This is a genomic window from Streptococcus oralis (assembly GCF_001578935.1).
Classification (GTDB): domain Bacteria; phylum Bacillota; class Bacilli; order Lactobacillales; family Streptococcaceae; genus Streptococcus; species Streptococcus oralis_R.
In genome coordinates this window covers 57,241-114,599 of sequence record NZ_KQ969521.1, presented here as the reverse complement: position 1 = coordinate 114,599, position 57,359 = coordinate 57,241, and the positions used below count along the sequence as shown (strand labels likewise).

Here is a 57,359-nt window from a genome sequence, read left to right as displayed (position 1 = left end):
TAAAATCAAGACCAGCAAATTGTAGATTGAGCTTACGAAGGGGCTCAATAACTGGGCGAGCAAGTCTGATAACTAGGCGACCTAGCTGGCTTTCATAGGCATTTGGAAACCATGAAAGAAGAGCAAATGCAACGAGAATGATGGAATAAATGCTAACCGCATTTTGGATTAAACGAATTAAGAAAATCATTATCTTGCTCTATTTCGTTTAATATCAAAACCAAACTCAGCGCTTTGTGATTCATCTGGAAGCTTGATATCTTCAATATTCACGATAACGTTGACAGGAGTCAATAGATACATCGTACTCGCAACTTTTCTCATATTCCCAGCCAAGACATGACGTGCTCCATCCAAGTAATCAAGGCAACGACGGGCTTGTACCTCTGTCATATATTGGAAGTCAATCAAAATACTTTCATTTCCAGCCAACAAATCTACAATTTCCGTTGCATCTTCGTATTTTCTTGGATAGCGAACATCAATTGTCACTTTCTCATCTGAACGATGGCTTTGCATTGCCAATTCTTGCTGACGCGCATGAAGACGAGTAATGTTTGCATCTTTTGCTGATCCTGACTGAGCAGGTGCTGGTAATTCTTTAGAAGATGAGATGGCTGGGCTAACTGTTTCCTCTTGTTGAGTCTGGTAGTTAGTCGTTTCTTCTCCGTCTTCTGTAAAATAATCTATAAATTTATCGAATCTATCTTTTAAAGACATAGCTCTCTCCTATTTAAAAAATGCTGTACCGATTCGAACAAAGGTTGAGCCGAACTGAATCGCTTCTTTAAAATCACGACTCATTCCCATGCTTAGCTCTGTCATCGGCATATTAGGGATTTGTTCTTCTCTAATTTCTGCTTGCAGAGCCTGCGTATCCTTGAAAATTTCTTTCAATTCATCACTGTCTGCCTCAAAAGGAGCCATGGTCATTAAACCAACATACTCAATCTGATCTAACTTAGCCAATTCTGGCAAAAGTTCTAGCAATTCTTCTTTTGAAAACCCATGCTTGCTTTCTTCCCCAGAAATATTGACCTGCAAGAAACACTTGATAACATGATCTGTTCTCTTTTGAATTTCCTGAGCTAACTTTAAGGAGTCTAAAGCATGAAAGTAATCCACATATGGGATTACTTCTTTCACTTTCCGTCTCTGTAGTGTTCCTATTAAATGCCAAGTAACTGGGTAATCTTTCAAGGCCTGATATTTTTCTAAAAATTTATCGACTCGATTTTCACCTATGTGACGGACACCAAGCGGAAGCAAGGCTTCCGCTGTTTGTACATCTACATACTTTGTCACTGCGATTACTGAAACAGCATCTAGAGCACGGTTGGCTTCTTGACTAGCATCAGCTATTTGCTGAAAAACTAATTCAGTATTTTTTTTCAAATTCATTGATTAACGATTTTTGAAGAATGGAGGTGTATCCAATTCATCTTCATCTTGTGAAACTGGTGTTTCGAAACGTTCTACTGGTGAAACAACTGGATCTGTTTGGCGAACAATTGACTCACGACGTAAATCCCAGTCTCCAAAAGCAGACGCTTGGTTTGTTTCAAAGCGACGTGGGCTTGATTTAGGCAATTCTGCTGTCTCTTCCAAGTCAAATTGACGGTCAAATGTGTGTGCTTGAGGAGCTTTGGTTGATGGACGTCCAACTGGTTGGTTGTTACGAGCTCCAACTACTTTTTCCACGCGCTCTTGACGAACACCTGTCGCTACAACTGTAACACGGATTTCATCCTTCATGCTTTCGTCAATTGATGTTCCAAGCCAGATGTTTACACCTTGGCCAGCTGCTTGGTTGACAATTTCTGAAGCTTCTTCTGCTTCAATCAATGTCAAGTCAAGACCACCAGTAACGTTGACGATGACATCCTCTGCACCATCGATAGTTGTTTCAAGAAGTGGAGAGTAAATTGCTTTACGAGCCGCTTCAACAACGCGTTCTTCACCACTACCGATACCGATACCCATAAGGGCATTTCCTTTGTTTGCCATTACAGTTTTCACGTCAGCAAAGTCAAGGTTAATCAATCCTGGGTTCGTGATCAAGTCAGTGATCCCTTGAACACCTTGGCGAAGAACGTTATCTGCTTCGCTAAGAGCTTCAAGAAGTGGCGTTTTCTTATCAACAATTTCAAGCAAGTTGTTATTAGAAATAATCAACAACGTATCAACATGCTCGCGAAGTTCGTTGATTCCTTCTACAGCGTATTGGCCACGTTTACTTCCTTCAAATCCGAAAGGACGTGTCACGACACCAACTGTAAGAGCACCAAGATCTTTAGCGATACGTGCAATAACAGGGGCTGCACCTGTACCAGATCCACCACCCATACCTGCAGTGATAAAGACCATGTCCGCTCCAGTGATAGCTTCCGTCAAAGCTTCTTCACTTTCTTCTGCAGCTTTACGTCCAACTTCCGGACGACCTCCAGCACCCAAACCACGAGTCAATTTTGGACCAAGTTGGATAACGGTTTCTGCTTTCGTACTGCTAAGGGCTTGTACATCAGTGTTGGCTGCGATAAATTCTACACCAGCAACACCTTCGTCAACCATGCGGTTGATGGCGTTACCACCACCACCACCGACACCAATTACCTTAATAACTGCGCCTTGAGCTGCTGCTGTATCAAATGAAAATGTCATAATTTCTTATCCTCTTTTATTCATCAAACATGCTTCCGATCAAACCACGGAAACGTTCTGTTAGCTTAGGTTTACTTTGAGAACTTGCTTGGAATTCTTCCTTGGGAGCAACTGGAGCTTCCTGCACGGTTTCAGCTGGAGCTGTTTGTGCTGGATTTGGTTGCGCTACTGGATTCAAACGTTGATTTGGAATGCCAAAGTTGATTGGTTTTTGACGAAGGAATTCATCTCCTTTAACTGCTTTTTGAGCAAGAAGATTGACTTCAGTCAATTTACCAGCAAACTCAGACAAGCTAATCACGTGCGCAAATGCAGGGTTGCGAATTCCAACTTGATTTGGTACATAAAGTTTTACTCGAACACCAAATACTTCTTGGGCTAATTCAACAATTCCTGGCAAAATTGCATTTCCACCGATAAGGACGATACCTCCAGGTAAATCTAACAAGTGTCTTCTTTCCAACTCTTGTTTGATTTGGTCAAAGATATGTTTGATGCGTGCTGAGATAATTTCTGCCAAGTAGCTCTCTGTTACTTCAACAGGTTCTACTTCACCAATTACTTCAACTTGGAAAGTTTCGTTACTTGCAAGCGGAACATAAGCTTCACCATAGTTCAGTTTCAAACTTTCTGCAATTTTTTGAGAGGTTTTCAAGACTTTAGAAATGTCTTTTGTGACATAATCTCCACCTTCTTGATATATGTTGGTGAATTGCAATTCTTGGTTGCGGATAGCCGCTACAGTAGTTTGACCTCCACCCATGTCAATGACAGTCGCACCAAATTCACGCTCCCCTTCATTGAGAACTGAGTTCACAATTGCCAAAGGTGAAATAATCACATTATCAACATGAATACCTACACGCTCAACTGTCTTGCGAAGATTGTGTAGAATCGTACGAGGGCCTGTATAAAGCAGACCACGCATTTCCAAGCGAACACCCATCATGCCACGAGGGTCACGGATTCCTTGGAAACCATCCACGATGAATTCTTCTGGAATAAAGGTAATCACTTCACGGTCAGGAGTCATGCTCTTTGTCAAAGCTGATTTGACAACATTTTCAACATCTTGATCTGTGATTTCTTTGGTATCTGAAGTTACAGGAATCATTCCTTGTGTTGGTTCAACCTGTAAAAGGTTTGCTGGAAGGCCAACGTTGACAGACTTAATAGAAATACCAGCTTTCTCTTCTGCCTGTGTGATTGCAGATTTGATTGCTGAAGCAGCTGCTTCAATATCAACAATAATTCCGTCTTTTACACCTTTACTTTTGGCATTACTAACACCAATTACATTTACTTCGCCATCTCTATGCTCAGCTACTAGCACTTTAATCGAGCTAGTTCCGATATCTAAGCCTGTAAAAAAACCATCTCTAGTCATTACATCGCATCCTCTCTGTCTTCCAAGTTTCTCACTTCTATTTAATAACTATGTTTGGGCATAGCTATTCAAAGAATATTATAACACAAAAAATCCAATCGTGCTTAGTTTTTCATAATTTTCCTGCATGTTTTTTGAGAAAATTCTAGAAAAATTCTTCTTCTAAGAGAAATTTCAATGTTATCGTTAACAATTTCCTTTTTGTTTCTTAAAAATCCAAAAAAGAGAAGATCATTTTAGATCTTCTCTTGAATAAATTCTTCCGATTTTTGTTGTAAAAAATTTTCTACTAATTTCCCTGTTAAACGAATTGCTATCACGATAACAGTCGAAACAATGAGATAATTTAAGGGCTGGCCGAAGTTTCCAACAATTGGTGGTTTACTCAAAAATCCATAATCCCCACCCACAACTAAGTTGACAACCCCTATCAAGCCATTTAAGGCAAAGGTAATCACCGCCACATTCTTCAAATCAAGAAGGGAAGCCTCATAGTTTCTAAACAAGTATAGAAGCGCATTTCCTAAAAGGGCAACATGTCCGATAATGAAGGACAAAATGGTCACGTGTGGAAATGGGTAGGGATCAAAGAGAGGGTAAGCCAGTGCCGCTGTTGCTCCAAAAGTTCCTAAAAGAGCAAAATATTGTTTGTACTTGGATGTCCCTGGAATCAAGAGCATCACAAACATGGCGATACGGCAATGATAGAAGGGTAAACTTTCTGACAGAGGCATGAGATTGCCCCAATACCAGCTATACAGAACAATCAGTTGAACAGACTGAAGGAACTGAATAAAACGCTGGTAAGCCACTTTGTCTCGAAAACGATAAGAAGCATAGAAAGTAAGAGCCAATAAACATAACAAACCAATGTACCAGTGAAGTTCAAACTGGGGCGGTTCTGATATCTGTGTGGTAAATAATTTATCCCACAAATTCATATTCTATTCCTCGTTCATCTAGCCGGAGCAGTAAAAAAGTCTCTGCTCGACCTTTTTAATTTTTTGAAAAACTTGATTCCATGCCATGCTTAGAATACTTGCGTCTTAAATTCGCAACCTATTATATCATTTGTATTGCAGAAATGCACCTGGCAGATACCCTTTTTTGATTTGTCGACTTCTCTAGCATAACCTAATCAATATATTGCTCTCTTTGTCCTTTATAAACCTGCCAAAGAATCTCCATTTGTTCCTTAGTAATTCGCTTTTCAGACAAGGCTGGCAGTTGGTCAATGGCAAAAAATTGAAGGTCAGCAATCTCTTGATTTTCTTGAAATTGCCCGTCAAGAAGTTGACATTCAAAGACAAACTTTGCATATTGTTTGCTCTGTAGTTGGAAACGATTGGTATCAAAAACTGCAAGTAACCTTTCAACTTTAGCTGTAAAACCGGTTTCTTCTTCAATTTCCTTAAGAATATTTTCTGTTGGAGAATAACCGACTTCACCAAATCCACCTGGCAAAGCCCAACTATCCTCTCCTTTTCCTCTAACTAAACAGACCTTTTCATCCTCAACAATCCAAGCACGGACGTCCATCAGAGGAGTTGCATAAGTGGAAATCGGTTTCATGACTTTTACCACTTCTTCTGAATCTATGTCTAATCCCTGATTCAACATTTCAGATAACAGGCTTCGCAAGTCCTCGTAACGCTCGCGGTCGAAAGGATCTTTTGTAAAGGTTAATCCAGTATCTGTAATGGCAATCATTCTTTGAAGATACTTGGCAAAATCACTTGCATTCATTTTCCAAACTTTCTACCAACTTGGCTAGATTCATGGAGTTAGAGCCTTTAAGCAAAATTTGGTCATTTGCACCGAGGCTTTCCTTAACCTGCTTGACTAGGTCTTCAAATTGGTCCTCGTCGGCTGTTTTTTTGAAGTAGTAAACATGGCCGATTGGAAACATTTGACTGGCCAGTTGGCTTAATTCGGCAATGTCTTCTCCATAAAAAATAACAGTATCAAGCACATCTGGTGATAGGCTCAAAATCATCTGGTTATGGAGTTGGACAGACTGGTTGCCGAGTTCCTTCATGTCTGCTAGAACAGCAATTTTCTTGCCACCCTCGTTGGCTGGAATGGCAGAAAATGTCTCCAAAATCAACTTCATAGCAGTTGGATTGGCATTGTATACATCTGACAGGATATCTGCTCCATTGGCTGCTTTCTTCCACTCAGTACGATTGCGGGTCAATTCAAGATTTTGGAAAGCCTGACGAATTTGCTCCTCTGAAACTCCTTCTTGTAGGGCAACATAGGATGCAATCATGGCATTAGTGGCATTGTACTTACCTGTCACTGGCAAATCGAGGGCTTGTTCCAAGAAATTGGCCTTAAAGGTCAGACTATCCTTGCGTTCGACCAAGTCTGTGATTTCCAACTCTGCCCCTTGCCCAAAACGGACCACCTTTTTATCAGCTGGCAAGTAGTCCTCTACGATCGGGTCAGCTGGTACCAAGAGCAAAGAACCTGGTGCCATACCATCAGCAATTTGCATTTTCCCTTTAGCAATTTCCGAACGGTCTTTGAAAAAGGCTAAATGAGCCTCCCCAACCAAGGTCACGATGGCTGTTTTTGGATGAGCCAATTCAGACAAGAGATGGACGTCTCCCAAGTGATCCTGCCCCATCTCCAAGACCAACTTTTCTGTCCCCTCAGGCATGTGAAGAACTGTGTAAGGAAGGCCAATCTCGTTATTGTAGTTACCTTGTGTCTTGTAGGTTTTGTAGGTTGTTGACAGTAAATGCGCCAGCATATCCTTGGTCGTTGTCTTGCCATTTGAACCTGTGACCGCAAAGACATCAACTGCCGTTTTTTCAAGATAGTAGGCAGCTAGGGTTTGAAAGGCAGACAACACGTCGTCTACTAGGATGTAGGGATGATTTGCAACCTCTTTCTCAGACAAGGTTACTGCTGCACCATTTTCAAAAGCTGTTTCGATAAAGTCATGACCATCACGCGCACCTTTGAGAGGCACAAACAAATCACCTGATCCAATCAAACGACTGTCAAACTCAGCTTTTTCTAACTGAACGTCCGCAAAAAGACTAACATCATTTTTAGCTCCAACAGCTTGGGCAACTTCATGGATTGTTAATTTCATTTCTACTCCTTTAAAAAGGGTTGAAGTCCACGAACTCGACTCACCTAACAGTGATGGTTCTAACTCCTACCCTCTCTTTCATTTTATAGCAAATGCGCTTCGCGCTTGTCAAAACTTTGCTTAGCAAGGTCAACCAAATACTCGATTAGTTCTGGGTAGCTGATTCCCATATTGTCCCAAAGTAGTGGATACATAGACCACTGGGTAAAACCTGGCATGGTGTTAAGCTCGTTTAGGAAAATCTCGCCCTTATCTGTATAGAAGAAATCACAACGAGACAGACCGAGGCCACCGATCGCACAGAAGGCAGTTTCTGCATTATGACGCATGACAGCTACTACATCATCACTAATCTTGGCTGGGATGTCCATGGTAATCTTGTTGTCAATATACTTGGCATCATAGTCGTAGAAAGCAACATCCTTGACCACTTCACCAGGAAGCGTGCTCTTAACATCGTAGTTGCCTAAGAGACCAACCTCGATTTCACGGGCATTTACCCCTTGCTCTATCAAGACACGGCTGTCATATTGGAAGGCGAGTTCCAAGGCTTGACGGAGTTCTTCTTGGCTTTCAGACTTAGAAATACCGACACTTGAACCCATATTTGACGGTTTCGTGAAGACTGGATAAGTCAATTTTTCTTCAACTTCAGCGATTTTAGCAGTCACATCATCACCTTCGACGATGGCCACATAAGGAACTTGAGCAATCCCAGCAGACTCCAAGACACGCTTAGTTGTAATTTTATCCATGGCAAGACTAGATGACAAGATATTGCATCCGACATAGGGCATTTTCAATACTTCAAGGAATCCTTGAACAGAGCCATCTTCTCCCATCGGACCATGAAGAACTGGAAAGACCACTGCACCTTCTTCGTAGATGGCACTTGGCGCTATTTTCTTGTCCCAGTCAATAGTTGCATTGGTCATGAGACGATCCTCTTGACCTGGAGTCTGGCTAAATTCTTGCGTTTTAATAAAGTCACCTGACTGGCTGATGAAGAACGTCTTGACTGTGAAACGGTCGTAGTTGACCGCACGCATCACACTTTCAGCTGACAATACAGACACTTCACGTTCTGCACTGCGTCCGCCGTATAAAAGAATAATCGTTTGTTTCATATTGCTTGTCCTAATTCTAATAGAATACTCGTTCTTTAGTATATCATATTTGCTTTTTTTTTGAAACTTGAAGCTAATACTGATCTTCAAAAAAACATAAAAAGAGACCGATAAAAACAAAGTCGGCCTCCTCGATTTTTGTATAATGAATTGAGTTTGTAAACTGTTCTTCACCTACAACTCTGTCCGATTTTCAATCGCCCGTAAAAGTGTAACTTCATCTGCATACTCAATATCTGCTCCCACGGCTAGACCTCGTGCTAGGCGAGTGACCTTGATACCAGCTGGCTTGAGCAAACGAGAGAGATACATAGATGTTGCTTCCCCATCTGCTGTCGCATTGGTTGCCACAATCACCTCTGATACCTCACTATCCATAAGACGAGTCATGAGACTCTTGAGATTGATATCGTCTGGACTGATACCATTCATAGGGGAAATGAGACCGTGCAAGACATGATAAAGTCCGTGGTATTCTTGGATGTTTTCCATAGCAGCCACATCGCGACTATCCTCCAACACCAAAATAGTTGTTTGATCGCGAGTCGGGTCGGTACAAATAGAGCATGGGTCATCATCTGTCAAACGTCCACAAATAGAGCAATAGGTCAATTCTCGCTTAGCAGCTAGGAGATTTTTGGCAAATTCATTGACATCGTCATCTGACATCCCAATGGTATAGAAAGCGAGACGAGTAGCTGTTTTAATACCGATACCAGGTAGTTTTGCATAACTATCAATCAGCTTGGCAATAGGTGTTGGATAAAGCATAGATTCCTTTCTAATTCATTGGATGGTGTTGGTTATAAAGATTGATGATATCGCGTGCGATTGAAGGTCCTACACCATTTGTTAGGTTGGTGTTGTGAGGAAAGACAACTGCAACAGCGATTTGAGGATTATCGGTTGGTGCATAAGCAACTGCGTTGGTATTATTGGCTTTTTGACCACCATTGACATAGCTTTCGGCTGTACCAGTTTTTCCACTGATGGACACAGCTGCACCGTTGGAAAAGGCACGACCTGTTGTCAAAGCACTGGTTCCGTGCGCTACTTGGTAAAATCCTTGTTGTAAAATATCCATATCAGATTCAGAAATATTGATTTTATTCATTTCTTTGCTAGCTGTTTCCTGAACCAAGCTCCCTAGGCCACCTTGATCATTGTTTCCATAAACTCCTTCAACGATATGAGGAGCCAATCGTACACCCTTGTTTGCAATGGTTGCGACATACTGGGCTAACTGCATAGGTGTGTAGTTGTCAAACTGACCAAAGGCATTGTTGATATAGTTAGCTAAATCAAATTCTTTCGGTGAAAAGCCTGTGGATTCATCTGGGAGATCAATCCCTGTAGAAGAGCCTAGACCATATTCACCAAAGGTTGAACGCATTTTCCCCATAGCGGTTTCCAATTGATCCGTTGCAACTGTCATGCCGGGGGTGTAGGTTTGACCCATGATGCCTAGCGCTGTTTGAACCATGTAGGTGTTAGAAGAATATTCCAAGGCTTCAACTGCTGTGATAGGGAAGGAGCCATATGACAGTGTGTACCATGAATTGATTGGAGATGAACCTTGGAAAACGATAGGTTGATCTGTCAATGTTTGATTGCCGGACAAGACGCCATTTTCCCAACCCGAACTAATCGTTGCTGCCTTAACGACAGACCCTGGAACAAAGACATTGGTTATCGTTCCAAGCGAATCTGAACTTAATTCACCGGATTCGACATTATGCTTGACACCCGACATCGCTAGAACTGCACCGGTTTTAGGATTGAGGGCTACAGCGTAGACTCCTTCAGAGTATTTAGCTCCACCGTTACCCAACTCTGAGTTGAAGTAGCTCTTGAGTAGGTCATCTACACCATTCTGGAAAGTTAGGTCAATCGTTAGTTTGATGTTGTTTCCTTTGCTTCCTTCCTCGACATTTTCCACACTTTCCATATTTCCGTGTTTATCGAGATGAACTTCTTTGACGGATCGTTTGCCTTGCAGCACGTCTTCATATTGTTTTTCAAGATAGGAAGTTCCCACTCGGTCATTGAGAGAATACCCTTTTTTGAGGTAGGCATCAACTTCCTCAGCTGGAAGACCGGATTTTTCACTTGATACACTACCTACAATTGAAGACAAAGAAGTGTCTAGGACTTTTCTATCCCATGAGGTTGAAATGCTGATACCTGGTAATTCCTTGGACGCTGATGCAACGAGAGCAACTTGGGTATCGTCTAAGGCATCCGTAGAAATAGTGCCCGTTGCAAAATTTTCAACGGCATTCAGCTGACTAAACAGATAGATTTCCTTTTTCTGATCATCTGTATAGTTAAGCTGACTCACGTCAATACTTTCAACCGCATTATTGTAGAGAGTCGCTTCAGATAAGCGGTTCCCATCTGAATCGAGACGTTTTTCACTTGGCAAGGACTCAACGGTCTCTTTGTAAACGTTCTGATCAGCCAGGTAATAATCCGCAATCTGTCGATCTGTCAAATCTGGTGAGCTTACATTCACATATGTGAGAAGTTTCTTGGCCGTCTCCTTTAACTCTGCAGCCGTCATCTTATTGTTTCTTGTAAAAGATACGACCTGTTTGAGAGTATTTTCCACCAAGGGTTTCCCTGTTGCATCGTAGATCTGCCCACGAGCTGAGCTGGTTGTCACCCTCGTCTGGCTGGCTGAAGCCAATTTTGCTTCATAGAAATCTTTATTGAGCACCTGCATGTATAAGAGTCGACCAATAATGGCCATAAAGAGCAGGATGACAATCGCAAATAGTAAATTAAGCCGAATCGGAATCGAATGGCTATTAAATTTTCTCATACAACTAAGACTCTCTTCTAGAAAAATTTCCGATTTTCTCATTCATTTCTACCTAAAATAGTAGAGTGAATAGATGAAGTTCAGTACTTTTCATTGTACCATATTTTACGGAGAAACTCTTGGAAAAGTCGAAGCATTTTTGACTTTTACTGAAATCTACCTTTTTATTTAGTTATCTCTTTCTTCTATGATATAATATTGATAACGATTACAAAAAATGGTAGTGATTTAGGCACCGAGCCAAAGGAGTTATGAAAACATGAACAAGGCAGACATCGCAAGTATCATCGACCTTCATTTTGAAGAATTAACAGAGCTCGAACAAGAAATCGCTCGCTATTTTTTACAACCTGAAACGATCCAAGATGATCTTTCTTCTCAGCAAGTGACACAGAAATTACATATCTCCCAAGCAGCGCTGACTCGCTTTGCCAAGAAGTGTGGTTTTACAGGCTATCGAGAATTCGTCTTTCAATACCAACACCAGGCCGATAAACAAGACACGCATTCTCACAAACACAGTCCCTTGACCAAACGTGTTTTGCGAAGCTACAGTATCATGCGAGAACAAACTCAGGATTTGATCGACGAAGAGCAACTGGAACGAGTCGCCCAATTAATCGATGACGCTGAACGAGTTTACTTCTTTGGAACAGGAAGTTCTGGTCTGATTGCCCGTGAGATGAAGCTACGTTTTATGCGTCTGGGTGTTGTCTGTGAAGCTTTGACCGATCGGGATGGCTTTGCATGGACAACCAGTATCATGGATGAAGATTGCTTGGTGCTTGGTTTTTCCCTATCAGGCACTACCCAATCCGTCCTAGATAGTTTGTTGGATGCCAAGGAAATGGGTGCCAAGACCATCCTCTTTACCAGCGCTCCAAACAAAAATAGTCAGGCCTATACCGAAACAGTCCTTGTGGCAAGCCATAGTCAATCTTCTTACATCCAGCGTATTTCCGCTCAACTCCCTATGCTCATTCTAATAGATTTGATTTATGCCTACTTTTTAGAAATCAATCGCGAGAGCAAAGAAAAAATCTTTAACAGCTATTGGGAAAATAAAAAGCTCAATGGCTATCGTAGACAAAAACGTGTTAGAAAATCCTAGTTTGGTTCATCCAAACTAGGATTATTTTGTTTTAATACTCTTCGAAAATCTCTTCAAACCACGTCAGCTTCACCTTGCCGTAGGTATAGATAACTGACTTCGTCAGTTTTATCTGCAACCTCAAAGCTGTGCTTTGAGCAACCTACGGTTAGCTTCCTAGTTTGCTCTTTGATTCTCATTGAGTATAAAATAATAATAGGTTCATAGGTGGGCTTGCCAATCTTTCTCTTTGCGCTAATGCCTTTTTTATCTGGGCTTTTCAATTCTTCCATAAATCTTCCATTCCATTTTTGAATGTTTGACAACAAAAAGGAAGTATCGGCTATTTGCTACTTTTACTTCCTCTCTCTAATTTTATTTAATCGTTTTACTTCGACAAAGTGAGATTTAGATTTTAACCCTTACAGAAAATTAAATGAGCTATTCTTCAGAAGCACATTCTATAATATCATAGTTTAATGCAGAGTGTAGCGATGTAGTCATTTCCATAACGTGATAATCGATGTCTTTTGTCACACGATTCATAAAAATCGATCATAGCGAGACCATTTTTTAGTTGTCCTCTAATCTGACTTTCTAATGTATGGCTAAATTCATATCCATATTCTGGATTGATGGTTATTTCGCCTTCTTCTTCAAGCTCTCTTGAATTAAAAGGTAGTGAAAACTTTAACTGTAATTCCTCATCGGGTTTATCCCATACAGTGTCAGCATCATACATGTAAATCCAAGGATTCATAAATCCGACCATTAACAAACCGCCCTTTTTCAATACTCGAGAGGCTTCTTTATACATGTTTTCTAAATCTTCTATATATACATTTGAAACCGGATTAAAAACAATATCAAAAGTTTCATTTTCAAATGGAAATGGTTTTGTCATATCACCTTGAACGGTATTAATTTTTAAGCCTTCTCTTTTAGCAACCATTTCATCTCTTTGTAATTGAGATTTAGAAAAATCCATAATGGTGACATCATAACCTTTTAGAGCAAAAACGGGACCCTGCTGTCCACCCCCACAAGCTAACCCTAATATCTTTTTTCCCTTGGCTTTTTCAAACCATTCTATCGGAACTTTTTTTCCAACAGTTAAGGCAACAGAGATTGGATGTTTTCTAACTTCTTCTAGTTCTTCATGTGTCAATGGCTCAGTATAGTCATTTTTTACATTATTCCATCTATCTTCATTTAATTTTATATAATTACTCATCTTACAATCTCCTCGTAATTTTATATGATTTCGATTTCAGGTGAATAGGTTGCCATTACATTTTTTCACCTCTAGAAATTCTAATTTGTCATTTTTTCGTCCATCTCATTATATCATTTTTCCACATTTTCCCATTTACTCAAGCTAAATATCAATTAAATGGATGATAGAATTGCTCTCGCCTTGTAGTTTATCATCTCGGCTTAACCTTTCATACAAGGCGGTTATTTTCTCCTAGTTTCTCACGATTACCTCCTTTGGCTCAAATTTTTCAATAAAAAAGAATTAAGCAAAACAGTCTTCACTCAAGTAGTAATTCAGTGTTTTGCTTAATTCTATAATTCCAAACTAGGATTGTTTTGTTTTGAAATGATAATAGGCTCCCAACATACCTGCCGTATTTTGGTGATGGGCAAATTCTAATCGTGTTTTTTCAGCTAGGCTTGGTACCAAGGCATCTTTTAATGCTGTGCGGATCTTCGGTTTAAGAATAGCCTCTTGCCCCATGATGCCGCCACCGAGAATGACTACTTCTGGATTGGCCACATAACAAATATTTGCCAGCCCTTTTCCAAGGTAGTCTACCATGCGGTCAATACCAGCCATGCAAATCTTGTTGCCTTCAGTAGCTTCCTTGAAAATGCGTCGACCATTCCACTGATCAACTGAGTCACCATGAACTTCTGCTACATATTCTACCAAGGCTGTCGTAGAAGCGAGATCTTGGAAAGCTCCATCCTGCATATGCATATAACCAACTTCGCAAGCTGAGTTGCTAAATCCATGGAAAACCTTCCCATCCATAATCAAGCAACCACCGATACCTGTTCCAATGGTCAAGCAAAGTGTGACACTCGCTCCCTTACCTGAACCAGATACTGCTTCAGCCAGACCTGCACAGTTGACATCATTTTCAATCTCACAAGGAATTGAAAATTCTCCCTCGATTTCCTTTTTAAATTGAGTGCCAGCATAGTTGGGAATCTGAGGTCCCGAGTAGAAAATCTCGCCTTTGTCAGGATCTACCATTCCTGCAGAAGAAATGGCAACACCTGCTACTGGGCCTTTTTCTAAATAGCTGGCTACGATATCTTTGGTCTTTTGTAAGATATGAGGTCCACCCTTATGCGCCTCTGTTGGCATTTCATGCGATTCAACAAGTTGGCCTTCTTGATCAATCAAACCATATTTGATGTTGGTTCCACCGATATCAATTGCAACATAGTGTGTCATAAATACCTCCTTATGGATTAGAGGAAGCGCTCCTTGGTTTCACGAATCAAGGCTGCAGCTGCTTCTACAACTGGGCGATCTTCTTCTGTTACTGGCGTCAATGGTGAACGAACAGATCCAATGTTCAAACCTTCATTGATCTTCAAGACTTCCTTGATGACCCCGTACATATTTCCATGTGCAGAAGTGAGTTTGCCAATGATTGCGTTGATAGCGTATTGCAATTCACGCGCTGTTTCCAAGTCTTTCTCAGCAATCAACTGATTGAGTTTCAAGAAGAGTTCTGGCATCGCACCATAAGTACCACCGATACCAGCTTTAGCACCCATGAGGCGACCACCTAGGAATTGTTCATCTGGACCATTAAAGACGATGTGGTCTTCTCCGCCAAGGCTGACAAAGGTTTGGATATCTTGAACTGGCATAGAAGAGTTCTTAACACCGATAACACGTGGATTCTTCAACATTTCTGTATAGAGACTTGGAGTCAAAGCAACACCTGCTAACTGAGGAATGTTGTAGATGACAAAGTCTGTGTTTGGCGCTGCCGCACTGATGTCATTCCAGTATTGGGCTACGGAGTATTCTGGCAAGCGGAAGTAAATCGGTGGAATTGTTGCAATGGCATCTACACCCAAGCTTTCTGCGTGGCGAGCAAGTTCCATACTGTCTTTGGTATTGTTGCAAGCTACGTGAGCGATGATGGTCAGTTTTCCTTTGGCAACTGCCATGACTTCTTCCAAAATCAATTTGCGGTCTGCCACACTTTGGTAGATACATTCACCAGAAGAACCATTTACATAGAGGCCTTGAACACCTTTATCAATGAAGTATTGGACCAAGGCACGCGTACGCTCTGGACTGACTTCTCCTTGATCATCATAACATGCGTAGAAGGCTGGAATGACACCTTCGTATTTTTTCAAATCTGACATAGATTTTCTCCTAAGATTTCTTTTTTCTGCTGAGAGCAGTTCTATTTTTTACAAATTTAGTATACACCTTGTGAAAATCGCTTTCAATATCTTGTATATACTTAGATTTTAGTTTCTACTTGTATTTTAGAAACTGTAACGATTGAAAGTAGTTTCAGAAACAAGCCATCCTACTGGTATTTGGCGAAGATTTTCTCCATCAATCCTGCTTGGAGAAAGACCAGCAAACCAAAACCAAAGAGGATAAAGGCCGATCCACCCAAAAGGAGAGTGAAGGCGGATAGATAAAGAATCATCACAATAAGAAAGAGAATGGCTAACATGAGGAAGAACCATGGAAAGTTAAAACTTGCCAAGATAAGCCCTTTTTGCAGCACTTCTTTCCATGACAAATCATAGCGCGCAGCAATGGGATAACTAGCCAGCATCACGAGAGTGAGGAAAATGAGAATCCCCAAACAAATAGCTTTCACAATCTGGAAAGGCAAAGCTGTCTGGCCCCAGAAAAGATAGAGGTCTAGAAGGCTTAATGACACAACACCCAACTCTAGCAAACCTAACTGGAAACCCAGTTTCAGATTTTGCTTGAAAGCTCTTAGATAAGTTCTGAAGACTGGTACCCGTCTGCTTCTCTTAATCTCAAACATGGTTTCATAAAGGCTGATTTTCGCCACTCCAATCGTCACAATGGGCAAACAAGAGACGACAAAAAGAAGATTGACTGTGACGATATCCAAGACCTTCTCACTGAAACGCATGAGAAAATTATCTGTATCAAATGCTGCCTTGATAAGGCTTACTCCTTTTTGTGCCATGTTTGCTCCTCCTGATTCTTTTAATCAATCAAAATTTTAAAGAGATACTTGCGAACCTTTTCTTCCATCCCTGCGTAGCCATTTGGCTGGTGAGGTTCTCCTGGGAAGAAAATCGCAAAATTGTGATAGCCCAACAAGAGTGGGTATTTTTCATGACAATGGACAAAGCCAATGTCACTCGCTTCATCGAATGCTACTGCTTCGTCTTTGATACGTGAACCGTAGCTCGAATATTCATGTCCTTCTACCAGCAAATGCAAGTCTGCATAGTTCTTATGGTGCTCAAATTGATCATTTTCGGCCTGATTGAGGACATTTTCCTGAACAACTAGAAAGACCTTGTCCCCGTCAATCTCATACTTACCGAGTTCGAAAGAATCCTTACGGTGCTGATAGAGATAGTCGATAGCCTTGTCTAGATTGGGATGGATTCCCTTGTAAAAGGCGATGTTTTTCAAATCGTCAAAAATCATACTGTTTCCTTCATTTCTGATAGTTACTATTTTTCAGTTTCGAATTATCCTTCCTCTATTTCCCTGTAACAGTGCGGACGGAAGCAAATTCCTTCGGAATTTCATTCCTAATTTTTGAGCCTTTTGCTTTTTCATCGTCAGTCTCAAAAATTCCGTCTAAGATAAGCGTAAGTTGCTTATCTTAGATACCACTAAAGCGGGAAATAGCCACCATAAAACGAACCTACTCTAAATAGTATCATGAAAAGAGTTCATTCTTAAGTTTATAAGTGTCTGACAAAACTTCACGAAGTAACTGCATACTCTCCATTTTGTAGACACTTATGAAACTATATTTCTCTTAGTCTATAACATATTCTTCTGAATTTTGATAGACAGTTTTTCCTATACTTAATGAAAATCGAAGAACAAACTAGGAAGCTAACCGCAGGCCATACTTAAGTATGGTAAGGTGATGCTGACGTAGTTTAAATTCGATTTTCGAAGAGCATTATCCTTTAACAGCTCCCATAGTGATCCCTTGAGTGAAGGATTTTTGGAAGACAAGGAAGACGGTTACAATTGGCACAGCTGCAAGGGCTGCCCCTGCCATGATCAAACCATAGTTGGTCGCCATTTCGGCCTGCATGGTCGCAACCCCGAGTGAGATGGTCAAGTTTTGACGTGAAGTCAACATAACCAACTGCATGAAGTAGTCGTTCCAAGTATTGATGAAGGTAAAGATCGCAAGAGCTGCAAAGCCTGGTTTCACGATAGGGAAGGCTACGCTCCAGAAGGTACGAATCTCACCACAACCGTCGATTTTAGCTGATTCAAGCAATTCTGTCGGGATATTTTCGCTGAACTGTTTCATGAGGAAGACACCAAACGGCCATCCGATCAAAGGCAAGATAACTGCCCAGAGAGTATCGTGAATTCCCATGAAGTTGACGATACGTACCAATGGTACAAGGACAACTTGTTTTGGAAGAGCCATGGCAGCGATAAAGACTGCAAAGAGGATGCGTTGACCATAGAAACGTTTTTTAGCCAAGACATAACCTGCTAGAGAAGAGGTTGCACAGACTAGGAACATGGTTACTAGTGAGATAAATACAGAGTTCCACATCCACTGCATAGCAGGGTTTTGCACCATGAGTTGTTGGAAGTTCTCCATGGTTGGCATTTTAGGGAACCACTGTGGCGGAATCATAATGGTATCAGGCTGTGATTTGAAGGCCCCTGTCAAGATCCAGTAGAATGGAAAGATGAACAGCACGGTCAACAAGAGCAAGATAATCGTTGAAATAACAGTGAAAGCTGTTAAAGGTTTCTTTTGTGTAGGTTGCATAACTGTCTCCTTTCTTTAGTATTCTACGTCGTTTCCGAGGATCTTGAATTGAGCAAAGCTGACAATGGCAATCATCACTGCCAAGAAAACACCGATAGTATTGGCATAGCCGTATTCTGTCAATTGGAAGGCTTTCTCGTAAAGATAGTACATCAAGGTACTTGTCGAGTAGTTTGGACCACCAGAAGTCAACAACTGAATCAAGGCGAAACATTGGAATGAGTTGATAGTCGTAATAATCGCAATGTAAAGAGTTGTTGGAAGAAGGCTAGGCCATTTGATCTTCCAGAAGACTTGAAACTCAGTCGCACCGTCAACACGCGCTGCTTCAACAAGTGAGTTGTCAATATTTCCCATGGCAGCGATATAAAGGATAATCGGTTGACCAACAGATGTTGTCAAAAGGATGATCATAATCGCTAGCAAGGCCCAGTTTTTGTCACCCAGCCAAGAAATGTTTTGGCTGATGATGTGGCTTGACTTAAGGACAAAGTTAAGAATCCCTGATAGGGGGTCATAGATCCATTTCCATACAACCGTTACGGCAACACTACCTGTAACTACAGGAAGGAAGAAGACGAAACGATAGAAAGAACGGGCAATGGCATTTTGATGATAGGTTTGAGATGCTACAAAGAGAGAGAAGAGAACCACAATCGGAACAGATCCAATAACCAGGATAACGGTATTGATCAAAGACTTCACAAAGACAGGGTCTTTAAACATGCGAATGTAGTTGTCAAAGCCTACAAACTCAAATTTAGTCATAGAGTAGTTAAAGAAACTTGTAATGAATCCCATAATCATAGGAGCCAAGACAAAGATGACAAAGAAGAACAACACTGGTGCTAGGAAAGCGTAGGAAATCACTGTTTCCCGCATACGAATTTTATTGACTTTCACAGTCGGCACCTCTCTTTCAAATAGAATAGTTTTTGATTTTCTTGAACTGTTTTAAAACCAAAATGAAATTTTTTAAGATTCGCTTATGTAAGAACTTCATTTTAATTTCGTGACAGTTCCTACCATTTCAAACAAAAGTCCCCCTTTTCTTACACCATAGTGCACAGGGAAAAGGGGGAATCAATCTGACTTAGTGCTTATTGTTTTGTAGCTTTTTTGATGGTTTCGTTAGCTTTTTCAGTGAAGGCTTTCAAAGCATCCGCTGGTTTTTCGTCACCGTTTGATACAGATTGCAACATTGGGAACCAAAGCGTTCTCATTTCAGCAAATCCATCGATAGTGTTGTAGTATGGTGAGTAGTATTTAGTCCAGCTGCTGATGGTTTCCATACGTTTGTCTTCATAAAGTTTGCCAAATGAAGTACGAACTGGGAAGGCACCTGTACGAACTACGTCTTTAGGACCCCATTCTTTGTCATCTGCGATGAATTGAACGAATTTCTTAGCAGCTGCGACTTTCTTGTCATCTTTGTTGTTGAATACTGCAAATCCATTTACAAGGTATTCAAGAGCTGGTTTACCAGAGTCTGATGGGAATGGTACTTCTACCACATCTACCTTACTTGCTTCCAAAAGCTTCGCTTGGATACCATTTTGAGATGGTGCCCAAAGGATGGTGTATGAAGTTTGACCGTTCGCAAAGTTTTGGATATCTGCTCCACCATCAAATTGTGAACCATTATTCAACAGACCGTCTTTAATCCAGCTAGCGGCTTTTTCAAGACCTTTGACAAATTTAGGATCATCAGTTGTATATTTTGTTACGTCTTTATCTGTTACAGAACCGCCATAAAGGTTTGCGATGAAGGCACGTGTTCCTTGGTCTCCCCCTTGACCAGAACTGAACAATGAACCTGGAGTATATCCTTTATCTTTAAGCGCTTTCAAAACTTTTTCAAAGTCATCTGTTGTCCAACCTTCTTTTACAAGGTTTGCAACTCCAGCATCTTCCAACATTTTCTTGTTCATAGCCATGTAGAATGGAGCCGAACTGATTGGATACATGTAAGCTTTGTCTCCAGCCTTACTTGCTTGTACGATGTTTTCGTTGTTGACATCTTTGACGAATTCGTCTGTGAAGAGGTCGTTCAACTCAGCCAATTTACCATTTTTACCATATTGGATGATACGCCCTGGTGCGTCAAAGAGTACGTCTGGCGCTGTTCCTGCTTCGATGGCTGTTGTGATCTTTTCAGGACCTGACTTGAAGTCGATGGTTTCCAATTTCACTTTTACATCTGGATTTGCTTTTTCAAAAGCTTCGATGATTGATTTTTCATAAGTTCCAACACCGTCACCCGTTTTTTCTTGTGTGAAGACTGGGAATGCCCACCAAGTGATTTCTGTTTTTCCGCTATCGCTACTAGAACTTCCAGCATCTTTACTTCCACCAGAGTTACCACAAGCAGCAAGGCCAAGAATCGCAGCACCCGCAAGTACTGTACAAGCTAGTTTTCTAAATTTCATTTGTATTCTCCTAATTGATAAGCGTATCCATATTGGATAATGAGCAAGTTTATATTTGTATACGTTTTCATTTTGTCCGACGCATCGACCACTCTCCTCTTTTTTGAGATTGTGTTATTTAAGACCGGCAACAAAGCGTTCCGTAATCTCTTTTGGTCTAGTAATCGCTCCACCAACAACGATACCTCGCACCCCATACTCAAGGATTTGCTTAGCTTGTTCTGGTGTGTGAATCTTCCCTTCAGCGATGACATCCACACCGGCATCGCAGAGTTTTTTGATCAGTTCAAAGTCTGGACCATCCACTTTGGGACTATAAGAGGTATAACCTGATAGGGTTGTTCCAACAAAATCAACACCTGCTTCAACCGCTTCTATTCCCTCTTCAAAGGTACTAGTATCAGCCATTAAGAGTTGATTCGGATATTTTTCTTTGACTTGTCGGATAAAGTCTTGGATTTCCAAACCGTCGTAACGTTCACGTTTGGTACAATCCAGAGCAATGACCTCAATGTCGAGTTCAGCCAATTCATCAACTTCTCTCATCGTAGCAGTGATGAAGGGTTCTTGTGGCGGATAGTCGCGTTTGATAATCCCGATAATTGGGAGTTTCGTGACCTCCTTAATCTCCTTGATATCGCGAACACTGTTTGCTCGGATACCGACTGCTCCACCTTGCTCAGCCGCTTTGACTAGCAAGGGAATGACTCCTCCCGCTTCTGTATAAAGCGGTTCGTGAGGAAGTGCCTGGCAAGAGACAATGATTCCATCTTTGATTTGTTCAATCAAGGCTTCTTTGCTGATCTGTGGCATCCTCTTTCCTCCCTTTCTTGTTCTTATGGGCTTATTATATATTATTTGTTAAGCGCTTTCAATAGCTTGTAGTAGAATAGATTTCAGTTTCAAAACTATTTTATAGAACAGACTATCCTGAAAGTAGTTTCAGACATCTTAGAATTTCTTATTAGCACACCTCAACTCGAAAGAAAAAGATAGCAGGCTGAAAAACCTACTACCTCCTTCTATTTTTACAAAGCCGAATGATTAAAACTATTCTCTTATTTTTCTCTCTTTTTCCCAATTGCAAACAAGCCAAGGAAGAAAGCTGTTAATCCTAGTGAGGTAAGGAGGCCACTCTCCTTGTTCCCCGTATCAGGAAGTGTCTGCTGAGCAAGAGGAGCTTTGTAAGTATAATCTTCTGCGGCAAGAGTTACAAGCGAATCAGTTCCCTTATATTCTGCAATTTCATGTACAGCTCCATCGGCTGCATTCACGCCACCTGTGTACTCAGGGAGTTCATGTACTGCGGCCTCAACAGCATTAACCCCGCCTGTAAATTCTGGTTTTTCAACTGTTGGGGCTGGTTCCTCACCTGCTGTACCTAATGATCCTGTATACTCTGGAATTTCATGTACTGCGGCCTCTTCACCATTCACACCGCCTGTAAATTCTGGAACCTCATGAACCGCGGCTTCACTTCCGTTCATTCCATTCGAAAGCTTGGTGCCCGCCACAGATACTGGTAAATTGTGCATACTTTCAATAGCACCTTCTGCCAGACCTGTAACTTTTTGACCCATATCCTCTGGATCTATTGTGAATAGGAGAGTTTTTGTATCGTACTGGGTCATAAAAGTTGCTGTCTTGCCATTTGCCAATTGAAGGGTTGGTGCCTTGTTGACCAATACTTCCGAATCAAACTCCATAGCAAGAATGCCTGGCCATTTTTCAATCGCATATTTCACTTTTGCTTCTTTAGGAGAAATTCTTTCCTTAGTCAAGAAATCCCAGTTAAATTTCTTAAAGGAAAGTGTGTACGGAACTCCTCCAGGAGCATGATGTTCATATAAAAGTCCAAATTCATCTGGCCCGATTTGTTGAAGTGAGTTATAAGCATACTCACCTTCTTGAATCAAGTGGTGGTGCAGCCAAGTTAACTGGCCATCTTCTTCTACACGAGCCACTCGAATATACCCATTTTTACGACCAGGACCATTTGCATTTGCCAAGAGAATATACTCTTTGCCATTTTGAATCGTATGAGTCGCAGCCATTTGAACATAAACATCTGGCACGTCGTAACGTTCAACGTTATTGTCCCAAGTTAGACCACCATCATGACTGGTTGCAACCTGTAGATCTTCTGTCAACCCACGCATAAAGAGTTTGAGGTCCCCATTGTTTAACTGAACAACTGAAGCTTCCGTATTTTGAGCATAATAATTGTTCATGGTGCTTGAATCGACTACTGTACCATCATAAAGTGTGCGATTGTCGTTGACACCACCACCCATATGCCAAGTCTTACCATGGTCGTCTGAGTAGATGATTCGAGATGATTGAGAACCATTGAGGTGGTTAGCCCGGTTTGTTGTATAGACAGGAACGACGATTCGACCTTTATGTGGTCCGGTACGAAGGGTAATCCCCACTCCAGGACCTACTCCTAGGAATTTCATCCAATCGGCTTTGACCATCGGAGTAATATCTTGAGGTGCTGACCAGGTCTTCCCGTCGTCATCGCTGTAAGACATCCATAGGTAGCTATCCTTCGCAATTCTAAATGGAGAAGTTTTGTTTGTTGTGAAGTAGATATTGCCTAGTAGCTGGTCACCTTTGTATAGATCACCCTTGTCGCTATAGGCTGGTTTAACAGGATCTACAACAACACGGTAGTCTGTTGCTTTACCATCTGGAGTGTAAACTGTACCATTTTCTCGAATAGTATAAGCTCCCTGTTCACCTTCTCGATAGAGGAGTTGATAGGTTTTGCCATTGATTTCTTTGTAGGCTTCTTCTTTTTGCGAAGACATTCCAAAGATTCCTTTTCCTTCTGGGAACATGTCATAAATGGCAAAGATTCGTTTGGTTTCAGGATCTTGAGTCAGGGTCATATCGATATTCACTGGTGAACCGATTGATGGATCAGAAGCCTTTGGATTGTCACGTAGGTTGGTAATAGTTACTCGATCTCCCCAAGTTTTACCATTATCTTCACTGCGTCTAATGACCATGCCGATATCACCCCAGTCACTCGAATGGAGACGGCGTTCATCTGCACCTGCAATCAGCGTTCCTTTATCTGTCTTGAGAAGAGCTGGGATACGATAACTCTTGATACCATCTTTATTTGGTTGATTGTTCCTACCACCTTCAAAGACGTCTTCCTTCTCAGTGACTTTTGCTCCCTCAGGAAGTTTCTGTTCCAATTCACCTCTTTCAAATAATTGACTCCGTGTTTGAACTTCATCTGGGCTTAAAGCACGATCATAAACGGTTAAGTTTCGAACTTGTAGATTAGATCCCCAAACGGTGTTACTAGCACGCTTGGTTGCTCCGATTTGAACATGTGTTACATCTGGCATATCTTTGATGAAGTTACCTGATTTCAGACTTGTTCGAGATAAAACACCGTTCACATAGAGGCGCACTCGGCCGTTTGGTAATTCTGCTGTCGGTTTTTCAACTGTGAAAGTCACTGAATTCCATTGTCCAGGGCGTACTTGTAAAGGAGCATCCGTATATTTATCATAGAACTGATCCCCGTTAGCGCCACGCCCTTCAATAAGAGCTGTATTATCAAGGACAGACATAGTAAAGTACTCATTTTCCTTGGTGTCACTGGATACAGAGAAGAGATTATAAAAGCGTGGAGCTGATGCATCTGGTTTGAACTCCATGTGAACTGTAGCATTTTTTAGTTGCTTTAGTTTATCTAGTTCACTTGATAAATCAACTCTCTGACCATTTGTTGCATTGGTTTCAACATCTTCTTTTTCAAGGACAGGAGTGGCATTTTTTAAATCTCTTGAGTAATAGTCACGAGGAATAACTCCCTGATCCTCTGATTCTTCTTCCTTATTTGCTTCTTCTGCAGGGGTTTCCGTAGAGGATGGGGTTTCTGACTCTGCACTTTCGTTTTTTTTCAAATGATCTTGGTCCACCTCAACGCCGTTGTCTTGAGCTGCTGCCAATTTACCAGCCAAATCCTTATCCAAATGAGCAAGATCTCCCGAGGACGCTTCTTTTGGCAATTCTGATAAACCTTGACCAGGTTCGACAGTTTCTGTATTGGCTCCTGCTGCATTGGCCTGCTCTTGAGCTAAGACTGGATTTGCTCCAAATACTACTGTACCAATCACTACAGATGCCGCCCCAACTGCAAATTTTCGAATTCCGTATCGCTGTTTCCGATTTAAAGATTTGTAATTCATATTTGTCCTTTCGTTTTTCATAAAATAAAGCGCTTTCTTTTTTCTTTAAAAATTTTTATTGTCTCTCAAGAGACAAGTTTTAAAAGAAAGTATCCAACTTAATGAGAGCTCCCAATCCTCTCCCATTTTCTGCTGAGGCATTCTTTAATCACCCAGCAGCCTTTTTCCTCCTTTCACAAGTGACTTTTCCTTTATTATACAATAAAGTCTTATATTTATATCTATGTTATCATAGAATAGATTTTACTTTTAAGAATATTTTAACATTTTGAATTTTCTAAAAGTACTTTTAGGCTTTGGACATAAAAAAGAGAGCTACTAAACTCTCTCATTCATCACTTCATATATTTAAACGGAATCTCACTACCACAGAGCCAGTTGTAGACTTGGTCATTGACAAAGACATTCATGGCTTCATGAGCATACTCTGGCATGATGCGATAGGTCTTGTCGCAGGTTAGACGGTTGTAAATCGCAAACTGGGTAATAGGGTAGCAAACATCGTCGTCCAAGCCCGTAATCATCTTGACCTCACCCTTGATACGATGGGCAAGATTTTTCACATCGATATAGGCAAGAGTCGCCATGATTTCCTCCTCTGTTTCATGGAAGGGATCGTGGAACTTGAAATAACGGAAGAGTTCGTCATAAGCTTCACTAGTATTGCCAATCTCAAGCACCCGTCTAAAGTCTGACAAGAAGGGATAGATGGCAACTGTTTTCTGAATCCGAGGATTGAGAGCTGCTGCAACCAGGGCTAAAGCACCTCCTTGTGAGGCACCATAACTTGAAAGTCTTTTCTCATCTACCTGAGGCAGACTGGCAATAATTTCGATCAACTGGTAAATGTCCAGATAGACATCCTTATAAAAGAGCTGGTCTCGACCTTCCACAGCACCACGGATGATATGCCCCTTCACCGTATTTCCTAGTGGAGAACACATGCCGTCTTGCGAATAGCCCGACTGGCCACGAACGTCCATAGAAACAACACCGTAACCAGCCACAGTATAGGTCAGCATATCGGCCCAGTCCCAGCCACGTCCCATATAGCCGTGAAAATGGAAAATTAGGGGAACTTTATCCTCACTCTTTGGAAGGACGACCCGTGCATAGACCTTGCCTTCATTAGTTCCCTCAAAGGTTAGCTCATAGCACTTGACTTGTGGAATATGGAAATCTCTTTCCTCCAACTGGTAGGCTGGAAGAGATGAAACTTTTTTGACTTCCTCATCCCAGAAAGCATCAAAGTCTTCTGGAACCTCATCCCGTCCTAGATAGGCCTTGATTTCTTCTAACAAAGCTGGATTTTTCATAGCATGCTCCTTTAGTTTTGTAATCGCTATCATAACTCTAGCATATCTAGGAAAGCAATGCAAGAAAGAACGGTAAACAGAAAGTGATTTTAGATTCTCTTTCCTCAAACCTATCGTCTGAAAGTAGTTTTAAAAATAAAAAGAGCGTTTCCGCTCTCTGTGTATCAATAGGTGCTAGCTCCTTTCTCTAGTTTGACGGTTTGGAATTTCTTTTGGTAGGTTACTTTAATAGTCATGTGAGAGTCCTCGCTTCTTTTTGATGACTTTAGTATAAGACTCAAACCTAAAAGCTAGCTTAAGTTTTCCTTAGAGAAAGCTTATACTCAATGAAAATTAAAGAGCAAACTAGGAAACTAGCCGCAGGCTGTACTTGAGTACGGCAAGGCGACGTTGACGTGGTTTGAATTTGATTTTCGAAGAGTATTAATCCAGATGTTCTCTCTTTTCTATATGGAGAGCAATCATGTGCCATTCTGGATCCTCTCGCCAACCTTCTATCGAACTAATGTAGCTGGCAACCTTTCTGGCTTCTTCTAAAATCGGAAAATCTTCGATAATATCAGCCACTTGGAACTCTGGAAGTCCTGACTGTCTGGTTCCAAAAATCTCACCAGAACCACGCATTTTCAAATCTTCCTCCGCAAGGACAAATCCATTGGTGGTTTCTGTCATGATGCGCATACGGTCTTTCCCTGACTCAGTCTTGGGATTAGCCACAAGAACAGCATAAGACTGCTTGTCTCCCCGACCCACACGACCTCTGAGCTGGTGAAGCTGACTGAGACCGAAGCGATCGGCATCCATGATAATCATGACGGTCGCATTGGGAACATTGACCCCAACCTCGATAACCGTTGTAGATACTAAAATATCCGTTTTTCTCTCTTTGAATTCCTGCATAATCTGGTCTTTTTCGTCACTCTTCATCTTACCATGTAGAAGAGCCACTTCTGCCTTGCCGGCAAAATGAGCTGTCAACTCTTCTGATAAGGCAATGGCATTTTTCAAATCCAGAGCTTCAGATTCTTCAATCAAGGGAGAGATGACGTAGGCTTGGGAACCTTTTTGGATTTCCCCCTCTAACCAAGTCAAGACCTGAGGCAGTTGCTCATGTTTGATCCAGCGCGTCACAATAGGCTTCCGACCTGCTGGCATCTGGTCGATAGTAGAAACATCCATATCTCCAAAGGCTGTGATAGCCAAGGTTCGTGGAATGGGCGTCGCCGTCATCATGAGAACGTCAGGATTATCTCCTTTTTCTCGCAGAATACGCCTTTGCCCCACACCAAAACGGTGCTGCTCATCAATGATAATCAAACCAAGGCGAGCATAATCCACCCCATCTTGTATCAGAGCGTGGGTTCCGATAATCAAATCAGCCTCACCCTTGGCAATGGTCTCTAAAACTTCTCTTTTTTCTGCAGCTTTCAAGGAACCTGTCAAGAGAGCAAGGCGCAGGTCTGGAAAGAGACTCTTCAAACTCTCAAAATGCTGCTCTGCTAGGATTTCTGTTGGTACCATGAGGGCCGCCTGGTAGCCAGCCGTCACCGCCGCAAACATGGCCAAACCAGCGACTACTGTCTTTCCGCTCCCCACATCTCCTTGCAAGAGACGATTCATATGGTGGTCGGACTTCATATCGGCCAAAATTTCCCGCAAACTCTTTTCTTGAGCTTGAGTCAGGGCAAAAGGCAGATTTTCTTTAACGGCTGTCACTTTTTCCTGGGACCAATTCAGAACCAGACCGCTTCCCTGAACTCTGTTTTCAGACTTGATCGTCTGCAATTGCATTTGGAAATAAAAGAGTTCCTCAAATTTGATACGGCGAAGTGCCTGCTTGTATTCTGCCAAATCCTTAGGAAAATGCATAGCGCGGACAGCCTGGCAACGGGACATGAGCTTGTATTTGTCCAGCAAAGACTGGGGAAGATTTTCTTCAATCAAGAGGTCTAACCCCTGATCAAAGGCTGTCTTGATGACCTTGACCAGACTGGCCTGACTGATTCCCTGAGCTAGACGATAGACAGGTTGGAGGTCATCTTCCACCTGAGCCAAAACCTTCATCCCTGTCAGACTGGCCTTGGCGCGGTCCCACTTACCAAAGACAGCCAGGGTTGCACCCAACTCTATCTTATCAGCCAGGTAGGGTTGGTTAAAAAAATTCACCGCAAAAACAACTTCTCCCTGCTTGAGACTAAAACGCAGGCGATTGCGCTTGAAACCATAATACTGGACACTAGCAGGAGTCACGACTTGACCAGACAGAACCGCCTTTTCCCCATCTTCCAGATCTAGCACCTGCTTGGTCTTAAAGTCTTCATAACGGAAAGGAAAGTAGAGCAAGAGAGCTTGCAAGTTTTCAATTCCTAGTTTAGCGTATTTCTCTGCTGACTTTGGCCCCACACCGGGCAAGACATGCAAGGGTTGATGTAGATTCATGCTCCACTCCTTTCTTTTTTAATAATATTCTCTCGGAATGCGGTCGCTGAGGAGGCAAACCACCTCATAGTTAATGGTTCCACGGTAGGTCGCTACCTGAGTAGCTGTGATTTCCTTGTCCCCATTGATGCCAATCAAGGTGACTTTCGTTCCTAGCGGGTAAACCTTAGGCAGACGAATAGTGATTTGATCCATAGATACTCGTCCGACGATTGGGCAAGCTTGACCATCTACCAAGACAGAGAAATTCTGCATATCACGTGTCCAACCATCCGCATAGCCGATTGGCACCGTCGCAATGACTTGTTCACTATCGGCTTGATAAGTCGCTCCATAGCCCATGCAAGCTCCAGCTGGAACTGTCTTGACATGGACCAAGGCAGACTCCAAGGTCAAGGCTGGTGTCAAATCATAAGGCAAGTCCAAGACCTCTCCACTTGGATTGAGACCATACATAGCGTCTCCCATACGGACTGCATTGAAAATAGTCTCTGCATGCCAGAGGGTCGTTGCCGAGTTGCTGGCATGAACCAGCTCTGGGACTTCCTTCATACTTGCCAAAATAGCTTTAAATCGTTCTAACTGGGTATTAAAATAGGCATCTGATTCTTCATCTGCAGTCGCAAAGTGGGTAAAAATCCCCTCAACGCGAGCACCGTGTTGTTGAAGCAAGGCTTGAGCCAGATCAGCTTCACTAGCCTCTCTAAAACCAATCCGTCCCATTCCTGAGTCAATCTTGAGGTGGACAGTCAAGCCAGATAAATCTGTCTCCCTAGCTAAAAGCGCTTGAATCCACTCCAGCCCAGCCACTGTCAAGGTGATGTCGTATTCTTTAGCTAGGGAAACAGCTTCTAGCTCAGAAACTCCTAAAATGAGGATTCTCTTGCTGAGCCCAGCCTGACGAAGTTCGATGGCTTCATCAATATTGGAAACACAAAAGCCGTCGACATCATCTTGGATAGCTGTGGCAACAGCTACTGCCCCATGTCCATAGGCATTGGCCTTAACCACCGCCCACTTGAGCGTTCCTTTAGGGATATGAGCCCCCATTTGCTGAATATTTTGTCGAATAGCTCCCAGATGAATCAGAGCCTTGGTTGGTCTATGTGGACTAGCTTTCATGATTTTCCTCCAAAATGACACTGGCTGTCACAAACTGATCTGTGTGACTGATCGACAGCCAAATTTTCCCTGAAAATGGTGCATGACTAAAATAGGGAGCCCCTCGTTCATTATTCAAGACTTCCAAATCCTGAAAGGTCAGTTTTCCAATACCAGTTCCCATAGCCTTGGAAAATGCTTCCTTAGCCGACCAGCGACCAGCCAAGTATTCAATCTGTCTGCGCCCTTTGAGATTGGTAAAACGCTCCATTTCTTTAGGGGTCAGCACGCGCTTGGCAAAGCCCTCACGTCGTGTAACTGCATTTTCTATCGAAGCCAATTCTTCGATGTCAATTCCGTGTCCAACTATCATATTCACAAAAGGAGCTGAGATTCCCCCAACTCCATCCTTTTCACTTATTTTGTTAAGGTAGCATAGATTTCTTCTACCAAAGCCTCTGTATTTTCCCAACCTAGACAAGGGTCAGTTATGGAGCAACCAAAGACCTCTGGTTGATTTTGGCGACCATCTGCTAGGTAAGATTCAATCATAAAGCCTCGAACCGTCTTTTTAATCTTTTCATTCCAGTCACGATTGAGCAAGGATTGGCGAACAATGCGAATTTGTTCCATATACTGTTTACCTGAATTGTCATGATTGGTATCGATGAGGATAAAGGGATTATCGAGCCCTAGATTCTCATAGCGTTCAATGGCATTGAGCAAGGTTTCATAGTAGAAATTAGGTTCATTTTTACCATATTCGTTCATGGCGCCACGAAGGATAACGTGTGCCAAGGGATTTCCTGAAGTTTCCACTTCTTGGCCGTGGTAAAGGAAGGTTTGCTTGTTTTGGGCCGCATAGATGGCATTAAACATGACCCCGAGATTTCCAGATGTTGGATTTTTCATCCCAACTGGAGCATCAATCCCAGACGCTACAAAGCGGTGTTCCTGGTCTTCCACTGAGCGAGCCCCAACAGCATGGTAGCTGACCAGGTCATCAACCAAAACGAGATTTGACGGATAAAGCATCTCGTCAGCTGTTGTCAAGCCCGTCTCCGTAATCACACGGTAGTGAAGCTGACGAACAGCCTGCAAGCCATTGATGAGACTAGGCGCTTCACTGGTATTTGGCTGATGAATCATGCCCTTATAACCATCTCCATTGGTACGAGGTTTAGCCGTATAGACACGCATCACGATAAAGATTTTATCCGCAACTTTTTTCTGCATGTCTGCTAAGCGATGAGCATATTCGAGCACTGCTTCTTCATTGTCCGAGGAGCACGGTCCCATCACCAAAAGGATTCGGTCGTCCTCACCTGAGATGATGGCTGCCAGCTCTCTATCACGGGCTTCTTTCTTTCGCAAGGCTTCAGGTGACAACTGGGTCTCAGCCTTGATTGCTTCAATATCAATTTCTTGACCTTTTTCGATAAATGCCATCTTACTCTCCTAGCGTTTGGTAAATTTCGCGAACAAGTGCTTCTGTGTTGTCCCATCCGAGACACGGATCTGTAATGGATTTACCAAAAATTTCGGGTTCATTTTGACGTCCATCTTCTAGATAGGACTCAATCATAAAACCACGAACATATTTTTTGATTTTCTCATTCCAGTCACGGTTAATCAAAGTCTGACGAACGATACGGATTTGATCCATGTATTGCTTGCCTGAATTGTCATGATTGGTATCGATGATGATAAAGGGATTTTCTAAGCCCATCTTTTCATACTGGGCAATGGTATCCATCAAATTGTCATAGTAGTAGTTAGGAATATTTTTCCCGTATTCATTCAAGGCACCGCGAAGAATGGCGTGGGACAATGGATTCCCTGTTGTTTCCACCTCTTTACCGAGGAAGAGGAAACTCTGTTTATTTTGCGCTGCGTAAATCCCGTTAAACATGACATTGAGATTTCCAGATGTTGGATTTTTAAATCCTGTTGAAAAGTCTGCTCCACTCGCTACAAAACGGTGCTGTTGATCCTCTACAGAACGGGCTCCAACAGCCATATAAGAAATCAAATCATCCACCAGCGGAAGATTTTCAGGATAAAGCATCTCATCAGCTGTTGTCATTCCCGTCTCGGTAATCACACGGTAGTGGAGCTGACGAACAGCCTTGATTCCATTAATCAAACTAGGAGCTTCTGTCGCATTTGGCTGATGAATCAAGCCCTTATAGCCATCCCCATTGGTACGAGGTTTAGCTGTATAGACACGCATGACCATAAAAATACGGTCTTTGACCTCTTCTTGCAAAGCAGATAGACGCTTGGCATACTCGAGAACCGCCTCTTCATTATCAGATGAACATGGTCCAATCACCAAGAGAATACGCTGGTCTTCCCCACGAATGATGGCTTCCAATTCCTGATCACGTTGATTTTTTCTCGCAAGAGCCGCTCCCTCTAATTTAGACAAAGCGCGAACTTCTTCAATGTTAATTTTGGGGCTTTTAGCTGTAAATACCATGATTCATCTCCTTATAAAGCAAACGGACACCAAGCAAAAAAATGATTTTTACCAGGTATCCGCCTGTATCTTATCTCATATTATTGTCTCTTACCATGACAGTTCTTGAATTTCTTACCTGATCCACACGGGCATTGGTCGTTTCGTCCGATTTGGCTCAAGTCCAAATCTTCAGGAAGGCTTGCCTGCTGCGCTGCGATATTACGAGTCGCAGTTGTACTGATATTGTGTTCAGTTTGCGGACGTTCTTGTTCATGGATTTGTGCTTTCATCATCAAGCGGGTCACATCGAATTCAATCGATCCAATCATGTCGTTAAACATGCGGAAACCTTCTGCTTGATACTCTACAACAGGGTTGTTTTGGGCATACCCACGAAGACCAACAGCATTTCGCAACTGGTCAAGAGCATCGATATGGTCTGTCCACTTGTTGTCTACAACACGTAGAATCAAGACTTTTTGGAATTCTTTCACTGCATCTTCGTCACGAAGCTTAGCAACTTGGCTGTCATAGACTTTCAAGGCACGTTGGAAAAGTTCATCTTTGATAGCTTTGTCTGACAGACCTGCAAGATCTGAACGGCTAATTGAATCTTCTGGAAGTAAGTTATACTTAGCAAAGTTCAAGATTGCTTCTAATTTTTCGTCTTCCTTAGAACGTGCATGTGCATCCACGATACGTCCAATGGTACGACGGATCATAGCATGGATTTCTGGTGCCAAGTCACGATCTGCAGTAATGACATCATAACGTTGTGCATAGATGATCTCACGTTGTTCACGCATAACGTCGTCATATTGAAGGACTTGTTTACGAGTGTCGTAGTTGTTTCCTTCGACACGTTTTTGAGCTGCTTCAACTTGACGCGTTAACATGCGAGATTCGATGGCTTCGTCAGACATGTTGAGACGTTCAAAGACACCTTTCAAACGTTCTGAACCGAAACGTTTCATCAAATCATCTTCAAGAGACAAGTAGAATTGTGACTCACCTGGGTCTCCTTGACGTCCTGAACGTCCACGAAGCTGGTTATCAATACGGCGACTTTCGTGACGCTCTGTACCTATAACACAAAGTCCACCAAGTTCACGAACCCCTTCACCAAGCTTGATGTCGGTACCCCGACCGGCCATGTTGGTCGCGATAGTAACTGCACCACGCTGACCAGCGTTCATGATGATTTGCGCTTCTCTGTAGTGGTTCTTCGCATTCAAGACTTCGTGAGGAACACCTGCTGCTACCAATTTCTTAGAAAGAAAATCACTCGTTTCAACGGCAACTGTACCTACCAAGACCGGCTGACCTTTTTGGTAACGAGCTTTTACATCTTCAACTACAGCCTTAAATTTCGCATCAAGACTTGCATAGAGAAGGTCTGAGTGGTCGATACGTTGAATTGGACGGTTAGTTGGGATTGGGATAACACGAATGTTGTAAATTTCGCGGAATTCTTCTTCTTCTGTTTTACCAGTACCTGTCATACCTGCCAATTTCTTATACATACGGAAGAGGTTTTGGTAGGTAATAGAAGCTGAAGTCTTTGTCTCGTCTTGGATTGGCACACCTTCTTTTGCTTCAATCGCTTGGTGTAAACCATCAGAGTAACGACGACCTTCCATGGTACGACCTGTAAATTGGTCGACAATCAAGATTTCCTGCTCTTCACTAACCACATAGTCGATATCGAGAATCATGATATAGTTGGCACGGAGGGCATTGTCGATAAAGTGAGTAAGAGCTACATTTTCAATGTCGTAGAGATTTTCTAGTTTGAAGTAGCTTTCCGCCTTGTCAATACCAGAATCTGACAAACCGATCGTCTTAGACTGAACGTCAATGATATAGTCGTCCTTGTCCAAAGATTTCACGAAGTGGTCCGCCATATGGTAGAGTTGGCTTGTTTCAACTGCGTTGGCACCTGAAACGATCAAAGGAGTACGGGCTTCGTCGATCAAAATCGAGTCAACCTCATCGACCAAGGCATAATTGAGTGGACGTTGCACCATGTTTTCTGCACGAACGACCATGTTATCACGAAGGTAGTCGAAACCAATCTCTGAGTTGGTTGAGTAGGTAATATCGCAAAGGTAAGCCTCTTTTTTCTCCATTGGAGATTTAGCTGCCAAGTTGATCCCTACTGACAAACCAAGCCATGAGTACAATTCACCCATTTCAGTCGCGTCACGTTCTGTTAGGTATTCGTTGACTGTAACTACGTGAACCCCTTTACCTGCAAGGGCATTGAGGTACACTGGCATGGTCGCTGTCAAGGTCTTCCCTTCACCGGTACGCATCTCTGGAACGTCACCATGGTGAAGAACAATCCCACCCATGACCTGAACCTTATAAGGGAAAAGCCCAAGGACACGTTTTGCAGCTTCTCGAACTACCGCAAAAGCCTCATATAGCAATGAATCAAGGGATTCACCCTTGTTGTATCGTTCTTTAAATTCGTCAGTTTTCGCTTTTAGTTCTTCGTCTGACATTGCAGCCATTTGGCTCTCATAGTTAAGAACCTTATCAGCCATCTTTTCCAGACGACGAAGTTCTCCTTTATCATTTTCAATAATCGTTTTTAAAATATTAGCCATGATTTTCCTTACTTTTTATTCTGAATATTTTAGAATGTTCTTTTAATTTTAGCATATTTACCATTATTTTTCAAGAAAGAATCCTTGCATTATAAGGGAAAAAAGGACTAGAAACTAGTCTAGTCCTTCATTTTTTAATGTTTAATTTCCCAAGAATATAGGCAATATCCCAAAATACCAAAAGAGATTGATCCAGAAGGCCAAGCAAAAGATAATTCCAAAGATGAGAAGACTGAATTTTTTAATCAGCACGGAGTATAGGATGGATAAAACTCCAAAAACCACAAAGAGTTTTTTCATAACGAAATAATATACTGAAACTCCTCCTATTTGCCAATCCCAAGGAAGAAAAAACATGAGGAACCAGAGAAGGCAAATCGTAAGGATATATCTCTTGTAGTGCGTTTCAAGAAAGGCTTTTGTTTTCTCCATAGCAAACCTCCATTTGAGTCACTGTCTCTTCCCTTTTATTATACCAAAAAAACCTAGAAAAAGCTTTCCAGGTTCGGTTTGAAATCACTAGTCATACTAGAGAAATTCCTTTATTCATAGGCCGATTCACTTTATTGACTTGATGAAGATGTTCCAAAATCAACCTTAGGAACTGTCTTGGCTTCTTCTGTTTCTTTAAAGGTTTCAGCTTCTTTAAAGTTCATCATATTCGCAAAAAGCACAGTTGGAAAACTTCTCAACTTTTGATTGTACTCGGCTGCGACTTTATTATAATCCTTGCGTGCTACAAAGATTCGATTTTCACTTCCTGAAAGTTCGACCATTAGTTGCTCAACATTTTGATTGCTCTTGAGTTCTGGATAATTCTCCGTCAAGGAAATCAAGCGGGAAAGAGCGGAGCTCAATTCGCCCTGAGCCTTTTGGCTTTCTTCCGATGTCACTGAGCTACTACCGATTTTAGCTCTAGCATCCGCAATCTTGGTAAAGACTTCGGTTTCATGATTCATTTGTCCTTTAACGGACTCCACCAAGTTACCAATCAAGTCCGAACGACGTTGGAGGGCTGTCGAGACATCGGCCTGAGCTTGCTCCACTTTAGTCTGTTCACCAACCAGACCATTATAGGTCGCCACTGCGGAACAACTTCCCAGAATTAGTAGTCCAAAAAAAATCGCCACTATTGAGAGAATTACTTTATTTTGTTTCATATCAAAACCTTAACACTTTCTTTTATCAACTTTTCTGAGAAAATACTCAGATTTTAAATCAATTTCCCAAACTTTGTTTTTATTTTTAATTAAGGAGTGAACTGTTGCAAAGGAGTCACCTTACTGCATAGAGAAATAGGTTTGAGCTATATACGATTACTCACCAGTCATCAGACGAACCGCCACCATCAAAGCCACCGCCGTCCCAGCCACCAGATGAGTCGGAGCCTGAGTCAGACCAAGAGGAACCTGAGTCTGATGAGTCACCGCCCCACCAGCCACCGCCAGAATCATCTCCACGTGAACCGCCACCACGACCACCAAATAGAAATCCGATAATCATCACGATGAAGTAAATGAGAACTCCAAATCCGATAACTCCGTCGCTCGAACTGCTTTTTCGGTTCCGTTTTGAAGATCGACTCTCAGATGTATACTTTTCAATTTCTCTTAGACGACTAGAATTAGTAGCATAGTCGTAACTACTTCTAGAACTTGAAGAAGTCGTACTCGATCCACTATAAAACATGTAGTTGAGATTGTTTGCTATAGAAAGAACTCCATTGCTGTAGTCTCCCTTTTGAAAGTAAGGTCGTGCTGTTTTCAAAAATCTATTGGTCTGATAGTCTGTGATCTTACTTGCCACATTATTGCTTGTTTCAATCCGTGATTTTCTATCCTCAACAGCGACCACAATCAAGGCGCCGTTGTTGTCTCCCGAGTAGCCAATCTTCCAAGCTCTAGCTGTTTCGTTGGATACAGTTTCGATTGTTTCTCCATCCAGGCTTTTCACAACGTAAACGCCCACTTGGAATTTTTCTGCTTTTTGACTATTTACCTTATTCAAGCCTTGGATCAGTCTGATTGTATCATCAGTCAGATAGTGATTGGGATCATAGATTCCGTACTCTGGTTTTTCAGGTGCTGTGAATGCTGACAAGAAGAGAAAGACCATCAGCAACCCAAGCAAGCGAACCAACAAACTATGTTTAAATAATCTGCTTTTTTTCATAATAACCTCCTTGATAAAGGAAAATTGATTTAAGGAATTATAGCATTTTGATTTTTACAAAGAAAGTGCATTTTCATTACAAATAGATTACAAAAGCTAGGAAAATGATTGAAATTTGATGACAGATTCTCCTCCAATTTGATAGGTTATTTTCTCCCTTTTTAGATAGAAAAAAAGAAGACTATGAAGTCTTCTTTCAATTTATTTTTATAGGAAAACAAGCAAGACTTACTTGCGTTTTCTCGCGATCAAGTGAATCGGTGTTCCTTCAAAGACAAAGGCCTTGCGGATTTGATTTTCCAAAAAACGCAAGTAAGAGAAGTGCATGAGTTCTTCTTCATTGACAAAGATGACAAAGGTTGGTGGTTTGGTTGCCACTTGGGTTGCGTAGAAAATCTTGAGGCGTTTCCCTTTGTCTGTCGGTGTTGGATTGATGGCAATGGCATCCATAATCACATCGTTCAAGACCGCTGAAGGAATACGGGTGTTTTGACTTTCACTGATTTGCTTGATCATCTCAGGTAGTTTGTGGAGACGTTGCTTGGTAAGAGCGGATACAAAGACAATCGGTGCATAAGGCAGATATTGGAACTGCTCACGGATATCCTCTTCCCATTTCTTCATGGTGTGGTTGTCTTTCTCAAGGGTATCCCACTTGTTGACCACGATAATCATCCCTTTACCGGCTTCGTGGGCAAAACCTGCGATACGCTTGTCGTATTCACGGATGCCTTCTTCGGCATTGAGGACCATCAAGACCACGTCAGAACGGTCAATGGCACGCATGGCACGCATGACCGAGTATTTCTCCGTATTTTCATAGACTTTACCAGACTTACGCATACCAGCTGTGTCAATCATGGTAAACTCTTGGCCATCCGCATCTGTAAAGTGGGTATCAATGGCATCACGCGTTGTTCCAGCTACTGGGCTGGCAATCACGCGGTCTTCTCCCAAAATAGCATTGATCAAACTTGATTTTCCAACGTTTGGACGGCCAATCAAGCTAAATTTAATGACATCTGGATTTTCATCTTCGACTTCATGTGGGAGATTTTCGACGATGGCATCCAGCACATCCCCTGTCCCGATACCGTGGACAGACGAAATCGGCAGTGGCTCACCCAAGCCCAGAGCATAGAAATCATAGATGTCATTTCGCATCTCAGGATTATCAACCTTGTTAACCGCAAGGATAACAGGTTTATGGGTTTTATAGAGTTTGCGAGCTACGTACTCGTCCGCATCTGTGATTCCTTCTTTCCCAGACACCACAAAGACGATGACATCCGCTTCTTCCATGGCAATTTCTGCTTGGTGCTTGATTTGCTCCATGAAGGGAGCATCGACGTCGTCAATCCCTCCAGTATCAATCATACTAAAGGAACGATTGAGCCACTCACCCGTTGCATAGATACGGTCACGTGTCACACCCTCGACATCTTCTACGATTGAGATCCGCTCACCAGCGATCCGATTAAATAGGGTTGATTTCCCAACATTGGGACGTCCCACAATGGCAATAGTTGGTAAGGCCATGTTTTCTCACTTTCTACAATAACTTTTTCTGTTCTAGATTTTTCCGAGTTGAACTAGGTTCGGCTTGACCAAACTGCTCTGCCAAGCGCTGACTCCAAGAGGTCATCACACGCGCACCAGCATAGTCTGCCTGAACTTGGTCATAGTCCAAAATCGCTGCAACTGGCTGTTCTTGGTATTCTTTTTCAAATACCACTTGGTTCAAAGGCAGTCTTGGTTTGACCTCATGTTGTTGATCTGGCACGCCAAGGGCAATCCCAAAAACGGGGTAGGTATAGTCAGGCAGGTTAAAGAGCGCTGCCACTTCTTCTGACTTGTAACGGACCAAACCGATGATAACACCACCATATCCCAGACTCTCAGCCGCAAGCAAGGTGTTTTGACCAGCAAGAGCCGCGTCCACAGACGTGATAAGGAGACCTTCTACCCCTTGAGGTTGGAAAGTGTCCGTGTGAAGTCTTGCTCCCTTTTCAGCTCGGTTCAAGTCACCGACAAAGAGCAAAAAGGCAGCTGACTGACGAATAGCTTCCTGAGGAACCAGTTCATATAAGGCGTCTTTCTTCTCTTGACTGCGCACAAGAATCACAGAGTAGGATTGGAAATTTTTCCAAGATGACGCCATTTGTCCAGCAGTCAAAATCTCTTCCAAATCTGCCTGAGGAATCTCTTGCTCCTTAAAGCGACGAACTGAAGTATGAGCTTTCATCAGTTTAATGGTTTCTGTCATCGGCGATTTTCTCCTTCTAGTCTCGTTTCCTCAGCCAAATAACGGATTCGTTCCATGACCCGTCTAGCTTCCCAGGTCTCATCATTTCCATTCTTTCCTTTGGCAAAATGCTTCTCCAAATCTTGGAAATTAAAGTTGGAAGTAAAGAAGGTCGGCAAATCTTCCTGCATGCGGTACTGAAGAATGACTTGGAGAATCTCATCACGTACCCAAGGGGTAGACTGTTCTGCACCAATATCATCCAAGATCAAGACTTCTGCTAACTTGATGTCATCCACCAAGGTCTTCACAGAGCCTTCACCGATGGCATTTTTCACATCAATGACAAAACTTGGATAATGGAGAATCGTCGTTGATGCCCCACGTTTTTCAGATAGGTCGTGAGCTAAGGCCGCCATCATAAAACTCTTACCAACACCAAAATCTCCATAAAGATAGAGACCTTTTCGGATGCTTGGGTAAAGGTCAACAAAGGCATAGAGTCTCTCAAAAATCGGCAACCGTCCTAGATCATCCAGGTCAATCTGAGCCAACTTCGCTTTCTTGAGATTTGCTGGTAGATTGATCAACTTGAGACGATTCTTTATTGCCGCCTCTTTTTCAGCCGCGATTAGTTCTGGTGTTTCTTCATAAGACACATCTGCATAACCGTGATTCATAACCAAGATAGGCTTGTAGCCACGCGCTATATAGTCCGCATCCCCTCGAAGAAACTTGTCCCGTTCTGTGATATATTGGTTGAACTTGGAGATGCTACGATTCAACTCCTCTGGACTGAGGGATTCTTTCTGGATAAAAGCCGCCACATCTGGGTCTTTCATAATCTGCTGGACTAGGTCCTGATACTGAAAACGACTTGTCTGACGTTTGAGTACGTCACCCACACTTTCCATCTAGTCTCCTCCTTCTTCTAATCGGGCTAACATTTCTTGTTTTTTACGTTCTAGTTCCAGACGAGTCTCCTCACTGGTTTGATTTTTATATTCTGGATTACTCCACTTGGGAACATTTGTCTTAGTCGAGCTAGTTTTCGACTTCTGGTCTTCTTTCCCTTTTTGTTGACGCTCTCGAATCCGAAGCACAGCCTCTTCTGCTGTTCGAATTTTTTGATAAGCATAGTCATTTGCGACCTTCATGGCATATTTTTCATTGACATTAGCCGAATCAACCTTGTTAAAGGTTAGAAGCAAGACGATATTGATGACTTCATCCAACAAACCTAAAGACGCCATCTGGTGAAGGAGTTCTCGCTCACTCTGAGTGATGTTTCCCTTACGCGTTTGCTTGATTTCCGCTAAAAATTGTAGAGGAGTTTTATTTTTGGCTTCCCTGATAATGGTCATTTCTTTGGGGCTAAAGTCAGAAGTCGCTGGTTTTTGTGCTATCTTTTCACGCATGCGTTTGACTGAAATAAGCTGAGCCACCGCTGTCGCCTTGGCTAATTGATAGGTTTCAAACCAGGTCCATTTTTTTTCATCTGCGATGGCAAACAATTCCAAAACATCCGTTTGCTCGTCTTCAAAACGCAAGCCATCTCGAGCCATCAGCTGCTGGAAATGTTCCAAGTCAAAATCATTTTTTAACTTGCTTTTAGACTCGCTTGGTGTCACTTCTTCAGTCAGGGTTGGAAATACTTGACTCAAAGAAACCGAGAGTGCTTCTCCCTCACTTGGAGCCTGCTTCATAGCAGAAACAGCTGTATCCCCAATCTTTTTCTCTAATAATCTGCTATAGACAGAATGACTTAAAAACTCCTGACTGGAGAGGGGAGAATGAAGCTGCAATTCATAGGTTTCTCCCCTTTGATAAAGGGTCAACAGATCTAAGGCAGATAAGACTTTGAAGGATTGGAGCAAGGTCGGCATGCCAAAGTTTAAGTGGTTGAGGATATGGGAAAAGAGGTGTTCCTTTTGCCCTCCATCCCAAAAGGTAATGGCATATAGATAGAGGCTCAGCGCCTCCTGACCGATAATCGGGAGGTAGCACTGCACCAGGGAAGAGGTATCTTGCGACACCCGATTATTCTTTAGAAAAGAAAAACGGTCATTTGGCTTCATCTATTTTTCCTTTTTCTTTTTTGAGGACTGGGTGATCTGCTGGAGCAGACTCTCCAACTCACTCACATCCTTAAAGCTACGGTAAACACTGGCAAAACGAACATAGGTAATCTCATCAAGCTCTGCCAATTCTTCCATGACTAAGGCTCCAATGTATTCACTTTGAATCTCGTTCTCACTGCGACTACGGAGTTTTTGCTCGATACGATTGACCACCATGCCAATTTCATCACTCGAAACAGGACGCTTCTGGGCTGAGCGGATAATCCCATTAAAGATTTTATCTCTTGAAAACTGTTCTCGTGTACCGTCTTTTTTGACGACAACCAGCGTTCGTTCTTCTACTCGTTCATAGGTTGTAAAACGATGTTGACACTCGTCGCACTCACGTCTTCGGCGGATGGTATTTCCCTCTTCTGCTTGTCGACTATCAACAACACTAGACTTGGTAGCCCCACATTTTGGACAACGCATGCATTTCCCTCCTTGTCGTTTTCTTTTCATTATACCATTTTTTGAGCAATTCCCAAAACAATTCTTATTTTCACTTGACAAGTTTTTTGTTTTATTGTATTATTTTATTAGAACAATAAAGGCAAAGAAAGGAGACTATGATGTCCTGGTCATTTGATAATACAAAACCGATTTATTTACAGATTATGGAAAAAATCAAATTACAGATTGTTTCCCATAAACTGGAACCCAATCAACAACTTCCGACTGTAAGGGAGTTGGCGAGCGAGGCTGGTGTCAATCCCAATACCATCCAGCGCGCCTTGTCTGATCTTGAGCGCGAGGGCTTCGTTTATAGCAAGCGAACAACTGGTCGTTTTGTCACCGAGGATTTAGACCTCATCCTTCAGTCCCGCAAACAACTTTCCGAGGAGCAACTGCAACACTTCGTCTCTTGCATGCTTCAATTTGGCTACAAAAAAGAAGAACTGCCAAATGTATTAAGCGACTACATCAAAGGAGTTTAAGACTATGACACTACTAGCACTTGAAAATGTATCAAAATCATATGGAGCAACTGCGGCACTTGACAATATCTCGCTAGAGATTTCAGCTGGAAAGATTGTTGGGCTCCTCGGGCCAAACGGTTCTGGGAAAACAACCTTGATCAAACTGATCAATGGTCTTCTTCAGCCAGACAAAGGACGTGTCCTCATTAACGGACAGGATCCAAGTCCTGCTACCAAGGCGATCGTCTCTTATCTACCAGATACGACTTATCTCAATGAGCAAATGAAGGTTAAAGAAGCCCTGACTTACTTTAAAACCTTCTATCAGGATTTCAATCTTGAACGCGCCCAAGATCTGCTTGCAGATCTTGGCATTGATGAAAATAGTCGCTTAAAGAAATTATCAAAAGGAAACAAGGAAAAGGTCCAACTCATCCTGGTTATGAGCCGTGAAGCCCGCCTCTATGTTCTGGACGAACCGATCGGAGGTGTGGATCCGGCGGCCCGTGATTATATCCTCAATACCATCATCAACAACTACTCACCGACTTCTACGGTACTGATTTCAACCCACTTGATTTCAGATATTGAACCAATCTTGGATGAGATTATCTTCCTCAAAGACGGAAAAGTCGTCCGCCAAGGAAATGTTGATGATATTCGTTACGAGTCAGGTGAATCAATTGACCAGCTCTTCCGCCAGGAATTTAAAGCCTAAGCAAAGGAGATTATTATGTTTTGGAATCTAGTTCGTTATGAATTTAAAAATGTCAATAAATGGTATCTGGCACTCTACGGTGCTGTGCTTGCAATTTCAGTTTTGATTGGAATATCCTTTTCTGGTATCAGTCAGCACTACACTAGTTATGGTAATGACCCCTTCTACCTATTAGGATTTTTAATTTTGGTCTTTGGAGGACTCAGCGTCACTCTTTGGATTGCAACAATCTTTTTAATCATCCGAAGATTCAAGGGTAGTGTTTATGACCGCCAAGGTTACTTGACCCTGACCTTGCCTGTCTCTGAGCACCAAATCATCACCGCAAAACTCTTCAGTGCCCTTGTCTGGTCCATCTTAAGTTATATAGTCTTTATCTTGAGTATACTGATTATCTTCTTCTTAATACCGATAGAAAAAGACTTCACTGCCCTCTATAACTTCATTTCCCCTTACCTCAGCTACGGCTGGCTGTATGCCCTATCACTGTTTGTCAGTTCGATTGCATGGATTTTATCTATTTACCTTTGTATCTCAATTGGTCAACTATTTAACGAATATCGTACCGCTATGGGAATTTTAGCCTATATCGTTATTTCCATCGTTATTGGTTATGTTTCTCTCTTCTTAAGAGTTGATAATGACTTTAACGTGATGGCTGGTACAGAAATCTTGCGCGATCTCTTTTTATCAATTATCTACTACCTCGGAACCTACTACATCTTAAAAAACAAGGTTAATTTGCAATAAAAAATGCCCAGCTAGAAGCTGGGTTTTTCTTTAACTCAATATCAAACTGGCTACGATAGGGCTGACAAAGACGTAGAGAATACCGGTAACACCGATAGCCAAGCCACCCATAGCTCCTGCTACAGAGCTATATCGAAAGGCTGTTCCTGTTCCGACAGCATGGCCTGTCCCACCCAGGGAAAGTCCGACTGCTACTGGGTCGTCAATTTTCAACCACTTCAAAAGGGTTGGTCCAATCACACTGGTTAAGATTCCAGTCGCCACTACAACGACCAAGGTCACGGTCGTCAGACCCTGCAATTTTTCCGTGATACCCACTGCCATGGCGGTTGTCACTGACTTGGGAAAGAGAGAAATGGCTAGGAAAAAGTCCATGCCAAATATTTTCGCCACTATGGCAGTGAAGCTAGTATTGACAACTACTGCTAGCAGACTCCCAAAGAGAATACTCCGAGCATGGTGCTTCATCAGATGAAAACTCTTATAAAGCGGAATCCCTAGAGCCACGGTCGATGGGACAATCAAGTTGTTCAGATAAACCCCACCTTGGTAATAATCTTGATAAGAAATACCCGTCGCCTTAAGGAAAATAATGATAAAAATAGCCGACAAAAGCAAAGGTGTTGTCAAAGGATGGGGAAAACGTCTGTAAATCAGCATTCCCACTAGATAAGCTAGGATAGACAGGGCAATCCCAAACAGAGGATTCGATACAAATTCACTCATTTGGCATCTCCTTTCTCATAATCTCCCTCAAATCGTCTCTTGATAAACTGAACAACCAAAGCAATAAGGATAATATTGATAACAGCTGCAAAAAAGACAATCAAGACGATAGGCAAAAGATAAGGAGCAATCACATCGAACTTTTCCATGATTCCCACTGCTGGCGGCAAAAAGAGAATGGTCATATTGGCCAGCAAGAAATTTCCGACCATGTTGACGTGCCTTGTTCTCAGCCACTTGAACTGCAGGGCTAGAAAGAGAATAATCAAACCGATAATACTGCCTGGGATTGGCAGATGTAAGAAACTAGAGATTCCCTCACCGATTAGAGAAATCACAAAGAGAATCATTAATTGAACATATAATTTCATCCTAAACTCCACGAAATAGACTTCTTGCATACCAGTTTACTCTTTTTTCAGAAAATTTCAAGGAAATATTTAAATTCTTCTTTCTTGCAAGGATTAGTTAAAAGTAGTATAATCATTGCATGCGCAATCATCTTATATTAGAGAGACAGTCAGTAATGACTTTGTGATTTAACTTTGAAAAGAAAGGAGAAAGCAATGACCTACTTAGAAAAATGGTTTGACTACAATCGCCGTCAAAAAGAAATGGAAGCCTTGTTGGAAGAAACTATTGCCCAGCAGAGTGAACAAAGGCTGAACTTGAAAGAGTTTTACCTGCTCTACTATCTGAATCTAGCCCAAGAAAAATCTCTACGACAAATTGACCTACCAGATAAACTCCATCTCAGCCCAAGCGCTGTTTCTCGAATGGTAGCTAGATTAGAAGAGAAAAACTGTGGCTTGCTTAGTCGCAGATGTTGCGACCAGGATAGACGGGCTAGTTTTATCTGTCTGACTGACGAGGGACAAACAACCCTGGCTTATCTACAAAAAGCTGTCGAAGAAAGATTGGAAACCAATCTTGATTTCTTGCCTTAATGAGTATTTTTTTAAAAAAAGTTGCGTGCGCAATCATTTTTCTTGACATTCCTCTTTTCAAGGAGTACAATAAAGTCAAGATCGAACAAAGGAGTTTTATATGATCGAAATTATCTATCTAGACGCCAGCAAGCAAGAGAGAACCATGACTTTCGAGTCTTACGAAGATTTTGAACGTTCTCAACATGCCTGCCTCATCGGCGTTGCTGATTACTATACTGTCCAAAAATTGACCTATAATGGTCATGATTTGGACTACCATGGGACTTATGGAGATGTCTTCTTCTATCTCATGAAACAAGATTTAAGCCAATATAACTAAAAAAGGAGAAATACAATGGCAAAAGCAATTACAGATGCAACATTCGAACAAGAAACAAAAGACGGTTTGGTTTTGGTAGACTTCTGGGCAACTTGGTGTGGTCCATGTCGTATGCAAGGTCCAATCTTGGATAAATTGTCTGAAGAACTTTCAGAAGATGTCTTGAAAATCGTTAAAATGGACGTTGATGAAAATCCAAACACAGCTCGTGCCTTTGGAATCATGTCTATCCCAACCCTTCTCTTCAAAAAAGACGGCCAAGTGGTGAAACAAGTTGCTGGAGTACACACAGCAGAACAAATCAAGGCCATCGTTGCTGAATTGAGCTAATCACACTAGAGACCAAGTGCTTCATTTGGTCTCTTTTTCTTGCCCTTTGCCATTTTTCAAAAAATATGCTAGACTGTAGGTAGAATATTACGATGTTTGGGACATGCCATCGCTAAAAAAAACCTCTACTTGGTATTTTTTAGCTCCCCTCAAGGGAGCTTTTTGCGTGCTCTGAACATTTCCCATTTTGGAAGGAGTACTATGAAACGTCAATCAGCCTTGGTCGTCTTTAGTGGCGGTCAAGATTCCACAACCTGCCTCTTTTGGGCTAAAGAACACTATGAAACAGTCGAAGCTGTCACCTTTGCCTACGGCCAACGCCATCATCTCGAAATTCAAGTTGCCCAAGAAATCGCTAAGGAACAGGGCATTCGTCACCACATCTTAGATATGTCTCTGTTGGGACAAATCACTGAAAATGCCTTGACCTCTGATATGGAAATCGAGCAAAAAGAGGGAGAGGTTCCCAATACTTTTGTTGATGGTCGCAACCACCTCTTTCTATCCTTTGCAGCAGTTCTTGCCAAGCAACGAGGCATTAAAGACATCGTGACAGGTGTCTGCGAAACAGATTTTTCAGGCTACCCTGATTGTCGGGATGTCTTTGTCAAATCTCTCAGTGTTACTCTCAACCTTGCCATGGATTACGACTTCGTTATCCAAACGCCTCTCATGTGGCTAGACAAGGCTGAAACTTGGGAATTAGCCGACCAACTCGGTGCCTTTGACTATGTTCGTGAAAAGACCTTGACCTGCTACAATGGGATTATCGGAAGTGGCTGTGGAGATTGCCCAGCCTGCCACCTGCGTCAGCATGGCCTTGATGTTTATCTCTCACAGAAAGGAGTGGGCTAATGTTTTTTGCACCCAAAGAAATCAAACAGGAAACTGGGGAGTCTCTTGTCTACAATCCTCATAGAACCTTGGTATCAAAAGAATTTACCTTCGATGCTGCCCACCACCTCTTTCACTATGAGGGAAAATGCAAATCCCTGCATGGCCACACCTATCATCTGCAAGTTGCTGTCAGTGGATTTTTAGATGAACGGGGCATGACCTACGACTTTGGAGACATCAAAGCTATCTACAAGAACTACTTAGAACCCCACTTGGATCATCGCTATCTCAACGAAACTCTACCCTACATGAACACAACTGCTGAAAATATGGTTTACTGGATTTTCCAAACCATGAGTCAAGAGTTGCCCGACGAGCGCGGTCTCCGTTTGGAATACGTTCGCCTCTATGAAACTCCGACTGCCTTTGCAGAGTTTAGACGGGAGTGGTTAGATGACTAGGGAACGTGTCCTCAAACTACCAGTTCTGGAAATTTTTGGCCCAACCTTTCAAGGTGAAGGCCGTGCTATTGGGCAGAAAACCATGTTTGTCCGCACTGCTGGTTGCGACTACCACTGCGACTGGTGCGACTCTGCCTTTACTTGGGATGGTTCTGAAAAACCAACTCGCATGACCGCTGACGAAGTCATTGCTGCCTTAGACAAACTAGGAAGCTACGACTATGTAACCCTATCTGGCGGAAATCCTGCTATCCTAGCAGCTAACATGGCTCAACTCGTCACCAAGCTAAAGGAACGTGGTGTCACTCTGGCTGTTGAGACTCAAGGTTCTCGCTGGCAAAATTGGTTAAAAGACATCGACCAGGTCACTCTGAGTCCCAAACCTCCTTCATCAAAGATGGAAGTCAACTTTGAGACCTTGGACTTTATCGTTTCCCAACTAGATCCAGACAAGGTCACCTTTAAAATTCCTGTCTTTGACGATGCCGATTTGGCCTTTGCCAAAGGGATTCAAGAACGCTACCAACCAGATGTCCTCTTCTTATCAGCAGGAAATCCTGAGCCCAAGGCTACAGGCAATATTGTCCAAGACCAACTAGATCGCCTCAAAGAACTCTGGGAACGCGTCGCTGCTGACGATAGCTGGGGAAATGTCCGCGTCCTTCCTCAACTTCATACCCTCCTCTACGACAACCAACGTGGTGTTTAAATTAGAAAGAAAAAATCATGTCACAACAAGAAGAAATGAAAAATCTTAGCCTCCTGGGCAACAAAGAAACCAACTACATTTTTGACTATCAACCAGAAGTCCTCGAATCCTTTGATAATCGTCATGTGGAAAATGACTATTTCATTAAATTCAACTGTCCTGAATTTACCTCGCTTTGCCCAATCACCGCTCAGCCAGATTTTGCGACCATTTATATTTCCTACATTCCTGACAAGCTCTGTGTCGAATCAAAATCCCTCAAACTCTACCTATTTAGTTACCGAAATCATGGAGATTTTCATGAAAACTGTATCAACACTATCGGGAAAGACTTGATCAACTTGCTAGACCCTCGCTATTTAGAAGTCTGGGGAAAATTCACTCCGCGCGGTGGCATCTCAATCGACCCTTACTACAACTACGGTAGACCTGGAACTAAGTATGAAGGATTGGCAGAACAACGCCTCTTTCAACACGACCTTTATCCAGAGAAAATTGACAACCGCTAAACTCATACTCAATGAAAATCAAAGAGCAGACTAGGAAGCTAGCCACAGGTTGCTCAAAGCACTGCATTGAGGTCGTAGATAAGACTGACGAAGTCAGCTCAAAACACTGTTTTGAGGTTGCAGATGGATGCTGACGTGGTTTGAAGAGATTTTCAAAGAGTATAATACGAAAAAGCCCTGTCCTCAAAACGAGGAGCAAGGCTTTTTGAGTTTCAATTATTCTTCTGTTCCAAGAAAGTTTTTCGCAACAAGGGCTGCAAGAACGCCACCAACGATTGGGGCAAGGATGAAAATCCAAACTTGTTGAAGGGCTACGCCACCTACCAAGACAGCAGGAGCCAAGCTACGAGCCGGGTTTACTGAAAGTCCAGTGATGTTCAATCCCACAAGGATCAAGGCTGTCAATGACAAGCCGATTACCAAACCAGCGATTGCGCCATTACCTTTGCTTGCTGAAGTCACCGTCATGATAACTAGGACAAACAAGAAAGTTGCGATGACTTCAAACAAGAATCCACCAAAGACAGTGACACCGTTTGCCAAGACATTTTCACCAAGGCTAGCAGTTGACATGCCTGAGTTAGACAAGAGGAAGAATACCGCAACTGACGCAAGGAAAGCTCCAACTACTTGTCCAAGGATGTAGTTTACAAGTTCTGAAGATGACAAACGTTTGTTTACAAACATAGCAATCGAAACCGCTGGGTTCAAGTGAGCCCCTGAAATCGTCCCAATTGAGTAAGCTGCAACTACGATTGCCAAACCAAAGGCAAAAGCAATTCCAAGGTGTCCAAGGCCATCAAGACCATTTCCAAAAACAACAGCTCCTGTTCCGATGAACACAAGCATAAATGTACCGATTAATTCAGCAACAAATTTTTTCATGATAAGTCTCCTTTTTTTCAAACTATGTATTAGTCTATCAAAAGAAGGAAAGGGGTTCAAGAAAATTGACTGGAAAGTTCTTTGAAAATCATAAAATGACTAGCTAATCTCTAGTATTAAAAAGATTGAATGGCTTCTTTCAAGGCATCTTGTAAACTATTTTTCTGGTCAAGTTGGATATAGACTTCCAATAGACAGGATCTGAAGTTGGAAAATTTATAAAAATCTTCCCTCTCTTCTATCGGAAAGTCAACCATTTTTATCCAAGAAACTACTTGTTCTTGCTCTAATTTTCCTTGCAAAATGGGTTCGTAAAGTACTCTCGCTAAGCGCCAGTCCTCATCATTTGTAAAACGAATGGTAATTCTTTTAAATAATTGACCCAGTACATCAAATACTTCATGATCTCTATTTTTAGGAAAGTCTGGATGACATACTACTTCCGTCAAGAGATCCGCTCCATGCGCAAAAGCGTGAACCCAACCATACTGACTTGAAAAACCTGTCGTATCCTTTTCTTTTTTAAGATAATACAAACCTTGAGATAGCATAGCATTTCTTATATCAGCTTTTAATCCTTTATAGAAAAGAGAGTGCTCGTTACCATCGCAGGACAGTAGATTGGCATAAATAAGCGCCCTAAAAGAACGTTTAAGAGCCGAAACTCCTCTACTATCAATCTCTTTGTATAGACCTTCACCAGAGGAGACCTCTTCTGAGATAAACTGAAACTGTTCAAGGGAAAACAACTCTTCTTGAATCCCTCTAGCCAAACTCGTAAAAACAAGTTCGTCTCGAATTTCTGGAGAGGGATCTCCTAAATGCTCAAGCAACCACTGAATTTCTTCTCGACTATAGCTTGGTTTTTCTTCTGTCACTTTTCTTTGTAATTTTTTACGCATCTCAAGCACCTCTACATTTCTAGTAACTTATCAAAAAGCCATCCGCAGATGACTTTCTATTCTTTAAACTTCGAATTCAGCACATACTCTATAGTAGGTTTAATTCTGACATCCTGTTTCTTTACTCCCCCAACTCAGCACTGTAGGCGATAATCTGGTCAACTGTATCTGACAAGAACTGAATCGTGTCCCGAAGTGGTTTGTCTGTTGAAATATCCGCTCCGATGATTATAGCTGACTCAAGTGGTGTCTTGCTACCACCTGATTTGAGGAGATTGAGCCAGTCTTCAGCTCCAGTTTCTGAATGTTTTAGATGAAGATAACCTGCAGTCGAGATGACAAGACCAGCTGAGTAAGTGTAGCTATACAAGCCCATGTAGTAGTGAGCTTGGCGCATCCAAGTCAGTGCCGCATCGTCATCAATTTCAATGGCATCTCCCCAGAAGTCTATCAAGACTTCCTTCATAATGCTGTTTAGTTTGCTTGCTCCAAATGTTTCTCCCTCTTCAATCAATGTATAAACCTTCCGCTGGAAGGCAGCTTCCAAGAGGTGAGTGATGAAATTATGGAAGTAGGTGTCTGTCAAGCGGTGGGCAAGAGCGAAGCGTTTTTGACGCGGATCGTCAGACTGGTGCTCCAAGTAGTCACTGAGAAGCAATTCATTGAAGGTTGACGGCGCTTCAACGTAGTAGGTAGACATGTGGGCGTTGAAGTAACTTTGATGATTATCTGAAAAGATAAATTGACCAGAATGTCCGATTTCATGAATCAAGGTATAGACATCGCTCAAACGACCAGTCCAGCTCATGAGGACATAAGGGTGCACGCGATAGGGATCCGCCGCATAACCGCCAGAATCTTTGCCACTATTGGCGGCGAAGTCCACCCAGCGTTCTTCTTGATAGCGAGCAACTTCCTGACAATATTCTTGCCCCAAAGGTTCTACTGACTTCATGACCAAATCATAGGCATCGTCAATGGTCACTTCAGGATTCAGGGCGCTGTCCAAGTCCAATTTCCAGTCTGCAAAGGTCATCTTTTCAAGACCATTCACCTCGGCAACATGCTTGAGGTATCTCTGAGCAACCGGCGCAAAATCCTTCATGATGAGGTCAATCTGACGGTCAAACATGGTACGGTCCACTTCTTGCTCAGCCAGAAGATAGTCAAAAACTGAGTCGTAGCCCTTCATATCTGCCAATAGTTTTTCAGACTTGACTTGGGCTAAATAAGCTGCCGCAGCTGTATTTTGGTGCTTACGAAGGCCTTCTGAGAAGGAACGGAAAGATTTCTCACGAACCTCAGCATCCTCGTGGTTTTGGTAGAAATTCTCATAGGTCACAAAGCTGTTTTTGTAGGTCTTACCATGGGCTTCAAAGTCAGCCATCTCAAAATCCCCAGCTCGCATCTTGGTGTAAATGTCCTGTGGACTGTAGAAAACTTCACCCAGATTTGTCAAAGCCTTCTCCACATCTGCCCCTAGGTAGTGGGCTTTTTTGATTTTGGCCTGACGAATGGCTGCCGTCAAATGTCGCAATTCTCCCAAACGGTCCAAGACTTCCTCATCTGCAGCCACCAAGGCATCGTCAAAGAAGGTCAAGGCTACGCTGGCGTCTGTTTCAAATTCCATCCCAGCTTGGGCAATATTGGCAAATTCGTCATTGCTATAATCTGTCGTCTGAGGCATAAAGGCGTAATTTCCAATATGGCTCATCTGGATGTAAATTTGCTCCAATTCCGCAAAGGCCTTCTCAAAATCCTCAAAAGTATGAAGATTGCCCTTGTAATCACGGCTAAATTGATTAATATCTTCGCGAGCTTTCTCGATTGCACGCAAGAAATCCTCACGGTCTTGGTATAGGGCTGTTAGGTCCCAAAGTTCCTTCTCTGGAAATTCTGAACGGTGTTTTTGTTCCATTTTCTTCCTCTTATTTTTCTAATTCTACTAAAACACTAAGGGCTGATAAGGCGTAAAGTGGTGCCGTTTCCGCTCGCAAGATGCGAGGACCAAGTCCTGCCAAGACTGCTCCTTTCGCTTCAAAACTTTCAATTTCTGCAGGTGAGAGACCGCCTTCTGGGCCAAAGATAAAAAGCAGCTTGGCTCCTTTTTCAAGACCAGAAACTACTTGCAGGAGCGCAGCGGCTTCTCCTTCTTTTGCTGATTCTTCATAGGCCACTACGATAGAGTCAAACTGGTCCAGCTGAGCTAGAAAGTCAGCTTTCTTCTCAAAAAGTTTGATACTTGGAACGATATTACGTTTGCTTTGCTCGGCTGCTCCAAGGGCGATTTTTTCCAGTTTTTCAACTTTTTTGCCCAATTTCTTGCAATCCCACTTGGAAACCGACCAGTCGGCAGGAAAGGCCCAGATCTGGCTGGCGCCCAGTTCCGTTACTTTTTGAGTGATAAACTCCAGCTTGTCCCCCTTAGGAAATCCTGATGCGATAGTCACTTGGATTGGCAATTCCACATTGTCAGCTAACTCTTGGACCAATTCAAACTGACGATTTTCGACATCCAGCACGCGCGCCAAACGCTTGATGCCATCATCAAAGACCAAGGTCACCTCATCATCTTCTTTCAGGCGCATAACCTGAAACATATGCTTGCTGGTTTCCTTATCCTCAATGGTCACAGGAGAGATTGCACTGCCTTTTACAAAATACTGTTGCATGCTAGCCTCCAATCACACCGGAAAGATCCTTGGTTTTCTTAAAGACACAGGCATTCCATTCCCCTTGAATCATGTGGGTTTCAAGGAAAAATCCAGCTGACTCAGCCGACTCGCGCACCATGTCCCACTTGTCCTTGATAATGCCACTCATGATCAGGTAGCCTTCATCCTTGACCAAGCGATAAGCATCGTCCGTCAGATGAATGAGAATATCCGCCAAGATATTAGCCACGATGACATCTGCCTCAATCTCCACACCCTTAAGCAAATCTCCAGCAGCAACGTGGATATTTTCCATGCCAGGGTTGAGCTCAATATTTTCCTGAGCCACACGAACCGCCACATCATCCAGGTCATAGGCGAAGATTTCCTTGGCACCAAGAAGCGAGCTGGCAATGGAGAGAACCCCTGAACCAGTCCCTACATCCAGCACCGTTTCGCCGCCACGAAGAACCTGCTCCAAGGCAAAAAGGCTCATCTTCGTCGTTGGATGCGTCCCAGTCCCAAAGGCCATACCAGGATCCAGCTTGATGATCTTTTCTCCAGCAGTCGCCTCATAGTCTGTCCAAGACGGCACGATGGTCAAGTCATGAGTGACACGAGCTGGCTCATAGTATTTCTTCCAATTGTCTGCCCAGTCTTCCTCAGAAAGAGCAGTCGTACCCATCTTGACCTCACCCAAATCCATAAAGTCTGTCAATTCTGCTAAGCGAGCCTTTAAGTCCTCCTCAACCACAGCCACATCAACCGTATCTGGATAGTAGGCTGTCACTATGATTTCTTCTTGTTGCTCGACCTCTGGGAAAATCTCACCAAAACGGTCGACATTCCCCACATAGTCCATGCTGTCTTCAATCGCAACACCTTGGGCACCTAACTCAATCAAGAGGTTGGAGACCAGCTCCTCTCCCTCACGCTTAACCGTTACTTTTAACTCTTGCCATGTTTCCATAATTAAGATACCAAGCCCGTAAAACACAAAGCCAAAATAGGAAACTCTCTGAAGACGCTTGTGTCTAAGAGATGTTTATCTTTTTGGCGCAGTGTTTAGGGCGGGTTCAGTTTAGAAATGTAACTGAACCATCCTTTCTATTTGTCAATCAATTTTTTCATGTAAACCATATCCATACCTTCTTTTTCAGGCTCGATATGAGTTTGACGGTAGCCGTTTTTCTCATAAAAGGCAACCATCCCCGCATCCTGTAATACCGTACACAAATCCCACTGTTTAATCGCTGGAAATTCCTTTTCCAGCAATTCCAATCCTTCAGAACCATAACCTTTTCCTTGATACTGGGGCAAAATCGCTGCCGTTCCCAACCAAGCCTCCGTCAACTCTTCATTGGTCTGAATTCGTAAAAAACCAATCTTTTCTTCATCTTCTTTCACAAAGTAATAATAGCTATTAGGACGTTCTACCAGTTTCCACTTGATTCGTTCACGGTCTTCCAAATAAGGATCATATTCATCCTGATATTTTTCATAGACAGCCTTAAAGCTAGCCCTTTGAATTGCAATTACGGTTTCTAAATCATCTGCTCCAGCTCGGACAATCTGAATCATACTAATACCTCCAAATACACATTCTCTCAACTAGCACTTCTATGCTCTTCCACACGCTGTTTTACTAACCCTCAAATTCCTCAATTACATCTGTGTAGTGTTCTTTCATTGCGCTGTGAATCTGCTGTTTAAAAATACCAAACATAAGATAATAAACAAATAGAACAATTCCTGCTAACAGTATCAAAAGTAAAAAGTATACTGAAAGAGGCAGTACGAGACCTCCATCACTCAGTAAGGGTATAACAAGCATTAATACCCAAATAACAGCCGTAGAAAGCCCAGCTACTTTCGTACCACTTTCTCTCTGCTTCTTTAACTTTAAATATTCCATATAGATGAATGTAGCTTCTTCCCTAGAATATTGTCCAGTTGTTAGTTTGCGTTTAACTTCCTTATTTAACGTCGTTGTTGCAATTGCAAAAATCATTTTATTTCCTCCAAATAATCCCTCACTCTATCCTGCAACTGGGGCACAACCTTATCTGAGCCAAGAAACTCCTCAACGCCCATCAGTTTGTAGCCCTGCCCTTCGTCACCAAAGACAATCTTGTCAAATTGTTCCTGAGCCAACTTTCCAACTAGAAAGACGGATTCCTTTCCCTCAAAAAGCATACTGGGATAAACCTTTCTCCAAAGCAGACAATCTTCAGTCAGATGAATTCCCAGTTCTTCGTAAACTTCGCGCGCCGCGCACTCAAAAGGACTTTCATCCCCTTCACGGCCACCACCTGGCAATTCCCAGGTATTAGGGTATGGAATGTTTGATTTGTTATCGCGTAAGATAGTTAAGAGCTTATCACCACAAAAGAGGGCAATTTTGCAACCTGTGAAATCAGAAATTTCTATTTCCATATTAGACTCCTAATATCTCGGATAAGGATAAAATTCTCCCTCTTCCAAGCCTGCTTTTCCTTCTTCAAAGACTTCTTGGTTCCATTCCATGACGAATTCTTCTGCTTCTGGGTCTTCCAAAAAGTCCATGAGGGCATCCAGCCCAACCTCGGCAGTATCTTTGAGAAATAGCGCAAAATAAGCTAAAAACTCGCGAGAAAATCCTTTTTTAGGAAGATAAGGGATGACAGTCAGATAGTCTTCTGCATTGACGGTTGACTTGGCAGGATTGTAAAAAAGGACCGCTTCCTCAAAGAGGATATCGTCTGATGACACCTCTCCGTCTTCATCCACCATCTCCACACCTGCAGCATTTTTCGCTTCTAGTAAAAAACTCACTTCAACCGCATGGTTACGCTTGTCCCAGCTAATCTCATAGTCAAAGGGAAAGTTCTTGTCCAACTCTTCCTCTAAAACATCTAAAAATCCGTATGTTGCCATTTTGTCCTCTTTCTATGCGACTCTTTAATCGCCCCGATTGCTCGGAAATATGCTAAAATAGATACTACCATCTTACCACATATACATCAGAAAATCCATGTTAGAAAGGACTGCTATGCCAGACAATCTCGCGCTTCGCATGCGCCCAAAAACCATCGACCAAGTCATCGGTCAGGAGCATCTGGTCGGACCTGGAAAAATTATTCGTCGCATGATGGAAGCCAATCGTCTGTCCTCCATGATTCTCTACGGACCTCCAGGTATTGGCAAGACCAGTATAGCCTCAGCCATCGCTGGAACGACCAAGTATGCCTTTCGGACCTTTAATGCGACAGTTGATAGTAAAAAACGACTGCAAGAAATCGCTGAAGAAGCTAAATTTTCAGGTGGACTGGTTCTCCTTCTAGACGAGATTCACCGACTAGATAAGACCAAGCAAGACTTTCTTCTGCCACTCTTGGAAAGTGGTCTGGTCATCATGATTGGGGCGACGACTGAAAATCCTTTCTTTTCTGTCACTCCAGCCATTCGCAGTCGCGTCCAGATTTTTGAGTTAGAACCCTTGTCCAATCAAGACGTCAAAGAGGCGATTCAAATCGCTCTAACTGACCCTGAACGTGGCTTTGATTTCCCAGTTGAGCTAGATGAGAATGCACTGGATTTCATCGCGACCTCTACAAATGGAGACCTGCGTTCTGCCTTTAATTCACTGGATCTGGCTGTTCTCTCTACTCCCGAAAATGACAAGGGCATCCGCCATATCACGCTTGACATCATGGAAAATAGCCTGCAGCGGAGTTACATTACCATGGATAAAGATGGGGACGGTCACTACGATGTCCTCTCAGCCCTGCAAAAGTCCATCCGTGGTTCGGATGTGGATGCCAGTCTCCACTACGCTGCCCGCTTGATTGAAGCTGGGGATTTGCCTAGTCTCGCTCGTCGCTTGACTGTTATCGCCTATGAAGATATCGGCTTGGCCAATCCTGAAGCTCAAATCCATACTGTAACTGCTCTAGATGCTGCTCAAAAGATTGGGTTCCCAGAAGCTCGCATCCTCATTTCCAATGTCGTGATTGATTTGGCCCTCTCTCCAAAATCCAACTCAGCCTATGTGGCGATGGACAAGGCCCTTGCTGACCTCAAAACATCAGGGCATTTGCCTATCCCTCGCCATCTGCGTGATGGTCACTACAGTGGAAGCAAGGAACTGGGCAACGCCCAAGATTATCTCTATCCACACAACTATCCTGGAAATTGGGTCAAGCAAGACTATCTCCCTGAAAAAATCCAAAATCACCACTATTTTACTCCAGAAGATACTGGCAAATACGAACGAGCCTTGGCGCAACGCAAGGAAACCATTGATAAATTACGAAACTTGTGAAATCCTTTTCAAAAAATTGCATTTTCCTCTTGATTTTTTTTGAAAAAGTGGTATCATAT

60 protein-coding genes (1 of these 60 running past the window's edge) are annotated in these 57,359 nt (G+C 42.5%); 12 read left to right on the top strand and 48 right to left on the bottom strand.

Annotation, left to right across the window (positions count from 1 at the left end; genetic code table 11):
* The 11 genes from SORDD15_RS00610 to pbp2b all read right to left on the bottom strand — a co-directional run.
* A protein-coding gene (locus SORDD15_RS00610; RefSeq protein WP_000576501.1) for a YggT family protein crosses the window boundary here: on the bottom strand, positions 1-190 show its 5' portion. Its footprint begins 71 nt before the window's first position; only the first 190 of its 261 coding nucleotides appear in the window; its start codon is at positions 188-190; its stop codon lies off the left edge, out of view.
* Positions 190-720 (bottom strand): cell division protein SepF, encoded by a 531-nt coding sequence (locus SORDD15_RS00605; protein ID WP_061413470.1) that lies wholly within the window; start codon positions 718-720, stop codon positions 190-192. The genes SORDD15_RS00610 and SORDD15_RS00605 overlap by 1 nt, the downstream gene beginning before the upstream one ends.
* Before the next feature lie 9 nt (positions 721-729).
* A complete protein-coding gene (locus tag SORDD15_RS00600; RefSeq protein ID WP_061413468.1) occupies positions 730-1,401 on the bottom strand; it encodes a YggS family pyridoxal phosphate-dependent enzyme in 672 nt (223 codons plus the stop codon).
* A 3-nt stretch (positions 1,402-1,404) separates the two neighbouring features.
* Entirely contained in the window at positions 1,405-2,661 is a 1,257-nt protein-coding gene (gene ftsZ, locus SORDD15_RS00595; protein WP_000144261.1) for a cell division protein FtsZ, read from the bottom strand.
* Positions 2,662-2,677: 16 nt separating this feature from the next.
* Entirely contained in the window at positions 2,678-4,048 is a 1,371-nt protein-coding gene (gene ftsA / locus SORDD15_RS00590) for a cell division protein FtsA (RefSeq protein ID WP_061413466.1), read from the bottom strand.
* 236 nt (positions 4,049-4,284) lie between these two features.
* A complete protein-coding gene (locus SORDD15_RS00585; RefSeq protein WP_061413464.1) occupies positions 4,285-4,989 on the bottom strand; it encodes a YwaF family protein in 705 nt (234 codons plus the stop codon).
* A 193-nt stretch (positions 4,990-5,182) separates the two neighbouring features.
* Positions 5,183-5,794 (bottom strand): NUDIX hydrolase N-terminal domain-containing protein, encoded by a 612-nt coding sequence (locus SORDD15_RS00580; RefSeq protein WP_061413462.1) that lies wholly within the window; start codon positions 5,792-5,794, stop codon positions 5,183-5,185.
* Positions 5,781-7,154, bottom strand: a complete 1,374-nt coding sequence (locus SORDD15_RS00575) for a UDP-N-acetylmuramoyl-tripeptide--D-alanyl-D-alanine ligase (protein ID WP_061413460.1) — start codon at positions 7,152-7,154, stop codon at positions 5,781-5,783. Before SORDD15_RS00575 ends, SORDD15_RS00580 begins: the two co-directional genes overlap by 14 nt.
* A gap of 83 nt (positions 7,155-7,237) precedes the next feature.
* Positions 7,238-8,281, bottom strand: coding sequence for a D-alanine--D-alanine ligase (locus SORDD15_RS00570; RefSeq protein WP_061413458.1), 1,044 nt, complete (start codon positions 8,279-8,281; stop codon positions 7,238-7,240).
* A 174-nt stretch (positions 8,282-8,455) separates the two neighbouring features.
* On the bottom strand, positions 8,456-9,052 hold the full coding sequence (gene recR, locus SORDD15_RS00565; protein ID WP_061413456.1) for a recombination mediator RecR: 597 nt from the start codon (positions 9,050-9,052) through the stop codon (positions 8,456-8,458).
* 10 nt (positions 9,053-9,062) lie between these two features.
* A complete protein-coding gene (gene pbp2b / locus SORDD15_RS00560; protein ID WP_061413454.1) occupies positions 9,063-11,105 on the bottom strand; it encodes a penicillin-binding protein PBP2B in 2,043 nt (680 codons plus the stop codon).
* 259 nt (positions 11,106-11,364) lie between these two features.
* Between pbp2b and SORDD15_RS00555 the strand changes: the two genes are divergently transcribed.
* On the top strand, positions 11,365-12,216 hold the full coding sequence (locus SORDD15_RS00555; RefSeq protein ID WP_061413452.1) for a MurR/RpiR family transcriptional regulator: 852 nt from the start codon (positions 11,365-11,367) through the stop codon (positions 12,214-12,216).
* 53 nt (positions 12,217-12,269) lie between these two features.
* On the opposite strand, the gene SORDD15_RS10185 is transcribed toward SORDD15_RS00555, so the two are convergent.
* The 26 genes from SORDD15_RS10185 to nrdR form a co-directional block, all read right to left on the bottom strand.
* Positions 12,270-12,488, bottom strand: a complete 219-nt coding sequence (locus SORDD15_RS10185) for a hypothetical protein (RefSeq protein WP_061413450.1) — start codon at positions 12,486-12,488, stop codon at positions 12,270-12,272.
* Between the two features lie 176 nt (positions 12,489-12,664).
* Entirely contained in the window at positions 12,665-13,429 is a 765-nt protein-coding gene (locus SORDD15_RS00545) for a class I SAM-dependent methyltransferase (protein WP_061413448.1), read from the bottom strand.
* Positions 13,430-13,777: 348 nt separating this feature from the next.
* Positions 13,778-14,662, bottom strand: coding sequence for an ROK family protein (locus tag SORDD15_RS00540; RefSeq protein WP_061413446.1), 885 nt, complete (start codon positions 14,660-14,662; stop codon positions 13,778-13,780).
* Positions 14,663-14,679: 17 nt separating this feature from the next.
* Positions 14,680-15,597, bottom strand: a complete 918-nt coding sequence (locus tag SORDD15_RS00535) for a dihydrodipicolinate synthase family protein (protein WP_061413444.1) — start codon at positions 15,595-15,597, stop codon at positions 14,680-14,682.
* Positions 15,598-15,767: 170 nt separating this feature from the next.
* A complete protein-coding gene (locus tag SORDD15_RS00530) occupies positions 15,768-16,412 on the bottom strand; it encodes a YesL family protein (protein WP_061413442.1) in 645 nt (214 codons plus the stop codon).
* Between the two features lie 20 nt (positions 16,413-16,432).
* Positions 16,433-16,885, bottom strand: coding sequence for a NanQ anomerase/TabA/YiaL family protein (locus tag SORDD15_RS00525; protein WP_000575429.1), 453 nt, complete (start codon positions 16,883-16,885; stop codon positions 16,433-16,435).
* Positions 16,886-17,375: 490 nt separating this feature from the next.
* Complete coding sequence (locus SORDD15_RS00520) at positions 17,376-18,215, bottom strand: carbohydrate ABC transporter permease (protein ID WP_001183243.1); 840 nt, start codon at positions 18,213-18,215, stop codon at positions 17,376-17,378.
* 15 nt (positions 18,216-18,230) lie between these two features.
* Positions 18,231-19,097 (bottom strand): carbohydrate ABC transporter permease, encoded by an 867-nt coding sequence (locus tag SORDD15_RS00515; RefSeq protein WP_161800746.1) that lies wholly within the window; start codon positions 19,095-19,097, stop codon positions 18,231-18,233.
* Between the two features lie 218 nt (positions 19,098-19,315).
* Positions 19,316-20,644, bottom strand: coding sequence for an extracellular solute-binding protein (locus SORDD15_RS00510; RefSeq protein ID WP_061413440.1), 1,329 nt, complete (start codon positions 20,642-20,644; stop codon positions 19,316-19,318).
* A gap of 114 nt (positions 20,645-20,758) precedes the next feature.
* Positions 20,759-21,457, bottom strand: a complete 699-nt coding sequence (locus SORDD15_RS00505) for an N-acetylmannosamine-6-phosphate 2-epimerase (RefSeq protein WP_061413438.1) — start codon at positions 21,455-21,457, stop codon at positions 20,759-20,761.
* Positions 21,458-21,702: 245 nt separating this feature from the next.
* Positions 21,703-24,858, bottom strand: a complete 3,156-nt coding sequence (locus SORDD15_RS00500) for an SIALI-17 repeat-containing surface protein (RefSeq protein WP_061413436.1) — start codon at positions 24,856-24,858, stop codon at positions 21,703-21,705.
* A 335-nt stretch (positions 24,859-25,193) separates the two neighbouring features.
* The gene (locus SORDD15_RS00495; protein ID WP_061413434.1) at positions 25,194-26,174 is read right to left on the bottom strand and encodes an acetylxylan esterase; all 981 of its coding nucleotides are present in this window, start codon (positions 26,172-26,174) and stop codon (positions 25,194-25,196) included.
* Positions 26,175-26,597: 423 nt separating this feature from the next.
* Entirely contained in the window at positions 26,598-28,613 is a 2,016-nt protein-coding gene (recG, locus tag SORDD15_RS00490) for an ATP-dependent DNA helicase RecG (RefSeq protein WP_061413432.1), read from the bottom strand.
* A gap of 18 nt (positions 28,614-28,631) precedes the next feature.
* Entirely contained in the window at positions 28,632-29,735 is a 1,104-nt protein-coding gene (gene alr / locus SORDD15_RS00485; protein ID WP_061413430.1) for an alanine racemase, read from the bottom strand.
* Positions 29,725-30,087 (bottom strand): holo-ACP synthase, encoded by a 363-nt coding sequence (gene acpS, locus SORDD15_RS00480; RefSeq protein WP_061413429.1) that lies wholly within the window; start codon positions 30,085-30,087, stop codon positions 29,725-29,727. The genes alr and acpS overlap by 11 nt, the downstream gene beginning before the upstream one ends.
* Positions 30,088-30,131: 44 nt before the next feature.
* A complete protein-coding gene (locus SORDD15_RS00475; protein WP_061413427.1) occupies positions 30,132-31,163 on the bottom strand; it encodes a 3-deoxy-7-phosphoheptulonate synthase in 1,032 nt (343 codons plus the stop codon).
* A gap of 1 nt (position 31,164) precedes the next feature.
* Positions 31,165-32,196 (bottom strand): 3-deoxy-7-phosphoheptulonate synthase, encoded by a 1,032-nt coding sequence (locus tag SORDD15_RS00470; protein ID WP_061413425.1) that lies wholly within the window; start codon positions 32,194-32,196, stop codon positions 31,165-31,167.
* Positions 32,197-32,276: 80 nt separating this feature from the next.
* A complete protein-coding gene (gene secA, locus SORDD15_RS00465) occupies positions 32,277-34,790 on the bottom strand; it encodes a preprotein translocase subunit SecA (protein ID WP_061413423.1) in 2,514 nt (837 codons plus the stop codon).
* Between the two features lie 141 nt (positions 34,791-34,931).
* Positions 34,932-35,222 carry a hypothetical protein gene (locus tag SORDD15_RS10380; protein ID WP_061413421.1) on the bottom strand — a complete coding sequence of 97 codons (291 nt, stop codon included), beginning with the start codon at positions 35,220-35,222 and terminating at the stop codon, positions 34,932-34,934.
* Between the two features lie 131 nt (positions 35,223-35,353).
* On the bottom strand, positions 35,354-35,950 hold the full coding sequence (locus tag SORDD15_RS00455; protein ID WP_061413419.1) for a LemA family protein: 597 nt from the start codon (positions 35,948-35,950) through the stop codon (positions 35,354-35,356).
* A gap of 160 nt (positions 35,951-36,110) precedes the next feature.
* Positions 36,111-36,962, bottom strand: a complete 852-nt coding sequence (locus SORDD15_RS00450; RefSeq protein WP_061413417.1) for a TPM domain-containing protein — start codon at positions 36,960-36,962, stop codon at positions 36,111-36,113.
* 228 nt (positions 36,963-37,190) lie between these two features.
* Positions 37,191-38,501 carry a ribosome biogenesis GTPase Der gene (der, locus tag SORDD15_RS00445; RefSeq protein ID WP_061413416.1) on the bottom strand — a complete coding sequence of 437 codons (1,311 nt, stop codon included), beginning with the start codon at positions 38,499-38,501 and terminating at the stop codon, positions 37,191-37,193.
* Positions 38,502-38,514: 13 nt separating this feature from the next.
* Positions 38,515-39,228, bottom strand: coding sequence for an NADPH-dependent oxidoreductase (locus SORDD15_RS00440; RefSeq protein ID WP_061413414.1), 714 nt, complete (start codon positions 39,226-39,228; stop codon positions 38,515-38,517).
* A complete protein-coding gene (gene dnaI, locus SORDD15_RS00435; RefSeq protein WP_061413412.1) occupies positions 39,225-40,121 on the bottom strand; it encodes a primosomal protein DnaI in 897 nt (298 codons plus the stop codon). Before dnaI ends, SORDD15_RS00440 begins: the two co-directional genes overlap by 4 nt.
* A complete protein-coding gene (locus SORDD15_RS00430) occupies positions 40,122-41,285 on the bottom strand; it encodes a DnaD domain protein (protein WP_061413410.1) in 1,164 nt (387 codons plus the stop codon).
* Positions 41,286-41,759: a transcriptional regulator NrdR gene (gene nrdR / locus SORDD15_RS00425; protein ID WP_061413408.1), complete on the bottom strand. Its 474-nt coding sequence runs from the start codon at positions 41,757-41,759 to the stop codon at positions 41,286-41,288. It lies immediately after the preceding gene.
* 140 nt (positions 41,760-41,899) lie between these two features.
* Between nrdR and SORDD15_RS00420 the strand changes: the two genes are divergently transcribed.
* From SORDD15_RS00420 to SORDD15_RS00410, 3 genes are read left to right on the top strand one after another with little or no spacing between them, the layout of a single operon-like run.
* Entirely contained in the window at positions 41,900-42,265 is a 366-nt protein-coding gene (locus SORDD15_RS00420) for a GntR family transcriptional regulator (RefSeq protein ID WP_061413406.1), read from the top strand.
* A 4-nt stretch (positions 42,266-42,269) separates the two neighbouring features.
* Entirely contained in the window at positions 42,270-42,965 is a 696-nt protein-coding gene (locus SORDD15_RS00415; RefSeq protein WP_061413404.1) for an ABC transporter ATP-binding protein, read from the top strand.
* Between the two features lie 15 nt (positions 42,966-42,980).
* Complete coding sequence (locus SORDD15_RS00410) at positions 42,981-43,715, top strand: hypothetical protein (protein WP_061413402.1); 735 nt, start codon at positions 42,981-42,983, stop codon at positions 43,713-43,715.
* A gap of 30 nt (positions 43,716-43,745) precedes the next feature.
* Here SORDD15_RS00410 and SORDD15_RS00405 read toward each other — a convergent pair whose 3' ends face one another.
* The gene (locus tag SORDD15_RS00405) at positions 43,746-44,441 is read right to left on the bottom strand and encodes an LrgB family protein (RefSeq protein ID WP_061413400.1); all 696 of its coding nucleotides are present in this window, start codon (positions 44,439-44,441) and stop codon (positions 43,746-43,748) included.
* Complete coding sequence (locus SORDD15_RS00400; RefSeq protein ID WP_061415609.1) at positions 44,438-44,812, bottom strand: CidA/LrgA family protein; 375 nt, start codon at positions 44,810-44,812, stop codon at positions 44,438-44,440. The genes SORDD15_RS00405 and SORDD15_RS00400 overlap by 4 nt, the downstream gene beginning before the upstream one ends.
* 195 nt (positions 44,813-45,007) lie before the next feature.
* Between SORDD15_RS00400 and SORDD15_RS00395 the strand changes: the two genes are divergently transcribed.
* The 7 genes from SORDD15_RS00395 (at position 45,008) to queF (ending at position 48,556) form a co-directional block, all read left to right on the top strand.
* Complete coding sequence (locus tag SORDD15_RS00395) at positions 45,008-45,388, top strand: MarR family winged helix-turn-helix transcriptional regulator (RefSeq protein ID WP_061413398.1); 381 nt, start codon at positions 45,008-45,010, stop codon at positions 45,386-45,388.
* Positions 45,389-45,488: 100 nt separating this feature from the next.
* Positions 45,489-45,710 (top strand): DUF4649 family protein, encoded by a 222-nt coding sequence (locus SORDD15_RS00390; RefSeq protein WP_061413396.1) that lies wholly within the window; start codon positions 45,489-45,491, stop codon positions 45,708-45,710.
* A gap of 15 nt (positions 45,711-45,725) precedes the next feature.
* Positions 45,726-46,040 carry a thioredoxin gene (gene trxA, locus SORDD15_RS00385; protein ID WP_001029581.1) on the top strand — a complete coding sequence of 105 codons (315 nt, stop codon included), beginning with the start codon at positions 45,726-45,728 and terminating at the stop codon, positions 46,038-46,040.
* A 201-nt stretch (positions 46,041-46,241) separates the two neighbouring features.
* Positions 46,242-46,895: a 7-cyano-7-deazaguanine synthase QueC gene (gene queC, locus SORDD15_RS00380; protein WP_061413394.1), complete on the top strand. Its 654-nt coding sequence runs from the start codon at positions 46,242-46,244 to the stop codon at positions 46,893-46,895.
* On the top strand, positions 46,895-47,338 hold the full coding sequence (gene queD, locus SORDD15_RS00375; protein ID WP_000464583.1) for a 6-carboxytetrahydropterin synthase QueD: 444 nt from the start codon (positions 46,895-46,897) through the stop codon (positions 47,336-47,338). Before queC ends, queD begins: the two co-directional genes overlap by 1 nt.
* Positions 47,331-48,047 carry a 7-carboxy-7-deazaguanine synthase QueE gene (queE, locus tag SORDD15_RS00370; RefSeq protein WP_061413392.1) on the top strand — a complete coding sequence of 239 codons (717 nt, stop codon included), beginning with the start codon at positions 47,331-47,333 and terminating at the stop codon, positions 48,045-48,047. Before queD ends, queE begins: the two co-directional genes overlap by 8 nt.
* A gap of 17 nt (positions 48,048-48,064) precedes the next feature.
* Positions 48,065-48,556 carry a preQ(1) synthase gene (queF, locus tag SORDD15_RS00365; protein WP_061413390.1) on the top strand — a complete coding sequence of 164 codons (492 nt, stop codon included), beginning with the start codon at positions 48,065-48,067 and terminating at the stop codon, positions 48,554-48,556.
* Between the two features lie 216 nt (positions 48,557-48,772).
* On the opposite strand, the gene SORDD15_RS00360 is transcribed toward queF, so the two are convergent.
* From SORDD15_RS00360 to SORDD15_RS00320, 9 genes are all read right to left on the bottom strand, one after another.
* Positions 48,773-49,441 (bottom strand): MIP/aquaporin family protein, encoded by a 669-nt coding sequence (locus SORDD15_RS00360; protein WP_061413388.1) that lies wholly within the window; start codon positions 49,439-49,441, stop codon positions 48,773-48,775.
* A 116-nt stretch (positions 49,442-49,557) separates the two neighbouring features.
* Complete coding sequence (locus SORDD15_RS00355; protein WP_061413386.1) at positions 49,558-50,343, bottom strand: DUF2785 domain-containing protein; 786 nt, start codon at positions 50,341-50,343, stop codon at positions 49,558-49,560.
* Positions 50,344-50,464: 121 nt separating this feature from the next.
* Positions 50,465-52,261, bottom strand: a complete 1,797-nt coding sequence (gene pepF, locus SORDD15_RS00350; protein WP_061413384.1) for an oligoendopeptidase F — start codon at positions 52,259-52,261, stop codon at positions 50,465-50,467.
* Between the two features lie 10 nt (positions 52,262-52,271).
* The gene (locus SORDD15_RS00345) at positions 52,272-53,015 is read right to left on the bottom strand and encodes a 16S rRNA (uracil(1498)-N(3))-methyltransferase (protein WP_061413382.1); all 744 of its coding nucleotides are present in this window, start codon (positions 53,013-53,015) and stop codon (positions 52,272-52,274) included.
* 1 nt (position 53,016) lies between these two features.
* The gene (prmA, locus tag SORDD15_RS00340; protein ID WP_061413380.1) at positions 53,017-53,967 is read right to left on the bottom strand and encodes a 50S ribosomal protein L11 methyltransferase; all 951 of its coding nucleotides are present in this window, start codon (positions 53,965-53,967) and stop codon (positions 53,017-53,019) included.
* Between the two features lie 137 nt (positions 53,968-54,104).
* Positions 54,105-54,578 carry a GNAT family N-acetyltransferase gene (locus SORDD15_RS00335; protein WP_061413378.1) on the bottom strand — a complete coding sequence of 158 codons (474 nt, stop codon included), beginning with the start codon at positions 54,576-54,578 and terminating at the stop codon, positions 54,105-54,107.
* A gap of 64 nt (positions 54,579-54,642) precedes the next feature.
* Entirely contained in the window at positions 54,643-55,008 is a 366-nt protein-coding gene (locus tag SORDD15_RS00330) for a hypothetical protein (protein ID WP_061413376.1), read from the bottom strand.
* On the bottom strand, positions 55,005-55,433 hold the full coding sequence (locus tag SORDD15_RS00325) for an NUDIX hydrolase (protein WP_061413374.1): 429 nt from the start codon (positions 55,431-55,433) through the stop codon (positions 55,005-55,007). Before SORDD15_RS00325 ends, SORDD15_RS00330 begins: the two co-directional genes overlap by 4 nt.
* A 9-nt stretch (positions 55,434-55,442) precedes the next feature.
* Complete coding sequence (locus SORDD15_RS00320; protein WP_061413372.1) at positions 55,443-55,913, bottom strand: DUF3013 family protein; 471 nt, start codon at positions 55,911-55,913, stop codon at positions 55,443-55,445.
* 115 nt (positions 55,914-56,028) lie between these two features.
* Here SORDD15_RS00320 and SORDD15_RS00315 point away from each other — a divergent pair, with 115 nt between their 5' ends.
* Entirely contained in the window at positions 56,029-57,300 is a 1,272-nt protein-coding gene (locus SORDD15_RS00315; protein WP_061413370.1) for a replication-associated recombination protein A, read from the top strand.
* Positions 57,301-57,359: the final 59 nt, after the last annotated feature.

Bases quoted from the DNA above. Each gene is read 5' to 3' on its own strand.
- trxA (WP_001029581.1), top strand. From the start codon at position 45,726: ATGGCAAAAGCAATTACAGATGCAACATTCGAACAAGAAACAAAAGAC.
- SORDD15_RS00325 (WP_061413374.1), bottom strand. From the start codon at position 55,433: ATGGAAATAGAAATTTCTGATTTCACAGGTTGCAAAATTGCCCTCTTT.
- SORDD15_RS00315 (WP_061413370.1), top strand. From the start codon at position 56,029: ATGCCAGACAATCTCGCGCTTCGCATGCGCCCAAAAACCATCGACCAA.
- SORDD15_RS10185 (WP_061413450.1), bottom strand. From the start codon at position 12,488: ATGGAAGAATTGAAAAGCCCAGATAAAAAAGGCATTAGCGCAAAGAGA.
- SORDD15_RS00570 (WP_061413458.1), bottom strand. From the start codon at position 8,281: ATGAAACAAACGATTATTCTTTTATACGGCGGACGCAGTGCAGAACGT.
- SORDD15_RS00540 (WP_061413446.1), bottom strand. From the start codon at position 14,662: ATGACACACTATGTTGCAATTGATATCGGTGGAACCAACATCAAATAT.
- SORDD15_RS00400 (WP_061415609.1), bottom strand. From the start codon at position 44,812: ATGAAATTATATGTTCAATTAATGATTCTCTTTGTGATTTCTCTAATC.
- acpS (WP_061413429.1), bottom strand. From the start codon at position 30,087: ATGATAGTTGGACACGGAATTGACATCGAAGAATTGGCTTCGATAGAA.
- SORDD15_RS00575 (WP_061413460.1), bottom strand. From the start codon at position 7,154: ATGAAATTAACAATCCATGAAGTTGCCCAAGCTGTTGGAGCTAAAAAT.
- SORDD15_RS00355 (WP_061413386.1), bottom strand. From the start codon at position 50,343: ATGCGTAAAAAATTACAAAGAAAAGTGACAGAAGAAAAACCAAGCTAT.
- SORDD15_RS00505 (WP_061413438.1), bottom strand. From the start codon at position 21,457: ATGCCACAGATCAGCAAAGAAGCCTTGATTGAACAAATCAAAGATGGA.
- recR (WP_061413456.1), bottom strand. From the start codon at position 9,052: ATGCTTTATCCAACACCTATTGCCAAGCTGATTGATAGTTATGCAAAA.
- der (WP_061413416.1), bottom strand. From the start codon at position 38,501: ATGGCCTTACCAACTATTGCCATTGTGGGACGTCCCAATGTTGGGAAA.
- SORDD15_RS00345 (WP_061413382.1), bottom strand. From the start codon at position 53,015: ATGCAACAGTATTTTGTAAAAGGCAGTGCAATCTCTCCTGTGACCATT.
- recG (WP_061413432.1), bottom strand. From the start codon at position 28,613: ATGAATCTACATCAACCCTTGCATGTCTTGCCCGGTGTGGGGCCAAAG.
- alr (WP_061413430.1), bottom strand. From the start codon at position 29,735: ATGAAAGCTAGTCCACATAGACCAACCAAGGCTCTGATTCATCTGGGA.
- queF (WP_061413390.1), top strand. From the start codon at position 48,065: ATGTCACAACAAGAAGAAATGAAAAATCTTAGCCTCCTGGGCAACAAA.
- dnaI (WP_061413412.1), bottom strand. From the start codon at position 40,121: ATGGAAAGTGTGGGTGACGTACTCAAACGTCAGACAAGTCGTTTTCAG.
- SORDD15_RS00475 (WP_061413427.1), bottom strand. From the start codon at position 31,163: ATGGCATTTATCGAAAAAGGTCAAGAAATTGATATTGAAGCAATCAAG.
- ftsZ (WP_000144261.1), bottom strand. From the start codon at position 2,661: ATGACATTTTCATTTGATACAGCAGCAGCTCAAGGCGCAGTTATTAAG.
- SORDD15_RS00600 (WP_061413468.1), bottom strand. From the start codon at position 1,401: ATGAATTTGAAAAAAAATACTGAATTAGTTTTTCAGCAAATAGCTGAT.
- SORDD15_RS00415 (WP_061413404.1), top strand. From the start codon at position 42,270: ATGACACTACTAGCACTTGAAAATGTATCAAAATCATATGGAGCAACT.
- SORDD15_RS00605 (WP_061413470.1), bottom strand. From the start codon at position 720: ATGTCTTTAAAAGATAGATTCGATAAATTTATAGATTATTTTACAGAA.
- SORDD15_RS00405 (WP_061413400.1), bottom strand. From the start codon at position 44,441: ATGAGTGAATTTGTATCGAATCCTCTGTTTGGGATTGCCCTGTCTATC.
- SORDD15_RS00450 (WP_061413417.1), bottom strand. From the start codon at position 36,962: ATGAAAAAAAGCAGATTATTTAAACATAGTTTGTTGGTTCGCTTGCTT.
- pbp2b (WP_061413454.1), bottom strand. From the start codon at position 11,105: ATGAGAAAATTTAATAGCCATTCGATTCCGATTCGGCTTAATTTACTA.
- SORDD15_RS00410 (WP_061413402.1), top strand. From the start codon at position 42,981: ATGTTTTGGAATCTAGTTCGTTATGAATTTAAAAATGTCAATAAATGG.
- ftsA (WP_061413466.1), bottom strand. From the start codon at position 4,048: ATGACTAGAGATGGTTTTTTTACAGGCTTAGATATCGGAACTAGCTCG.
- pepF (WP_061413384.1), bottom strand. From the start codon at position 52,261: ATGGAACAAAAACACCGTTCAGAATTTCCAGAGAAGGAACTTTGGGAC.
- queC (WP_061413394.1), top strand. From the start codon at position 46,242: ATGAAACGTCAATCAGCCTTGGTCGTCTTTAGTGGCGGTCAAGATTCC.
- SORDD15_RS00495 (WP_061413434.1), bottom strand. From the start codon at position 26,174: ATGAAAAATCCAGCTTTGTTAGAAGAAATCAAGGCCTATCTAGGACGG.
- SORDD15_RS00395 (WP_061413398.1), top strand. From the start codon at position 45,008: ATGACCTACTTAGAAAAATGGTTTGACTACAATCGCCGTCAAAAAGAA.
- SORDD15_RS00555 (WP_061413452.1), top strand. From the start codon at position 11,365: ATGAACAAGGCAGACATCGCAAGTATCATCGACCTTCATTTTGAAGAA.
- queD (WP_000464583.1), top strand. From the start codon at position 46,895: ATGTTTTTTGCACCCAAAGAAATCAAACAGGAAACTGGGGAGTCTCTT.
- SORDD15_RS00510 (WP_061413440.1), bottom strand. From the start codon at position 20,644: ATGAAATTTAGAAAACTAGCTTGTACAGTACTTGCGGGTGCTGCGATT.
- SORDD15_RS00470 (WP_061413425.1), bottom strand. From the start codon at position 32,196: ATGGTATTTACAGCTAAAAGCCCCAAAATTAACATTGAAGAAGTTCGC.
- SORDD15_RS00330 (WP_061413376.1), bottom strand. From the start codon at position 55,008: ATGATTTTTGCAATTGCAACAACGACGTTAAATAAGGAAGTTAAACGC.
- SORDD15_RS00500 (WP_061413436.1), bottom strand. From the start codon at position 24,858: ATGAATTACAAATCTTTAAATCGGAAACAGCGATACGGAATTCGAAAA.
- prmA (WP_061413380.1), bottom strand. From the start codon at position 53,967: ATGGAAACATGGCAAGAGTTAAAAGTAACGGTTAAGCGTGAGGGAGAG.
- SORDD15_RS00585 (WP_061413464.1), bottom strand. From the start codon at position 4,989: ATGAATTTGTGGGATAAATTATTTACCACACAGATATCAGAACCGCCC.
- SORDD15_RS00455 (WP_061413419.1), bottom strand. From the start codon at position 35,950: ATGAAACAAAATAAAGTAATTCTCTCAATAGTGGCGATTTTTTTTGGA.
- SORDD15_RS00360 (WP_061413388.1), bottom strand. From the start codon at position 49,441: ATGAAAAAATTTGTTGCTGAATTAATCGGTACATTTATGCTTGTGTTC.
- SORDD15_RS10380 (WP_061413421.1), bottom strand. From the start codon at position 35,222: ATGGAGAAAACAAAAGCCTTTCTTGAAACGCACTACAAGAGATATATC.
- SORDD15_RS00440 (WP_061413414.1), bottom strand. From the start codon at position 39,228: ATGACAGAAACCATTAAACTGATGAAAGCTCATACTTCAGTTCGTCGC.
- secA (WP_061413423.1), bottom strand. From the start codon at position 34,790: ATGGCTAATATTTTAAAAACGATTATTGAAAATGATAAAGGAGAACTT.
- SORDD15_RS00520 (WP_001183243.1), bottom strand. From the start codon at position 18,215: ATGCAACCTACACAAAAGAAACCTTTAACAGCTTTCACTGTTATTTCA.
- SORDD15_RS00420 (WP_061413406.1), top strand. From the start codon at position 41,900: ATGTCCTGGTCATTTGATAATACAAAACCGATTTATTTACAGATTATG.
- SORDD15_RS00530 (WP_061413442.1), bottom strand. From the start codon at position 16,412: ATGGCACAAAAAGGAGTAAGCCTTATCAAGGCAGCATTTGATACAGAT.
- SORDD15_RS00545 (WP_061413448.1), bottom strand. From the start codon at position 13,429: ATGAGTAATTATATAAAATTAAATGAAGATAGATGGAATAATGTAAAA.
- SORDD15_RS00525 (WP_000575429.1), bottom strand. From the start codon at position 16,885: ATGATTTTTGACGATTTGAAAAACATCGCCTTTTACAAGGGAATCCAT.
- SORDD15_RS00580 (WP_061413462.1), bottom strand. From the start codon at position 5,794: ATGAATGCAAGTGATTTTGCCAAGTATCTTCAAAGAATGATTGCCATT.
- nrdR (WP_061413408.1), bottom strand. From the start codon at position 41,759: ATGCGTTGTCCAAAATGTGGGGCTACCAAGTCTAGTGTTGTTGATAGT.
- SORDD15_RS00390 (WP_061413396.1), top strand. From the start codon at position 45,489: ATGATCGAAATTATCTATCTAGACGCCAGCAAGCAAGAGAGAACCATG.
- SORDD15_RS00320 (WP_061413372.1), bottom strand. From the start codon at position 55,913: ATGGCAACATACGGATTTTTAGATGTTTTAGAGGAAGAGTTGGACAAG.
- SORDD15_RS00515 (WP_161800746.1), bottom strand. From the start codon at position 19,097: ATGCGGGAAACAGTGATTTCCTACGCTTTCCTAGCACCAGTGTTGTTC.
- queE (WP_061413392.1), top strand. From the start codon at position 47,331: ATGACTAGGGAACGTGTCCTCAAACTACCAGTTCTGGAAATTTTTGGC.
- SORDD15_RS00430 (WP_061413410.1), bottom strand. From the start codon at position 41,285: ATGAAGCCAAATGACCGTTTTTCTTTTCTAAAGAATAATCGGGTGTCG.
- SORDD15_RS00335 (WP_061413378.1), bottom strand. From the start codon at position 54,578: ATGATTCAGATTGTCCGAGCTGGAGCAGATGATTTAGAAACCGTAATT.
- SORDD15_RS00535 (WP_061413444.1), bottom strand. From the start codon at position 15,597: ATGTCAGATTTGAAAAAATACGAAGGTGTCATTCCAGCCTTCTACGCA.